At 61.5% G+C, this 56017-nt stretch carries 54 protein-coding genes and 1 riboswitch (2 of these 55 cut by a window edge); of the genes, 31 read left to right on the forward strand and 23 right to left on the reverse strand.

Annotation, left to right across the window (positions count from 1 at the left end; genetic code table 11):
- The 9 genes from mdcA to madM all read left to right on the forward strand — a co-directional run.
- Positions 1-1243 carry the 3' portion of a malonate decarboxylase subunit alpha gene (mdcA, locus tag FBY02_RS09015; protein WP_144926225.1) on the forward strand. The gene continues 428 nt to the left of window position 1, outside the view, so the window shows 1243 of its 1671 coding nt (coding positions 429-1671); its start codon lies beyond the left edge, outside the window; its stop codon occupies positions 1241-1243.
- Positions 1244-2119, forward strand: coding sequence for a triphosphoribosyl-dephospho-CoA synthase (locus tag FBY02_RS09020; RefSeq protein WP_144926228.1), 876 nt, complete (start codon positions 1244-1246; stop codon positions 2117-2119).
- On the forward strand, positions 2119-2418 hold the full coding sequence (locus tag FBY02_RS09025) for a malonate decarboxylase subunit delta (protein WP_003206454.1): 300 nt from the start codon (positions 2119-2121) through the stop codon (positions 2416-2418). The genes FBY02_RS09020 and FBY02_RS09025 overlap by 1 nt, the downstream gene beginning before the upstream one ends.
- Complete coding sequence (locus FBY02_RS09030; protein ID WP_144926231.1) at positions 2411-3262, forward strand: biotin-independent malonate decarboxylase subunit beta; 852 nt, start codon at positions 2411-2413, stop codon at positions 3260-3262. The genes FBY02_RS09025 and FBY02_RS09030 overlap by 8 nt, the downstream gene beginning before the upstream one ends.
- On the forward strand, positions 3259-4062 hold the full coding sequence (mdcE, locus tag FBY02_RS09035) for a biotin-independent malonate decarboxylase subunit gamma (RefSeq protein WP_144926234.1): 804 nt from the start codon (positions 3259-3261) through the stop codon (positions 4060-4062). The genes FBY02_RS09030 and mdcE overlap by 4 nt, the downstream gene beginning before the upstream one ends.
- On the forward strand, positions 4056-4679 hold the full coding sequence (locus tag FBY02_RS09040) for a malonate decarboxylase holo-ACP synthase (protein ID WP_178112002.1): 624 nt from the start codon (positions 4056-4058) through the stop codon (positions 4677-4679). Before mdcE ends, FBY02_RS09040 begins: the two co-directional genes overlap by 7 nt.
- Positions 4676-5596: a malonate decarboxylase subunit epsilon gene (gene mdcH, locus FBY02_RS09045; RefSeq protein ID WP_144926240.1), complete on the forward strand. Its 921-nt coding sequence runs from the start codon at positions 4676-4678 to the stop codon at positions 5594-5596. The genes FBY02_RS09040 and mdcH overlap by 4 nt, the downstream gene beginning before the upstream one ends.
- Before the next feature lie 66 nt (positions 5597-5662).
- Positions 5663-6055, forward strand: a complete 393-nt coding sequence (gene madL / locus FBY02_RS09050) for a malonate transporter subunit MadL (protein ID WP_092258223.1) — start codon at positions 5663-5665, stop codon at positions 6053-6055.
- Positions 6056-6060: 5 nt separating this feature from the next.
- Positions 6061-6825 carry a malonate transporter subunit MadM gene (madM, locus tag FBY02_RS09055; RefSeq protein ID WP_144926243.1) on the forward strand — a complete coding sequence of 255 codons (765 nt, stop codon included), beginning with the start codon at positions 6061-6063 and terminating at the stop codon, positions 6823-6825.
- Between the two features lie 68 nt (positions 6826-6893).
- On the opposite strand, the gene FBY02_RS09060 is transcribed toward madM, so the two are convergent.
- The gene (locus tag FBY02_RS09060; RefSeq protein ID WP_144926246.1) at positions 6894-7808 is read right to left on the reverse strand and encodes a LysR substrate-binding domain-containing protein; all 915 of its coding nucleotides are present in this window, start codon (positions 7806-7808) and stop codon (positions 6894-6896) included.
- A gap of 185 nt (positions 7809-7993) precedes the next feature.
- On the opposite strand from FBY02_RS09060, the gene FBY02_RS09065 reads away from it, so the two are divergent.
- Positions 7994-8611 (forward strand): hemolysin III family protein, encoded by a 618-nt coding sequence (locus tag FBY02_RS09065; RefSeq protein ID WP_041021146.1) that lies wholly within the window; start codon positions 7994-7996, stop codon positions 8609-8611.
- Here the strand turns inward: FBY02_RS09065 and FBY02_RS09070 are convergent.
- The gene (locus FBY02_RS09070) at positions 8608-9525 is read right to left on the reverse strand and encodes a LysR family transcriptional regulator (protein ID WP_144926249.1); all 918 of its coding nucleotides are present in this window, start codon (positions 9523-9525) and stop codon (positions 8608-8610) included. The genes FBY02_RS09065 and FBY02_RS09070 overlap by 4 nt on opposite strands.
- A 105-nt stretch (positions 9526-9630) precedes the next feature.
- Between FBY02_RS09070 and FBY02_RS09075 the strand changes: the two genes are divergently transcribed.
- A complete protein-coding gene (locus FBY02_RS09075) occupies positions 9631-10872 on the forward strand; it encodes a D-amino acid dehydrogenase (RefSeq protein WP_144926252.1) in 1242 nt (413 codons plus the stop codon).
- A 24-nt stretch (positions 10873-10896) separates the two neighbouring features.
- Positions 10897-11799, forward strand: a complete 903-nt coding sequence (locus tag FBY02_RS09080) for a transporter substrate-binding domain-containing protein (protein ID WP_144926255.1) — start codon at positions 10897-10899, stop codon at positions 11797-11799.
- 122 nt (positions 11800-11921) lie between these two features.
- Here FBY02_RS09080 and FBY02_RS09085 read toward each other — a convergent pair whose 3' ends face one another.
- Positions 11922-12641, reverse strand: a complete 720-nt coding sequence (locus FBY02_RS09085; protein WP_144926258.1) for a 16S rRNA (uracil(1498)-N(3))-methyltransferase — start codon at positions 12639-12641, stop codon at positions 11922-11924.
- Positions 12642-12773: 132 nt separating this feature from the next.
- Positions 12774-14180: an adenosylmethionine--8-amino-7-oxononanoate transaminase gene (locus tag FBY02_RS09090; protein WP_144926261.1), complete on the reverse strand. Its 1407-nt coding sequence runs from the start codon at positions 14178-14180 to the stop codon at positions 12774-12776.
- A gap of 222 nt (positions 14181-14402) precedes the next feature.
- On the opposite strand from FBY02_RS09090, the gene FBY02_RS09095 reads away from it, so the two are divergent.
- The 3 genes from FBY02_RS09095 (at position 14403) to FBY02_RS09105 (ending at position 17888) form a co-directional block, all read left to right on the forward strand.
- The gene (locus tag FBY02_RS09095) at positions 14403-16178 is read left to right on the forward strand and encodes a flavin monoamine oxidase family protein (RefSeq protein ID WP_144926264.1); all 1776 of its coding nucleotides are present in this window, start codon (positions 14403-14405) and stop codon (positions 16176-16178) included.
- 529 nt (positions 16179-16707) lie between these two features.
- Positions 16708-17259: a cytochrome b gene (locus tag FBY02_RS09100; RefSeq protein WP_144926267.1), complete on the forward strand. Its 552-nt coding sequence runs from the start codon at positions 16708-16710 to the stop codon at positions 17257-17259.
- A 32-nt stretch (positions 17260-17291) separates the two neighbouring features.
- Positions 17292-17888 (forward strand): YceI family protein, encoded by a 597-nt coding sequence (locus tag FBY02_RS09105; protein ID WP_144926270.1) that lies wholly within the window; start codon positions 17292-17294, stop codon positions 17886-17888.
- 251 nt (positions 17889-18139) lie between these two features.
- On the opposite strand, the gene FBY02_RS09110 is transcribed toward FBY02_RS09105, so the two are convergent.
- From FBY02_RS09110 to ahcY, 5 genes are all read right to left on the reverse strand, one after another.
- A complete protein-coding gene (locus tag FBY02_RS09110; protein WP_144926273.1) occupies positions 18140-19987 on the reverse strand; it encodes a DEAD/DEAH box helicase in 1848 nt (615 codons plus the stop codon).
- Between the two features lie 258 nt (positions 19988-20245).
- Positions 20246-21004, reverse strand: coding sequence for an ABC transporter substrate-binding protein (locus FBY02_RS09115; RefSeq protein WP_144926275.1), 759 nt, complete (start codon positions 21002-21004; stop codon positions 20246-20248).
- A 115-nt stretch (positions 21005-21119) separates the two neighbouring features.
- On the reverse strand, positions 21120-22205 hold the full coding sequence (locus FBY02_RS09120) for a hypothetical protein (RefSeq protein ID WP_144926278.1): 1086 nt from the start codon (positions 22203-22205) through the stop codon (positions 21120-21122).
- Positions 22206-22277: 72 nt separating this feature from the next.
- Complete coding sequence (gene metF / locus FBY02_RS09125) at positions 22278-23123, reverse strand: methylenetetrahydrofolate reductase [NAD(P)H] (RefSeq protein WP_144926280.1); 846 nt, start codon at positions 23121-23123, stop codon at positions 22278-22280.
- Between the two features lie 176 nt (positions 23124-23299).
- Positions 23300-24709 carry an adenosylhomocysteinase gene (gene ahcY, locus FBY02_RS09130; protein ID WP_024778853.1) on the reverse strand — a complete coding sequence of 470 codons (1410 nt, stop codon included), beginning with the start codon at positions 24707-24709 and terminating at the stop codon, positions 23300-23302.
- Between the two features lie 23 nt (positions 24710-24732).
- A riboswitch (S-adenosyl-L-homocysteine riboswitch) is annotated at positions 24733-24838 on the reverse strand.
- Between the two features lie 190 nt (positions 24839-25028).
- On the opposite strand from ahcY, the gene FBY02_RS09135 reads away from it, so the two are divergent.
- Both FBY02_RS09135 and FBY02_RS09140 read left to right on the forward strand, forming a co-directional pair.
- Positions 25029-25433 carry an acyl-CoA thioesterase gene (locus FBY02_RS09135; protein ID WP_024778852.1) on the forward strand — a complete coding sequence of 135 codons (405 nt, stop codon included), beginning with the start codon at positions 25029-25031 and terminating at the stop codon, positions 25431-25433.
- 192 nt (positions 25434-25625) lie between these two features.
- Positions 25626-26507 (forward strand): formate/nitrite transporter family protein, encoded by an 882-nt coding sequence (locus FBY02_RS09140; RefSeq protein WP_144926283.1) that lies wholly within the window; start codon positions 25626-25628, stop codon positions 26505-26507.
- Here FBY02_RS09140 and FBY02_RS09145 read toward each other — a convergent pair.
- A complete protein-coding gene (locus FBY02_RS09145) occupies positions 26458-27627 on the reverse strand; it encodes an MFS transporter (protein ID WP_144926286.1) in 1170 nt (389 codons plus the stop codon). The genes FBY02_RS09140 and FBY02_RS09145 overlap by 50 nt on opposite strands.
- 203 nt (positions 27628-27830) lie before the next feature.
- On the opposite strand from FBY02_RS09145, the gene FBY02_RS09150 reads away from it, so the two are divergent.
- The gene (locus tag FBY02_RS09150) at positions 27831-28664 is read left to right on the forward strand and encodes an EamA family transporter (RefSeq protein ID WP_144926289.1); all 834 of its coding nucleotides are present in this window, start codon (positions 27831-27833) and stop codon (positions 28662-28664) included.
- Between the two features lie 52 nt (positions 28665-28716).
- Entirely contained in the window at positions 28717-29100 is a 384-nt protein-coding gene (locus FBY02_RS09155; RefSeq protein WP_047702407.1) for an MAPEG family protein, read from the forward strand.
- A 135-nt stretch (positions 29101-29235) separates the two neighbouring features.
- On the opposite strand, the gene FBY02_RS09160 is transcribed toward FBY02_RS09155, so the two are convergent.
- Positions 29236-30423, reverse strand: a complete 1188-nt coding sequence (locus FBY02_RS09160; protein ID WP_144926292.1) for a murein transglycosylase A — start codon at positions 30421-30423, stop codon at positions 29236-29238.
- 125 nt (positions 30424-30548) lie between these two features.
- Between FBY02_RS09160 and FBY02_RS09165 the strand changes: the two genes are divergently transcribed.
- On the forward strand, positions 30549-30998 hold the full coding sequence (locus FBY02_RS09165; protein ID WP_144926295.1) for a cytochrome c: 450 nt from the start codon (positions 30549-30551) through the stop codon (positions 30996-30998).
- 91 nt (positions 30999-31089) lie between these two features.
- Here the strand turns inward: FBY02_RS09165 and FBY02_RS09170 are convergent, their stop codons facing one another.
- Positions 31090-31485 (reverse strand): DUF1090 domain-containing protein, encoded by a 396-nt coding sequence (locus tag FBY02_RS09170; protein ID WP_144926298.1) that lies wholly within the window; start codon positions 31483-31485, stop codon positions 31090-31092.
- An 88-nt stretch (positions 31486-31573) separates the two neighbouring features.
- Positions 31574-33247: an NAD-dependent DNA ligase LigB gene (gene ligB, locus FBY02_RS09175; RefSeq protein WP_144926301.1), complete on the reverse strand. Its 1674-nt coding sequence runs from the start codon at positions 33245-33247 to the stop codon at positions 31574-31576.
- A gap of 208 nt (positions 33248-33455) precedes the next feature.
- On the opposite strand from ligB, the gene FBY02_RS09180 reads away from it, so the two are divergent.
- Positions 33456-34076, forward strand: a complete 621-nt coding sequence (locus tag FBY02_RS09180; RefSeq protein WP_144926304.1) for a LysE family translocator — start codon at positions 33456-33458, stop codon at positions 34074-34076.
- 115 nt (positions 34077-34191) lie between these two features.
- Here FBY02_RS09180 and metK read toward each other — a convergent pair whose 3' ends face one another.
- Both metK and FBY02_RS09190 read right to left on the reverse strand, forming a co-directional pair.
- Complete coding sequence (gene metK / locus FBY02_RS09185) at positions 34192-35382, reverse strand: methionine adenosyltransferase (RefSeq protein ID WP_144926307.1); 1191 nt, start codon at positions 35380-35382, stop codon at positions 34192-34194.
- Positions 35383-35401: 19 nt separating this feature from the next.
- The gene (locus FBY02_RS09190) at positions 35402-36397 is read right to left on the reverse strand and encodes a metalloregulator ArsR/SmtB family transcription factor (protein ID WP_144926309.1); all 996 of its coding nucleotides are present in this window, start codon (positions 36395-36397) and stop codon (positions 35402-35404) included.
- 255 nt (positions 36398-36652) lie between these two features.
- Here FBY02_RS09190 and tkt point away from each other — a divergent pair, with 255 nt between their 5' ends.
- The 6 genes from tkt (at position 36653) to fba (ending at position 42995) form a co-directional block, all read left to right on the forward strand.
- Positions 36653-38650, forward strand: a complete 1998-nt coding sequence (gene tkt / locus FBY02_RS09195) for a transketolase (RefSeq protein ID WP_144926312.1) — start codon at positions 36653-36655, stop codon at positions 38648-38650.
- Positions 38651-38800: 150 nt separating this feature from the next.
- Positions 38801-39856: an erythrose-4-phosphate dehydrogenase gene (gene epd / locus FBY02_RS09200; RefSeq protein WP_144926315.1), complete on the forward strand. Its 1056-nt coding sequence runs from the start codon at positions 38801-38803 to the stop codon at positions 39854-39856.
- 24 nt (positions 39857-39880) lie between these two features.
- Positions 39881-41044, forward strand: coding sequence for a phosphoglycerate kinase (locus tag FBY02_RS09205; RefSeq protein ID WP_144926318.1), 1164 nt, complete (start codon positions 39881-39883; stop codon positions 41042-41044).
- A 31-nt stretch (positions 41045-41075) separates the two neighbouring features.
- The gene (locus FBY02_RS09210; RefSeq protein ID WP_144926321.1) at positions 41076-41297 is read left to right on the forward strand and encodes a hypothetical protein; all 222 of its coding nucleotides are present in this window, start codon (positions 41076-41078) and stop codon (positions 41295-41297) included.
- A gap of 57 nt (positions 41298-41354) precedes the next feature.
- Positions 41355-41687 carry an MliC family protein gene (locus FBY02_RS09215; protein ID WP_144926324.1) on the forward strand — a complete coding sequence of 111 codons (333 nt, stop codon included), beginning with the start codon at positions 41355-41357 and terminating at the stop codon, positions 41685-41687.
- Between the two features lie 243 nt (positions 41688-41930).
- Complete coding sequence (gene fba / locus FBY02_RS09220; RefSeq protein ID WP_024778835.1) at positions 41931-42995, forward strand: class II fructose-bisphosphate aldolase; 1065 nt, start codon at positions 41931-41933, stop codon at positions 42993-42995.
- 134 nt (positions 42996-43129) lie between these two features.
- Here fba and FBY02_RS09225 read toward each other — a convergent pair whose 3' ends face one another.
- The 3 genes from FBY02_RS09225 to FBY02_RS09235 form a co-directional block, all read right to left on the reverse strand.
- Positions 43130-43396: an I78 family peptidase inhibitor gene (locus FBY02_RS09225; RefSeq protein ID WP_144926327.1), complete on the reverse strand. Its 267-nt coding sequence runs from the start codon at positions 43394-43396 to the stop codon at positions 43130-43132.
- A gap of 491 nt (positions 43397-43887) precedes the next feature.
- On the reverse strand, positions 43888-44556 hold the full coding sequence (locus FBY02_RS09230) for a polysaccharide lyase family 7 protein (protein WP_144926330.1): 669 nt from the start codon (positions 44554-44556) through the stop codon (positions 43888-43890).
- Positions 44557-44853: 297 nt separating this feature from the next.
- The gene (locus FBY02_RS09235) at positions 44854-45525 is read right to left on the reverse strand and encodes a polysaccharide lyase family 7 protein (protein WP_144926333.1); all 672 of its coding nucleotides are present in this window, start codon (positions 45523-45525) and stop codon (positions 44854-44856) included.
- Positions 45526-45834: 309 nt separating this feature from the next.
- Between FBY02_RS09235 and FBY02_RS09240 the strand changes: the two genes are divergently transcribed.
- From FBY02_RS09240 to FBY02_RS09250, 3 genes are read left to right on the forward strand one after another with little or no spacing between them, the layout of a single operon-like run.
- Entirely contained in the window at positions 45835-47958 is a 2124-nt protein-coding gene (locus FBY02_RS09240; protein WP_144926336.1) for a bifunctional diguanylate cyclase/phosphodiesterase, read from the forward strand.
- A 42-nt stretch (positions 47959-48000) separates the two neighbouring features.
- The gene (locus FBY02_RS09245; RefSeq protein WP_144926338.1) at positions 48001-48504 is read left to right on the forward strand and encodes a YgjP-like metallopeptidase domain-containing protein; all 504 of its coding nucleotides are present in this window, start codon (positions 48001-48003) and stop codon (positions 48502-48504) included.
- 4 nt (positions 48505-48508) lie between these two features.
- A complete protein-coding gene (locus FBY02_RS09250; RefSeq protein ID WP_144926341.1) occupies positions 48509-48805 on the forward strand; it encodes a helix-turn-helix domain-containing protein in 297 nt (98 codons plus the stop codon).
- A 96-nt stretch (positions 48806-48901) separates the two neighbouring features.
- Here the strand turns inward: FBY02_RS09250 and FBY02_RS09255 are convergent, their stop codons facing one another.
- Positions 48902-49354, reverse strand: coding sequence for a GNAT family N-acetyltransferase (locus FBY02_RS09255; protein ID WP_047702387.1), 453 nt, complete (start codon positions 49352-49354; stop codon positions 48902-48904).
- Positions 49355-49608: 254 nt separating this feature from the next.
- On the opposite strand from FBY02_RS09255, the gene FBY02_RS09260 reads away from it, so the two are divergent.
- Positions 49609-50346 carry an ABC transporter substrate-binding protein gene (locus FBY02_RS09260; protein ID WP_047702386.1) on the forward strand — a complete coding sequence of 246 codons (738 nt, stop codon included), beginning with the start codon at positions 49609-49611 and terminating at the stop codon, positions 50344-50346.
- A gap of 48 nt (positions 50347-50394) precedes the next feature.
- On the opposite strand, the gene yccS is transcribed toward FBY02_RS09260, so the two are convergent.
- The 4 genes from yccS to mdtD form a co-directional block, all read right to left on the reverse strand.
- Positions 50395-52578: a YccS family putative transporter gene (gene yccS, locus FBY02_RS09265; protein WP_144926344.1), complete on the reverse strand. Its 2184-nt coding sequence runs from the start codon at positions 52576-52578 to the stop codon at positions 50395-50397.
- Between the two features lie 219 nt (positions 52579-52797).
- Complete coding sequence (locus tag FBY02_RS09275) at positions 52798-53976, reverse strand: NAD(P)/FAD-dependent oxidoreductase (protein WP_144926349.1); 1179 nt, start codon at positions 53974-53976, stop codon at positions 52798-52800.
- A 151-nt stretch (positions 53977-54127) separates the two neighbouring features.
- Entirely contained in the window at positions 54128-55465 is a 1338-nt protein-coding gene (gene dbpA, locus FBY02_RS09280; RefSeq protein ID WP_256662505.1) for an ATP-dependent RNA helicase DbpA, read from the reverse strand.
- 214 nt (positions 55466-55679) lie between these two features.
- Positions 55680-56017, reverse strand: the end of a protein-coding gene (mdtD, locus tag FBY02_RS09285; RefSeq protein ID WP_144926355.1) for a multidrug transporter subunit MdtD. It continues 1090 nt past the right edge of the window; 338 of the gene's 1428 nt are visible here — the last part of the coding sequence; its start codon lies beyond the right edge, outside the window — the gene reads right to left on this strand; it ends in the stop codon at positions 55680-55682.

A 56017-nucleotide genomic window follows, 5' to 3' on the forward strand; every position in this document is an offset into this window, starting at 1 on the left:
GGACCTGATTCCCAACGTGGTGCTCTCGGCCGGTTTCATGGCCGACCGCGCCGGCAACATCTACACCGGCCCCAGCACCGAAGACACGCCGGCGCTGATCGAGCCGGCGGCTTTCAGCGACGGGATTGTCATTGTCCAGGTCAACCAGTTGGTGGATGACGTCAGCGACCTGCCACGCGTGGACATTCCAGCGTCCTGGGTGGACTTCGTGGTGGTGGCCGACAAGCCGTTCTACATCGAACCGCTGTTCACCCGCGACCCGCGTCACATCAAGCCTGTACACGTGTTGATGGCGATGATGGCGATCCGTGGGATCTACGAGAAACACAACGTCCAGTCCCTCAACCACGGCATCGGCTTCAACACCGCCGCCATCGAGCTGATCCTGCCAACCTACGGCGAATCCCTCGGCCTGAAGGGCAAGATCTGCCGTAACTGGACCCTCAATCCTCATCCGACGCTGATTCCGGCCATTGAAAGCGGCTGGGTCGACAGCGTGCATTGCTTCGGCACCGAACTGGGCATGGAGCATTACATCGCCGCCCGGCCAGACGTGTTTTTTACTGGCCACGATGGCTCGCTGCGCTCCAACCGCATGGTCTGCCAACTGGCCGGGCAGTACGCGGTGGACCTGTTCATCGGCGCCACCCTGCAAGTGGACGGTGACGGCCATTCTTCCACCGTGACCCGCGGCCGCTTGGCCGGATTCGGCGGTGCGCCGAACATGGGCCACGACCCGCGCGGTCGCCGGCATGGCACGCCGGCCTGGCTCGACATGCGCCATGGCGATGGCGAGGCGCCGTTGCTCGAACGCGGCAAGAAGCTGGTAGTGCAAATGGTCGAGACGTTCCAGGAGGGCGGCAAACCGACCTTCGTCGAGACCCTCGATGCGGTGGACGTGGCGAAGAAAGCCGGCATGCCCCTGGCGCCAATCATGATCTACGGCGACGACGTCACCCACCTGCTGACCGAAGAGGGCATCGCCTACCTGTACAAGGCTCGTTCCCTGGAAGAACGCCAGGCGATGATCGCCGCCGTGGCCGGGGTCACCGCCATCGGTTTGCGCCATGATCCGAAAGACACCGCGCGCATGCGCCGCGAAGGGTTGATCGCCTTGCCCGAAGACCTCGGCATCCGTCGCACCGACGCCACCCGCGAGTTGCTCGCGGCCAAGAGCGTGGCCGATCTGGTGGAATGGTCCGGTGGCCTCTACAACCCCCCCGCCAAGTTCAGGAGCTGGTAAATGCACGCCTTCAACCTGCAACCGAAAAAACTGTCCTTGGCCGAACGTCTGGCGGACATGGCGGTGGATGCGCTGATCGACGAAGCCGACCTGTCACCTAAACCGGCCTTGGTGGACCGTCGCGGCAATGGCGCCCACACCGACCTGCACCTGGGCCTGATGCATGCGTCGGCGCTGTCGCTGTGGCCGGCGTTCAAGGAAATGGCCGAGGCCGCCCTTGAGTGCGGCGAAATCGGCCTGCCATTGCGTGAAGCCCTTGGGCGGATAGGCCGAGAGGGGGAAGCGGCGATGCTTGCCACCACGGGCGGCGTGAACACCCACCGTGGCGCGATCTGGGCCTTGGGCTTGCTCGTGGCGGCAGCGGCGCTGGAACCTGAATCCAGTGTCGCCAGCGCCGTTACTTTGCGTGCCGCCTGCCTGGCCTTGCTCAACGACCGTTATGCGCCTCAACCCTTGAGCCACGGCGCCCAGGTCACCCAGCGCTACGGCGTGCGCGGTGCCCGGGAAGAAGCGCAACTGGCGTTTCCGGCGGTGACCGGTCTGGGCCTGCCGCAACTCAAGCGCAGCCGCGCGGCGGGGGCGGGCGAACAGAACGCCCGGCTCGATGCCTTGCTGGCGATCATGACCACCCTGGCCGACACCTGCGTGCTCTACCGCGCTGGCAAGCCGGGTTTGCAGGCCATGCAACAGGGCGCCAGAGCGGTGCTCGATGCCGGTGGCAGTGCCAGCCTGGGTGGTCGTCGTCAATTGCACGCGCTGGACCAACAACTGATTGCCTTGAATGCCTCGCCCGGCGGCGCTGCCGACCTGCTCGCCGCCTGTCTGTTCCTCGATCGTATCGAGCGCGGCGACGGTCTCTTCCCTGGAGTGTGCTGATGGAAACCTTATCTTTTGAATTCCCCGCCGGGCAGCCGCCACGAGGCCGGGCGCTGGTGGGCTGTGTCGGCTCGGGCGACCTGGAAGTGCTGATCGAACCAGGGCTGGCAGGCAAGTTGACCATCCAGGTGCAGACCTCGGTCAATGGCAGCGAGCAACGCTGGCAACATCTGTTTGCCCGTATGTTCGACGGCCAGACGCCACCGGCCCTGTCCATCGACATCCATGATTTCGGTGCCACCCCTGGCGTGGTGCGCTTGCGACTGGAGCAAGGTTTCGAGGAGATCGGCCATGACTGACAGCGCAGCGTTGCTCAATAAGCACAGCTTCGTCGAACTCGGCGCCCGGCAGCGGGCCAAGGCCTTGCTCGATGACGGCACGTTCCGTGAACTGCTCGACCCGTTCCAGCGGGTCATGTCGCCGTGGCTGTTGCGTCAGGGCGTGGTGCCGCAAAGCGACGACGGCGTGGTGATCGCCAAAGGCTCGCTCGATGGCCTGCCCGTGGTGATCGCCGCCATTGAAGGTGCGTTCCAGGGCGGCAGCCTCGGCGAAGTCGGCGGGGCGAAGATTGCCGGTGCGTTGGAACTGGCCGCCGAAGACAACCGCAAAGGCATTCCGACCCGCGCCGTGCTGCTGCTGGAAACCGGTGGCGTGCGGTTGCAGGAGGCCAACCTGGGGCTTGCGGCGATTGCCGAGATTCATTCAGCGATTGTCGATTTGCGTCAGTACCAGCCGGTGGTGGGCGTGGTGGCCGGCAGCGTCGGTTGCTTTGGCGGCATGTCCATCGCCGCCGGGCTGTGCAGCTATCTGCTGGTGACCCGGGAAGCGCGGCTGGGCCTGAACGGTCCGCAAGTGATCGAACAGGAAGCCGGCCTCGACGAATACGACTCCCGTGACCGGCCGTTCATCTGGAGCCTGACGGGCGGCGAGCAGCGTTTCGCCACGGGGCTGGTGGATCGTTATGCGGCCGACGATGTGACGCAGATCCGCCAGCAGGTCAGCCAATTGCTGCACTTGGGCGTACCCGTGCAACACCGCAGTGGCCAGGCCGAACTGTTCCTGCGGCGCTTGGCGCGCTTGGACACTGGTGTGCAAATCGAACCGGCAGCGGTTCGTCAGTTGTATCAGGGAGAACGCCCATGAGTGCGTATTCATTGAGAGGTTTGCGCTGGTTCGAAGCCTTGAGTGGCGATGCCAGCGCGGTACAAGGTTTGCCTGCTTCGTTGAAAGTCGCCGATGTCCGCCTGGGCGAGCAAACCGTACGCCTGCTGGCGGTGGTGGCCGATCCCGACAACCGTTTCCCACGGGCGCGCAACGGCGAAGTCGGCTTGCTGGAAGGCTGGGGCTTGGCCAAGGCGGTGGATGACGCCATTGCCGCCGACCGCGATGCGCCTGCCAAGCGCCCACTGATCGCCATTGTCGACGTACCGAGCCAGGCCTATGGCCGACGCGAAGAAGCCCTGGGCATTCATCAGGCCTTGGCCGGCGCGGCGGACAGCTATGCCCGTGCGCGACTGGCCGGGCACCCGGTGATTGGCTTGCTGGTGGGCAAGGCGATGTCGGGGGCGTTCCTGGCCCACGGCTACCAGGCCAACCGGCTGATCGCCCTGCGCGATCCGGGCGTGATGGTCCACGCCATGGGCAAGGCCTCGGCGGCGCGGGTGACCTTGCGCAGTGTCGAAGAGCTTGAAACCTTGGCCGCCAGCGTGCCGCCGATGGCCTATGACATCGACAGTTTTGCCAGCCTGGGCCTGCTGTGGGAAACGTTGTCGGTGGAGCAGATCGAACAACCGACGGCGGCTGATCTGGCGCGGGTGACCGATTGTCTGCAACAGGCGATCAGTGATGTTGCCACTGCGCCTCGCGACTTACGCAGCCGCCTCGGTGCGGCCCATCGGGCCGCCTCCAGCACGGTTCGCCAATTGTTGAGCGCGCAGTGGTGAACAACCTCATGGCCCACGACCTGCTCTGGGGGCTGACCCCGGAGCGGTTGCCTGCGGATGCGCCGGCCTGGGCCGTTGAAGCCTTGAGTCTCGGGCAACCGGTGGTGGTGCGAAGGGCGATGTGCGCTGCGGGATACGTTGCGGTGGGCGTGCGCGGGCAATCGCGGGAACAACGTTACGCCACGTCGATACCGGTGGTGGCGATCAAACGCCGGGTGCGCCCCGAAGACCTATGTCACGTCGAATCCCGTCGCGACCTGCCGGCCTTGCACGCGCTGTCCCGGCTGCGTCCGTTGCTCGACGCCAGCGGTTGGACCTGGGGCATCAGTGGCAGCACCGGGTTCGAACTGGCCAGCGGTATCGAGGTGCTGCATGAGCGCAGCGACCTGGACCTGATCCTGCGCACGCCGCAACCGCTGGATCGCCTTCAGGCCAGGGAGTTGCTGGCGCAGTTGGACGGCTCGGCATGCGCCGTGGATATGCAATTGCAAACCCCCTGCGGCGGCGTCGCCTTGCGCGAGTGGGCGGGAGCGTCGCCTCGGGTCTTGCTCAAGGATAATGTTCAGGCCCGGCTGGTGAGCGATCCTTGGCAGCCTTCAATGGAGCAGGTCGCGTGAGCAGTCTCTTCGTCTTTCCCGGCCAGGGTGCGCAGCGCGTGGGCATGCTCCATGGGCTGGCGCCGCTGATTCTGGAAGAGGCGGGGGATGTGCTCGGTGAAGACGTCTTGCGACTGGACAGCGCCGGGGCGTTGCAATCGACCCGCGCCGTGCAGCTGTGCCTGCTGATCGCCGGCGTGGCGGCGGCCCGCCGATTACTTGAACAAGCCCCCGCGCCGGATTATGTGGCAGGGTTGTCCATCGGTGCGTATCCGGCGGCGGTCGTTGCCGGGGCGCTGGGCTTCGAGGATGCGCTGCGGCTGGTCAGCCTGCGCGGCGAACTGATGCAGCAGGCCTATCCACAAGGTTACGGCATGACCGCGATCATCGGCCTGGACCTCGCCGTCGTGGAAGGGTTGCTGGCCCAGGTGCACAGCGATGCAACGCCGGTCTACCTGGCCAATATCAACGCCGATAACCAAGTGGTCATCGCCGGCAGCGACGAAGCCATGGGCCTCGTCGCTGAACGGGCCCGTCGACAAGGCGCTGGTAAAGCCTGTCGGCTGGCGGTGAGCGTGCCCTCCCATTGCCCGCTGCTGGAGGTTCCGGCACGGACATTGGCCCAGGCGTTTGCCGAGGTGCCGTTGAAAGTACCCTCTCTGGGCTATCTCAGCGGCAGCCGTGCCCGACCGGTGATCGGCGCTGAGGCGCTGCGTGACGACCTGGCATTCAACATGTGCCGCGTCGTCGACTGGCGCGGCACCGTGCAAAGCGCCTACGAGCGTGGCGTGCGGCTACAGATCGAACTGCCACCCGGCGCGGTACTCACCGGGCTGGCGCGCCGGGTGTTCGAGCAGGGTACCGTCATTGCCTTCGACGGTGCCCGGCTCGATACCTTGCAGGCGCTGTTGCGTGAGGAGGGAAGCCGCCAACCCTAGACACCGACTCAAGCTGACGAAGCACAAAAACAAAAACTTCGACGATGCACTTTGAGGACTACGACAATGATTATTTACGGTGTGGCGTTTCTGGCCTTTTGTACCCTGGCGGGTATTTTCATCGGTGAGCTGCTGGGCAAATTGATTGGCGTGCCGGCCAATGTCGGTGGTGTCGGCATTGCGATGCTGCTGTTGATCGGTCTGGGCAGCTATCTGAGCAAGCGCGGCCTGTTCAAGGGCAAGTCCGAGGCCGGTGTGGAGTTTTGGAGCGCAGTCTACATTCCCATCGTGGTCGCGATGGCGGCGCAGCAAAACGTCTACGGCGCGCTCAAGGGCGGGCCGATGGCGATCCTGGCCGGAACCCTGGCAGTGGTGATCGCCTTTGCGTTGGTGCCGGTGCTGGTGCGCATTGGCAACAAGGATTCCCATGCCGATGTTTCCGTTAAGACGGTCGGGTGATTGCCATGTACGAATCCATGATGAAAGTCATCACCGGCTACGGCCTGATCAGCGGTTTCGCCATTGTCGGCATCACCATGTGGGTGTCCTATTGGATCAGTAGTACGTTCACCAAAGGCCGGTTGCATGGCTCGGCCATCGCCATTCTGCTTGGGCTGGTGCTCTCCTACATCGGCGGGGCAATGACTGGCGGACAGAAGGGTGTGGTGGACATTCCGCTGCTGTCTGGGATTGGGCTGCTGGGTGGTGCCATGTTGCGGGACTTCGCCATCGTCGCCACGGCGTTCGGCGTGAGCGTCGAAGAACTCAAACGCGCCGGTTTCGTTGGCGTGCTGGCGTTGTTCGTCGGTGTAGGTACGTCATTCATTGCCGGTGTCGGCGTGGCGATGGCCTTCGGTTATACCGACTCGGTGAGCTTGACCACTATCGGCGCGGGAGCGGTGACCTATATCGTCGGGCCGGTGACCGGAGCGGCTATCGGTGCCAGTTCCGAAGTGATGGCGTTGTCCATTGCCGCCGGTTTGATCAAGGCGATCCTGGTGATGGTGGCGACGCCGTTCGTAGCGCCGATGATCGGTCTGAATAATCCCCGTAGCGCAGTGATCTTCGGTGGCCTGATGGGCACCTCCAGCGGCGTGGCCGGTGGCCTGGCGGCGACGGATCCGAAGCTGGTGCCATACGGTTGCCTGACGGCGGCGTTCTATACGGCGCTTGGGTGCCTGCTGGGGCCTTCATTACTGTTCCTGATCATGCGGGGATTGATGGGGTAGGGCTTTGGACTTTCGCTGAGCGGGTTGCCCTCATCGCGAGCTTGCTCGCGATGGGGGGCGGCGCGATTTCAGGCCTGGCGATTGGCATACATCCGGCATTCGGCAAGCAACGCCAGCAGGTTCGGATCCCGTTCCTTGGCCTTGAGGAATACCACGCCGATGTGCTGCTGCAACCGGTACTTTTCCTGCAACGGGATCAGTTTCACCCGGTTTTCATACACCGCCGCAATCCGGCCCGGCAGCAAGGCATAGCCCACCCCGGAGCTGACCATGCTCAGCAGGGTGAAGATGTCGTTGACCTGCATCGCCACCTTCGGCTCGAACCCCGCCTGCTTGAACACCCGAACCCCGTCCTGATGCGTGGCAAACCCCTGGGTCAGGGTGATGAATGTCTCGTCGCGCACCTCGGCCAGGTCGACTTCGCTGCGCTGGGCAAAGGGTGAGTCGGCTGGTGTGGCGAGGAAGATGTCATCGGAAAACAGCGCGAGCTGCTCGCAGTCCGGGTCGTTGACGCTGTCGTCCAGGGACACCAGGATGGCATCGACTTCCATGTTCTTGAGCTTGTACAACAGGTCGATGTTCGAGCCCATGATCAGGTCGATGTTGAGTTCGCTGCGACGGATCTTCAGGCCCATGATCAACTGCGGCACGGTCTTGACCGTCAGCGAGTACAGCGATCCCAGCTTGAAGCGTTCGGCGGAGAACCCGGCGGCTTCGCGGGTCAGGCGTACGCTTTCGACCACGTCCTGGATCAGTTTCTGCGCGCGTTCTTCCAGCACATAGGCGCTTTCCAGCGGTGTGAGGTTGCGGCCTTCGTGCTTGAACAGCGGGCAGCGCAGGGCGCTTTCCAACGAATGAATGGCCCGGTGCACGCTGACGTTGCTGGTCTGCAATTGCGCCGCCGCCCGCGCCAGGTTGCCGGTGCGCATGAAGGCCAGGAATACCTCGAGTTTCTTCAGGGTCAATTCTTCGTCGATCAGCATGGGGCGGGCTCTTATTCATGTCGCTTGATTGTGCCCCAATCGACCCTTTTGGGAGGGGTTAATCGGTGGCGAGGGGATAAATCTCCTCGCCACCGGTGGGTTCAGAGGTAGCAGCAAACCATTGCACTTTTGCGCCGCAGGCCTGAGCCTTGGCGGCTGTTTCATCATGGAAGGGGGAGGAATCGATGTATCACGGCGAACGACTGAACGCCTGGACCCATCTGGTTGGGGCAATCGCGGCGTTTATCGGCGGGGTGTGGCTGGTGGTGCTCGCCGGGTTGACCGGCGATCCGTGGAAGATCGTCAGCGTGGCGATCTATGGGTTTACCCTGCTGGTGCTGTACAGCGCCTCGACGGTCTATCACAGCGTGCGCGGGCGCAAAAAAGCAATCATGCAGAAGGTCGATCATTTTTCGATCTACCTGCTGATCGCCGGCAGCTACACGCCGTTCTGCCTGGTGACCCTCCGTGGGCCGTGGGGCTGGACGTTGTTCGGGATCGTCTGGGGGCTGGCCTTGATTGGTATCTTGCAGGAAATCAAGCCGCGTTCCGAAGCGCGGATCCTGTCGATCGTGATCTACGCCGTAATGGGCTGGATCGTGCTGGTGGCGGTCAAACCGCTGTTGGCGGCCCTGGGCAGTACCGGTTTTGCCTGGCTGGCCTCGGGCGGGGTGTTGTACACCGTGGGCATCATTTTCTTCGCCCTCGATAAGCGATTGCGCCATGCCCATGGCATCTGGCATCTGTTTGTGATCGCCGGCAGCCTGCTGCACTTCGTGGCGATTCTGTTCTACGTGCTTTAGCGGGCAGCCGTGAATAACCCATCCAGTTGCCTCTGGGCCTGGTTGGCGAAAATCTCCAGCAGGGTGCCCAGGGTGTGTACCGGCGCTTCATGGGCCCGGGTCACGGCGTAGAGCGAGATGGGCAGCGGTGGCGACAACGGTCGGATCGCCGTGCAGGTCTTCGAGGCACCGAGGGCCGTGAACGGGTCGATCACCGCCATGCCGGCACCGGATTCCACCATGGCCCGGGCCAGGGAGTACGTCTGCACCGCGATGCTGATGCGCGGTGCAGGGTTTACCGCTTCCAGATAGCCGTCCAGCCGGGCCGAGAGCGGATCGGCGCTGGACAAGCCGATCAGAGGCGCGCCGGCCAGCTCCTGCAGTGACATCGGTTTACCCACCGCCGCATCGCTCCAGTGCCCCTTCGGCGCCAGCGCCACCAGCACACCGCTGGCCAGGGTCTGGGCCTTGAGCCCCGGATGATCAGGCGCCTGCAAGGTCAGGGCAACGTCGATCTCGCGCATCAGCAGGTTCTGCACCAGTTCACGGCTGTGGGCGCTGGACAGCTCACAGGCAATGTCTGGGTAGCGCCTTGTCCATTGATGAATGGCCGCTGGCAGTAGTGACAGGGCCAGGGCCGGGGTCGCGCCGATACGCAGGTTTTGCCCGGGCTGGCGGCGCAGGCTCTGGGCCAGTCGCCGGACGCCTTGCAGGCTTTCGCTGACCTTGTCGACTTCGCGTTCCAGCTCCAGGGCTTCGGGGGTGGCCTGCAACTTGCCGCGCACCCGCAGGAACAGGGCAAAGCCCAGCTGCTGCTCGGCGTGCTGCAGCACCTTGGTCACCGCCGGCTGGGAGACGTGCAGCAATTGCGCGGCGCCGCTGATGGAGCCGGCCTGGCGTATGGCCTGGAATATCTCGATATGACGAAGGCGCATGGCAGTCCCATAACCTTTGTTTATAGGTGCCCCATCTTTATTCATTGTTCCGAACCTGTCACCTGCCCCTAACCTCAGCTGATCGGAAACGGATGTGAGACGGACATGGGGCAACGGGTGGGCATCATCGGCGGTGGCGTGGTCGGGTTGGCGACGGCTTATGCACTGGTTCGCGACGGTATCGACGTGACGCTGGTAGAGGCCCGGAACGCGCTGGGCAGCGAAACCAGTTTTGCCAACGGCGGCCAGCTGTCCTATCGCTACGTCGCCCCCCTGGCTGACGCCGGGGTGCCCTGGCAGGCGCTCGGCTGGATGTTGCGCGGGGATTCGCCACTCAGGTTGCGGCCCCGCCTGGACCCTGCCCAGTGGCGCTGGATGGCTGGGTTCATCGCGGCGTGCCGGACGTCGGTCAACCGGCGTAACGGCGCCCATCTGTTGCGCCTGGCGCTGCTGAGCCAGGCCACCTTGCAGAACTGGCGCGAAGACGATCGTCTCGATGGCTTCGGCTGGCGGCGTAACGGCAAGCTGGTGACGTTTCGTGATGCCGCCCATTTCCACCATGCCCGGCAACGACTGGTGGATAACGTGCACCAGCAGGTGCTCGGGCCCGCCGAGTGCGCCAGCCTGGAGCCGGCACTGGCGGGCCTGCCGTTGGTGGGCGGGATCTACACGCCGGACGAGGAGGTCGCCGATTGCCACGCTTTCTGCCAGCAACTGGCCGCACGCTTGCGGGCCTCGGGGCGCTGCGAGTTCTTGTTGGGGCAGACGGTGACCGGCATTTGCCACGCCGACGGGCAAGTGCAGGCCATTGAGTTGGGCGGGCAGCGCTTGTCGGTGGACAACCTGGTGATCGCTGCCGGTCACCGCAGTGCGGCCCTGGCATTACCGGGGGTACGAATGCCGCTGTATCCGCTCAAGGGTTACAGCCTGACCGTGCCGATTGGCGCAGCGCATCGGGCCCCGGACCTGAGCATTACCGACTATGACCGCAAGATCGTCTATGCGCGAATCGGCGAACATTTGCGAGTCGCGGCGATGGTGGATATCGTCGGCTTCGACCCGACGCCAGACCCGCGGCGCCTGGCCCTGATCAAGCGCCAGGCCCGGGAAACCTTCCCCATGGCCGGGGACTACGAACACGCCATCGAATGGGCCGGCATGCGTCCGGCCACGCCCAGCGGCGTGCCGCTGATCGGCGCCACCGGCTATCGCAACCTGTGGCTCAACCTCGGCCATGGGGCACTGGGTTTCACCCTGGCTTGCGGCAGCGCTCGCCTGCTCAGCGAACTGATCCGCCAGCGCACACCGTCCATAGATTTGCAGGGCCTCACGCCCCGCGTCGCCTGACCCAACCCGCAACGGAGAATAACAATGCAAAAAATCACGTTGATCGGCTGCACCTTGAGCCTGTTGTTGAGCGCCCATGCCCACGCTATACAAGCACCTTTGAGCGGTACGCTGGAGAAAATCGCCAGCACCCATGGCATCACCTTGGGATATCGCGACGCCTCGGTGCCGTTTTCCTACATAGGTGACAGCAGCGGCAAACCGATGGGCTACTCGGTGGACCTGGCAAACAAAATCGTCGAGCGGATCAAGGCCCAGCTGGCGCTGCCGCAACTGGAGGTGAAGTACAACCTGGTCACCTCCCAGACCCGCATCCCGTTGGTGCAGAACGGCACCGTCGATCTGGAGTGTGGCTCCACCGGGGTGACGGCCGAGCGGCAGAAGCAAGTGGCATTTTCCTACGGCTTCATCTACGTGAAGGGGCAGTTGCTGACGGCCAGGGACAGCGGCATCCACAGCTTCGCTGACCTGCGGGGCAAGAACGTGGTGACCACCGCCGGGACCACCAACGAACGTTTCCTCAAGAGTTACAACCAGGACAACAAGGCCGACCTGTTCGTCATCAGTGCGAAGGACCATGGCGAAGCGTTCCAGATGCTCGAGACCGGCCGGGCGGCGGCATTCTACATGGACGATGCGCTGCTCTATGGCGAACGAGCCAAGGCCCGCGACCCACACAAATGGGTCGTGGTGGGCGAGGAACAATCGCGGGAAATCTACAGCTGCATGGTGCGCAAGGACGATCCGCAGTTCCTGGCGCTGGTCAATGCGACCCTGGGGGATTTGTACAAGTCAGGCGAGATCAACGCCATTTATGAGCGCTGGTTCCAGAAACCGATTCCCCCCAAGGGCCTGAACCTGGAGTTCCCGATGACCAGTGAGCTGAAGGCGATTATTGCCAGGCCGGTGAGTGATCCGGTGCAGTAGGGAAAGGATCTTTCCTGTGGGAGCGGGCTTGCTCGCGAAAGCGGTGTGTCAGTCAACTTTAATATTGCTGGCCGATCGCATTCGCGAGCAAGCCCGCTCCCACAAATGGAGCTTCAGCGGATCTAGAAATCCCCCCACAACTGCTGCGCCACTGCCAGCGCCACCACCGGCGCGGTTTCGGTTCGCAGCACACGGGGACCGAGGCGGGCGGCGTGGTAACCAACACTCTGAGCCTGTTCGACTTCAGCCTCGGACAAACCGCCCTCGGGGCCGATCAGGAACGCCAGCGTCGACGGTCTGGCATGGCTGACCAGCGGCTCGGCCACCGGGTGCAGCACCAGCTTCAGTTCGGCATCGGCCTGTTTCAGCCAGTCGGCCAGCAGCAACGGCGGATGGATCACCGGTACGGTCGAACGTCCGCATTGCTCACAGGCGCTGATCGCCACCTGGCGCCAGTGCAGCAGGCGTTTGTCGGCGCGTTCGTCCTTGAGGCGCACTTCGCAGCGTTCGCTGAAAATCGGCGTGATCTCGCTGACCCCCAGCTCGGTGGCCTTCTGGATCGCCCAGTCCATGCGCTCGCCCCGGGACAGGCCCTGGCCGAGGTGGATGCGCAACGGCGATTCAGGCTGCCCGGCGAACTGCTCGTCCAGTTGCACCCGCACGCGCTTCTTGCCGACTTCGGCCAACGTGCCGCGAAACTCCTGGCCGGAGCCATCGAACACTTGCACCGCATCGCCTTCGGCCATGCGCAGCACACGGCCGATGTAGTGGGCCTGGGCTTCAGGCAGTTCGTGGTCGCCGAGGCTCAGGGGGGCGTCGATGAAGAAGCGGGACAGTCTCATGTGTGTTCTCTCGATCGTTCCCACGCTCCGCGTGGGAATGCCGCCACGGACGCTCTGCGTCCGCTGTGAAAGTGACGCAGAGCGTCACGGGATGCGTTCCCACGCAGAGCGTGGGAACGAGCAGTTCAGGGTTCAGCCCGGATCACGGAACCCAGGGTGAAAGTCCTTCGGCACCGCCACGCTGACCTTGTCCCGCGTGGCGATGTCGATGCCTTCACTGGCCACGTCGGCGAGGAAGTCGATCTGCTCGGGGGTGATGACATACGGCGGCAGGAAATACACCACGCTACCTAACGGTCGCAGCAATGCACCGCGCTCCAAGGCATGCTGGAACACCGTCAGGCCACGCCGTTCCTGCCATGGGTAGGCGGTCTTGCTCGCCTTGTCCTTGACCATCTCGATGGCCAGCACCATGCCGGTCTGGCGCACTTCGGCCACGTTCGGGTGATCGACCAGGTGCGCGGTGGCGCTCGCCATGCGTTGGGCCAGGGCCTTGTTGTTGTCGATGACGTGGTCTTCTTCGAAGATGTCCAGTGTCGCCAGCGCGGCTGCGCAGGCCAACGGGTTACCGGTGTAGCTGTGGGAGTGCAGGAAGGCGCGCAGGGTGGGGTAATCGTCGTAGAACGCGCTGTAGACCTCGTCGGTGGTCAGGCATGCCGCCAGCGGCAGGTAGCCACCGGTCAAGGCCTTGGACAGGCAGAGGAAATCCGGCGTGATACCGGCCTGCTCGCAAGCGAACATCGTCCCGGTGCGGCCGAAGCCGACGGCGATTTCATCATGGATCAGGTGTACGCCATAGCGGTCGCAGGCTTCGCGCAGCAGTTTCAGGTACACCGGGTGATACATGCGCATGCCGCCGGCGCCCTGGATCAGCGGCTCGACGATCACCGCCGCCACAGTGGCGTGGTGCTCGGCGAGGGTCTGTTCCATGGCCGCGAACATCGTGCGTGAATGTTCCTCCCAGCTCACGCCCTCGGGGCGACGGTAGCAGTCGGGGCTCGGCACCTTGAGGGTGTCCAGCAGCAACGCCTTGTAGGTCTCGGTGAACAGCGGCACGTCGCCCACCGACATCGCCGCAATGGTTTCGCCGTGGTAGCTGTTGCTCAGGGTGACGAAGCGCTTCTTGTCGGGACGGCCGCGATTGACCCAGTAATGGAAGCTCATCTTCATCGCCACTTCGATGCAGGACGAGCCGTTATCGGCATAGAAACACCGGGTCAGGCCTTCCGGTGTCATCCTCACCAGGCGCTCGGACAGCTCGATCACCGGTTGGTGGCTGAAGCCGGCGAGGATCACATGCTCCAACTGATCGACCTGGTCCTTGATCCGCTGGTTGATGCGTGGGTTCGCGTGGCCGAACACGTTGACCCACCAGGAGCTGACGGCGTCGAGGTAGCGCTTGCCTTCGAAGTCTTCCAGCCACACGCCCTCACCGCGCTTGATGGGGATCAGCGGCAGTTGTTCGTGGTCTTTCATCTGGGTGCAGGGATGCCACAGCACCGCGAGGTCGCGTTGCATCCACTGGTTATTCAGGCCCATTTACAGTCTCCTCGAGGCGGCTCGCGGCGGGCGCGGGCCAGACAATCGCGCAAGCCTATGCAATGACGGCCCTGCGAACAACCCATTGTGTCGTTCCTGCTGCTTTGAGCGAGGCGATAGACGTCGCTGGCGGCGTTTTGATGGCTGGCGTATTCTTCGCCGTTCTCGGAGCCGGCTGGCTCGAAACCTGAAATTTTCCTGTTTTATTCCGGAGTTCGTTGAATGTCTGCTGGTTGGCTGCGCGCGTGTGCGCTGGTGGTGATAGGGCTTTTCAGCGTTACGGCGCTGGCGAAGGACAAGCAACCGACGGCTATCGTCATCGGTGGCGGCCTGGCGGGGCTCACGGCGGCCTATGAGTTGCAGAACAAAGGCTGGGCGGTGACCCTGCTGGAAGCCAAGCCCAGCGTGGGCGGTCGTTCGGGCATGGCCACCAGTGAATGGATCGGCAACGAAAAGACCCAGCCGGTGCTGAACAAATATGTCTCGACGTTCAAGCTGGGCACCACCCCGGCCCCCGAGTTCGTGCGCACCCCCAGCTATCTGATCGACGGCACCTACTTCACCGCCGCTGACCTGGCCGCGAAGCAACCGGCCACCGCCGAAGCCATCAAGCGCTACGAAACCACCCTGGACGAGCTGGCACGCTCCATCGAAGACCCGCTGAATCCAGCGGCCACCAGCACGTTGCATGCGTTGGACCAGATGACCGTGTCCGCCTGGCTTGATCGCTTGCAACTGCCGGCCACCGCACGGCAATTGGTGAACCAGGAGATCCGTACCCGTTACGACGAACCTTCGCGCCTGTCGCTGTTGTATTTCGCACAGCAGAACCGGGTCAATCGCGGCGTGTCCGACCGCGACCTGCGGGCTTCGCGTTTGCTCGGCGGCAGCCAGGTGTTGGCCCAGGCTTTCCTCAAGCAACTGAAAACCATCAAGACCGATTCTCCGGTGTCAGCCATTTCCCAAGACAAAGACGGCGTGACTGTCAAGGTCGGCAGCGTCGGCTACCAGGCCGATTACGTGGTGCTGGCGGTACCGCTGCGCGCCTTGAACAAGATCCAACTGACCCCGGCCCTGGATGCCCAGCACCTTGGCGCGATCAAAGGCACCAACTACGGCTGGCGCGACCAGATCATGCTCAAGTTCAAGACCCCGGTCTGGGACAGCAAGGCGCGCATGTCGGGTGAAATCTTCAGCAACGCCGGACTGGGCATGATGTGGATCGAGCCGGCGGTGAAGGGCGGTGCCAATGTGATCATCAACCTCTCGGGCGACAGTGCTCGGGTGATGCAGGCTTTTGGCGACAAGCAGATGGTCGACCAGGTGCTGATCCGCCTGCACACGTTCTACCCACAGGCCCGCGGGGCTTTCACCGGTTACGAAATCCGCCGCTACAGCACCGATCCGTCCACGGGCGGTTCGTACCTGGCCTTTGGTCCGGGCCAGATCAGCAAGTATTGGCGTCTGTGGGAAAAACCGTTGCAGCGTATTGCCTTTGCCGGTGAACACACCGACGCCCTGTACCCAGGCACCCTGGAAGGCGCGTTACGCAGTGGTCAGCGCGCGGCCAGCCAAGTGCAAGACCTGGCGGCGGGCAAGTCGTTCGAGCCGGCCAAGGTTGCTCCGGCCGCGACGGCAGCGGCTGCAGGTGCAGTGGCGGCGAAGAAAGGCAACTTCTTCACCAACCTGTTTGGCGGTTCGGATGACGAGAAGAAGCCAGAGCCGGTCAAGGCCCCAGAGCCGGTAGTTCCGCCAGCACCGGCCCCGGCCCCGGCGCCTGCGCCAACCCCGGCCCCAGCGCCGGTGGAAGCGCCAAAGCCTGCGGCGCCGGTAAAAGCCGAGCCGACTAAAAAGGCCACGACCAAAGCCGCGCCGAAGAAACCGGCAGCCAAGACCGCGGCGAAAAAAGCCCCGGCCAAGGCGCCAGTGAAAAAGGCTGAACCGGCAAAGAAGCCAGCGGCGAAACCGGCGGCGACCACTGAGACCCCGGCTCAGTAACGTCCAGGCGTAAAAAAGCGCGGCCCAAGGGTCGCGCTTTTTTTTGCCTGCTAGCAAGGTCGATGTTCAGGCATTGGGTATATCAGATACTTCCCACAGGGTAATCGGAAGGGAATGATGGGGTGGCCCGGATCGCAAGCTTTAGGCTGCGTAGAACACCGGAGCACTGAACATGAAAGCAGCAATAATCCTGACGGCTCTCGCTGGTTGCGTATCTGATGAGTTCATCAAAAAGGCAAAAATGATTCCAAAGCGGGATCCTCAATTAGCCTACAGATGCGAGATAGCCCCCTATAAGCCTGAATGCTCGGTCAATTGATTCACTGAGCGGATCGGGATGTATTGCCCAGGCGACACGGTCATTAGCTGTTTTACCCCGCTCTCACACAGTCCATCCACTTTAATCTTTCCTTAACCCACCCCCTCCAGACTGATCATCGTATTTCTCGATATTTCAAAGCGAAAATTTCCGCTTTAAATCGATAGATAACTCGCTAGTCTTGGTCGCAGTTTTTACAGGATATGAGCAATGCAGCTACGCAACTCTTCTTCTCGCTACGGCTGGGTCAGCATCGTCATGCACTGGGGCGTGGCGCTGGTGGTGTACGGGTTGTTCGCGCTGGGTCTGTGGATGGTCGGGCTGGATTACTACAGCACCTGGCGCAAAGACGCGCCGGACCTGCACAAGAGCATTGGCCTGGTGCTGCTGGCGGTGATGTTGCTGCGGGTGGTCTGGCGTTTTGTCAGCCCACCGCCACCGACCCTGGACACCTATGGGCGCATGACCCGTATCGGTGCGAAGATCGGTCATAGTGCCCTGTATCTCGGGTTGTTTGCCGTGATGGTTGCCGGTTACCTGATTTCCACCGCCGACGGTGTCGGGATTCCGGTGTTCGGTTTGTTTGAAGTACCCGCGCTGGTGTCCGGACTGCCCGACCAGGCAGACGTCGCCGGCCAGATCCACCTGTACCTGGCATGGGCGCTGGTCATCTTTTCCGGCCTTCATGCCTTGGCAGCACTGAAACACCACTTTATTGACCGTGACGCGACCCTCAAGCGAATGCTGGGGCGCCAAGCCTGATGTTCAACCTCGACTCCAAAGGAATAGAAAGCATGTTGAAAAAGACGCTCGCCGCCCTGGCAATCGGTTCTGCACTGCTGTCGGCCGGCCAGGCCATGGCTGCCGACTATGTAGTCGACAAGGAAGGCCAGCATGCCTTCGTCGACTTCAAGATCAGCCACCTGGGCTACAGCTTCATCACTGGTACTTTCAAGGACATCGACGGCAAGTTCAGCTTCGATGCTGCCAAGCCTGAAGACAGCAAGATCGAGTTCAACGTTCGTACCGCCAGCGTGTTCACCAACCACGCCGAGCGTGACAAGCACATCGCCAGCGCCGATTTCCTGAACGCGGGCAAATTCGCCGATGCGAAATTCGTTTCCACCAGCGTCAAGTCCACCGGCAAGAACGCCGATGGCAAGGAAACTGCCGATGTTACCGGCGACCTGACCCTGCTGGGCGTGACCAAGCCGGTGGTGGTCAAGGCTACCTTCCTGGGCGAAGGCAAGGATCCATGGGGCGGCTACCGTGCCGGTTTTGAAGGCACCACCAGCATCAAGCGTTCCGACTTCGGCAAGCAAAAAGACCTGGGCCCATCGTCCGACTTGGTTGAGCTGTACGTTTCGTTTGAAGGCGTCAAGGCGAAGTAACATTCGCGCCTGACAAAAAACGCCCCCGATCCTGCGATCGGGGGCGTTTTTTTATTGCCATACGAAATTCGAAAGATAACGCAGAACCCGTGTGGGAGCGGGCTTGCTCGCGAATGCGGTGCACCTGCGCCAATCACGTTGCCTGACACACCGCATTCGCGAACAATCCCGCTCCCACATTTGGATCTGCGACGATACAAAAAATGCCCCTGACCGTGAGATCGGGGGCATTTTTCAAGGCCTGGAAAAACTCAGCGATTACGAGTCAGCAACGCAGGTTTTTCACCCCGTGGGCGGCTTGGCAGTTGGTCCAGCTGTTCAGGCGTCGGGAAGCGGTCGAGCTTCGACTCCTTGTGCATGATTTTCGGCTGGTTGCCGCGAGGGTTTTGCACCGCCGGTTCCTGGCGCGCCTGGTCATCGCGGGCCGGGCGACGGCGGGCGTCTTCGCGGCGGGCCTGACCATCGCGAGGGCCGCCATTGCGCGGGCCGTTGCGCTTGGCGGGCGGGGTGCCGGTGGACGAACCGTTACTGTTGCGCGGACCGTTCTGGCGACCCTGTGACTGGCCGCCGCGTGGAGCGCCTGCGCCGGCGCCCCGTGCCGGAGCACCCGGACGGCGACCGCGACCCTGAGCCGGTTTCTGCTGTGGCACGTAGTCGACGCGGTTACCGAAGTTATCGATATCGTCGTCCAGAAACTCGTCTGGAGCGCGATCAGCGGCGGCACGAGGGACCGGGCGCTGTTGCTCACGGGCTGGCGTGCCTTCGCGGGGCTTTTGCTCACGTGCCGGGCGTTCGCCGCGACTGCCGCCAGCCGGTTTTTCCTTGCCTTTGCCCTTGTCCTTGCGGCCGCCACCGCCGCCATTCGGACCATCACCCCGTGGGCCGCGTGGATTGCGCGGGTTGCGCACGTCCGGGCGCTCACGCACCTCAGGCTTTTCGGCCTCGATGGTGCTGGCATCGAAGCCCATCAGATCGCCATCGGGAATCTTCTGCCGGGTCATGCGCTCGATGCTCTTGAGCAGCTTTTCTTCGTCCGGTGCGACCAACGAGATCGCTTCGCCCGAACGACCGGCCCGGCCGGTACGGCCGATACGGTGCACGTAGTCTTCATCGACGTTTGGCAGCTCGAAGTTGACCACGTGGGGCAGTTGGTCGATGTCCAGGCCGCGGGCGGCGATGTCGGTGGCAACCAGGATCCGTACTTCGCCGGCCTTGAAATCGGCCAAGGCCTTGGTGCGGGCGTTCTGGCTCTTGTTGCCGTGGATCGCCACGGCGGGCAGGCCATGCTTGTCCAGGTACTCGGCCAGGCGGTTAGCGCCGTGCTTGGTGCGGGTGAACACCAGGACCTGTTCCCAGGCGCCGGTGGTGATCAAGTGCGCCAGCAGGCTGCGCTTATGGCTGGCCGGCAGGCGGAATACGCGCTGTTCGATGCGTTCGACCGTGGTGTTCGGCGGCGTGACTTCGATGCGTTCCGGGTTGTGCAGCAGCTTGCCGGCCAGGTCGGTGATGTCTTTGGAGAACGTTGCCGAAAACAGCAGGTTCTGACGCTTGGCGGGCAGGCGGGCGAGGACTTTCTTCACGTCATGGACAAAACCCATGTCGAGCATGCGGTCGGCTTCGTCCAGCACGAGGATTTCAACGTGGGACAGATCGACGCTGCCCTGGCCGGCCAGATCCAGCAGGCGGCCGGGGCAGGCCACCAGCACGTCGACGCCGCGCGCCATGGCCTGGACCTGGGGATTCATGCCGACACCGCCGAAAATGCAGGCGCTGACGAATTTCAGGTCGCGGGCGTAGACCTTGAAGCTCTCGTGGACCTGGGCAGCCAGTTCCCGGGTAGGGGTCAGGACCAGTACGCGCGGTTGTCGCGGGCCGTGACGCTGGGATTTGTCCGGGTGACCGTTAGGGAACAGCCGCTCCAGGATCGGGAGGGCGAAACCGCCGGTTTTACCAGTACCTGTCTGTGCGGCGACCATCAGATCGCGACCTTGCAACACGGCGGGAATGGCCCGCTGTTGCACCGGGGTAGGCTCGGTGTAGCCGGCGGCTTCGATGGCGCCGACTAAAGCCTCGGAGAGACCGAGGGAAGCAAAGGACATGAGTAATCCTGTTTTAGTGAGGGCCTGGCCCAATGGGATAATCTTGCCTGGCGCGAATGACGTTCAAAAAGACGTCATCCCGTCCGGTCCTGCCGGGTCTGGAAGACAGCTCCGGACAGGGCTCGCGCTGGCTGGAAGCTGCGCTGTAGCGGTGTCGGGATGCCTTTTGCAAGACCGGGCGTCCGGGCGTGAGCCTGGCGGGAAGGCGCGAGTATAACAGAGCAAACGCCGTGCGCCGCTTTCCTGCTGCTCAACGGTTTATTTCAGCCTCCCATCGGCGGGCGCGGCACCGTAGCGTGCGCTCAGCTCGGCATAGGCCGGTTCGCGCTTGAAGCGCTTGAGCTCGGCGCTGAAACGCTGCACCAGCAGGTCCATCCCGGCCTTGCGCCGCAGGGCCAGGTATTGGCTTTGACGGCTTACAACGGTGGGGTTTTCGCTGATCTGGTCGCCCAATTGCATCTGCTTGAGCAAATGCCGGCCCACCCGGCGATCGGTGATGAGCAGATCGATCCGGCCCAGCTGCAGCTTGCCGAAGTTGGCTTCATGGGTAGGGGCCGTTTCACGCTTGAACAGGGTCGATTCGCGGAACGCCTGGTTATAGAGATAGCCGGGCGATGTGCCGACGGTCAGGCCGCTCAGGTCCGCGAGCGTGCGAAATGGATGGGGCCTGGCGTTGGCATGGAACATCACGAACTCCACCTCCGACAATGGCTCGTTGGGGTAGAGCAGCAGGGAGTCGCGTTCGTCGCTATGGAAAATATCCAGTGCCCCATCCGCCAGCCCTTGCTCCAGCATCGCCAGGCAACGTTTCCATGGCAGTAGTTGCCATTCGACATCAATGCCCAGGCGCTTGAACACGATGGCCGTGGTTTCGTAGTCCAGCCCCAGAATCTTGCCATTCTCCTCGAAGACGTAGGGCGACCAGGGTTCGGTGACGATACGCAACTTCTCGGCCCGGGCGGCGAGGCTCAGGCACAGGAGAAGAAGGGCGGTCAGTAATTGGGCGATGACGGGCATGGCCTGAGGTTACGACGAGTACGGACCAAATAGCTAGAGCGCTCTGGCTCGCTACTCGGCGCGTGGCCTAATGATCTGTGCGGTTCATCTGAGTGCACGAATCAGGCGACGCACGTCACTCGTTGCCCTTGGTTTGCATCAGGTGCGAGTAGATGGCTTTGCGGCGACGCCCCAGCACCAGGCGAATCAGCGGATGGTCGAGCCAGCGTTTGAGCTCGTGGTCTTCCAATGGCTTTTTCAGGCGGTGCTCGACGTTCTCGAGGGCCTTTTCCCACCAGACCGGGGCGCAAGCCTGATCGAACTGATTCGCATGACGGTGGCAGCCGTAGAGAATCTCCCGCATGAATTGTCGCTTATGGCCGGGCAGCGCCACGGTGACAAGTTTATAGGCCAGGCGCTGCAACGTCGGGGGGCGGGGCAGGGTGGCGGTAACCTGCCGGGTTTCATCCAGGGCCTGTTGGCAGACGGGATCGGCGTGGTGCTTATCCAGCCAGGCCTTGGTCTTGGCGCGGAACAGTTGCTTGCGGCTCCAGTAATGGTGGATCAGATCCGGACACTCGCATACCTGCACCCGATGATAGGCTGCCACCGAGAGGCAGAATTCCTCCAGGGTATAGGCCCCTCTGGCCAGGGGATAAAGCTCATCCATCAGTGCAATCGAACGATCCAGCACGTCTGCATCGCTTGAATGAAGACCGATCACCCCGGAGTTGAGCAGTAGCATGTTGTCGTCCGCCAGTTGGCGCTGCTGCAGGACCTGCGCCAAGGCCACGTAGAGCTCGGCATCCTTGTTGTCGCCGTAGTTCAGGGTGATGGCATTGCATAGCAGCGTGCCGGGCTGGATGCGCCGGAACAGCTCTAGCGGCGAGCAATGGAAGAAGGTATCGGTGTCGATCAGAAGGGCCAGCTCGGTTTCCTTGAGCACTTTCTGCATGACCACATGCTTGGCACGGAAGTGATAGCCGTGGGGTTGCGTCCAGGCCTGTCGGGTCTCGTTGTCCAGGGGGCGCAAACGCACCGGCAGCCCCTCGTAGGGCTTGGGATTGTCAGTGAATACCTGGATGTCCAGCGCTTCACCCGGGGTTTCGCGCAGGCCGGCGAGGGCGCTGGCGATACTGAACACGGCTTCCTGATGATAGGTCGCGGCCCCGTAGACCAGATAGATGAGCTGTGGAGTTGGCGACCAGGGGTCGTTTGGCATCACTGCAATCCTTGAGCATCATTGGTAAAAGGCCCTGGCTTTCGCCAAGGCCTTCTTGTCACGACATTGCGTCTAACGTGGCAGGTTGAGGTTGTTCCAGACCGCTAGGCTGGGTTCGGCCTGGTTCAGAGTATAGAAATGCAGCCCGGGTGCGCCGCCTTGCAATAAACGCTCACACATTTGTGTGACCACGTCCTCGCCGAAGCGTTGGATGCTGGATGTGTCGTCGCCGTAGGCTTCCAGCTGTTTGCGGATCCACCGGGGTATTTCCGCACCACAGGCGTCGGAGAAGCGCGCCAGCTTGCTGTAGTTGGTGATCGGCATGATTCCCGGCACGACAGGGATGTCCACGCCCATCTTGCGCACGCGTTCGACGAAGTAGAAGTAACTGTCGGCGTTGAAGAAGTACTGGGTGATCGCACTGTTGGCCCCGGAGTTGGCCTTGTTGACGAAATTACGCAGATCGTCTTCGAAGTTACGCGCCTGGGGGTGCATTTCCGGATAAGCGGCGACTTCGATGTGAAAGTGCTCGCCGGTTTCTTCACGAATGAAGTTCACCAGGTCGCTGGCGTGGCGCAGCTCGCCACTGGCCATGCCCATGCCCGAGGGCAGGTCACCGCGCAGGGCAACGATACGCTGGATGCCTGCGGCTTTGTACCGGGCCAGCAGGGTGCGCAAGTCGTCCTTGCTGTCGCCTACGCAGGACAGGTGCGGGGCGGCCGGGATTTTGACTTCGCTTTCCAGCTGCAACACGGTGTTCAGCGTACGGTCGCGGGTCGAGCCGCCGGCGCCATAGGTGCAGGAAAAGAAGTCGGGATTGTGGTTCGCCAACTGGCGGGCAGTGGCGATCAGTTTTTCATGTCCAGCATCGGTCTTCGTCGGGAAGAACTCGAAGCTGTAGCGACGGTCTTGGGACATGGGGGGCCTCCAGCTGCGAGCTTCAAGCTGCAAGCTGCAAGAGGGCGGTGTGCCGAATTCTTGTGCTTAAGCTTGCAGCTCGCGGCTGCGTAATAGCGATGAAGAAGTAAGCCTCAAACCACAAGTAAACGAACTGCTTTTACTTGTAGCTTGAAGCTCAAAGCTTGCAGCTGCCGTCAGTACCGGTAAGCGTGCGGCTTGAACGGGCCTTCGACGGTCACGCCGATGTAGTCAGCCTGTTGCTTGGTCAGTTTGGTGACCACGCCGCCGAAACCGCGGACCATTTCCAGGGCCACTTCTTCGTCGAGCTTTTTCGGCAGTACTTCCACGGTCAGGCGCTCGGCTTTCTGGGCCGGCGACAGGTCGGCGTATTTCTGGCCGAACAGGAAGATCTGGGCCAGGACCTGGTTGGCGAACGAACCGTCCATGATCCGGCTTGGATGACCGGTGGCGTTGCCCAGGTTAACCAGGCGGCCTTCGGCCAGCAGGATCAGGTAGTCGTCGTTCTGTGGGTCGAAGCTGCCAGTGCCGGTGCGGTGAACCTTGTGAACCTGTGGCTTCACTTCTTCCCAAGCCCAGTTCTTGCGCATGAAAGCGGTGTCGATTTCATTGTCGAAGTGACCGATGTTGCACACCACGGCGCGCTTCTTCAGGGCCTTGAGCATGTTCGCGTCGCAGACATTGACGTTGCCGGTGGTGGTCACGATCAGGTCGATCTTGCCCAGCAAGGCCTTGTCGATGCTGGCTTCGGTGCCGTCGTTGATCCCGTCGATGAACGGCGAAACCAATTCGAAACCGTCCATGCAGGCTTGCATGGCGCAGATCGGGTCGACTTCGGACACCTTGACGATCATGCCTTCCTGGCGCAGGGACTGGGCCGAGCCCTTGCCCACGTCACCGTAGCCGATCACCAGTGCCTGCTTGCCCGACAACAGATGGTCGGTGCCGCGCTTGATGGCGTCGTTGAGGCTGTGACGGCAGCCGTACTTGTTGTCGTTCTTGCTCTTGGTCACCGAGTCGTTGACGTTGATGGCCGGGATCTTCAGCTCGCCCTTGGCCAGCATGTCCAGCAGGCGATGCACGCCGGTGGTGGTTTCTTCGGTCACACCGTGGACCTTGTCCAGCACGGCCGGGTATTTCTTGTGCAGCAATTCGGTCAGGTCGCCGCCGTCGTCGAGGATCATGTTGGTGTCCCACGGCTGGCCATCCTTGAGGATGGTCTGCTCCAGGCACCACTCGTATTCCTGCTCGGTCTCGCCTTTCCAGGCGAACACCGGGATACCGGCAGCGGCAATGGCGGCGGCGGCTTGGTCCTGGGTCGAGAAGATGTTGCAGGACGACCAGCGCACTTCGGCACCCAGGGCGACCAGGGTCTCGATCAGTACGGCGGTCTGGATGGTCATGTGGATGCAGCCGAGGATCTTCGCGCCCTTGAGCGGTTGTTCACCGGCGTATTTGCGACGCAGACCCATCAGGGCCGGCATTTCGGATTCGGCGATGATGATCTCGCGGCGGCCCCAGGCGGCCAGGGACATATCGGCGACTTTGTAATCGGTAAAATCTGCAGGCGTGATAACAGCGCTCATGAAGAGCCTCCATTCGTAATGTATGCGAATGGGCGCCGTTGTGCGTTTAGTGTCCGTGCGGGAGTACCGAGCGAACAACGCCCCATCCGAGCCTGACAGGTCTTGCCTGCTGCAGCGCCCCTCGGACAGGTGGCGGGAACGGTCCACAGCGTGGGCCGGTTAAAGCGAGGGCGATTATAGCGGGCTATTCGGATCTTCCAAAGGGTTTCTGTCGGCAAATCAAAAATGCCGATGACCGTTATTGAACCGGCGACGTAGAGCCTGCCTGCCCGGTCTGCCATGATGCAGCCATCCATCGGCAAGACGCTCAGGAGTGATCATGAATTTCCACACCCGCAAATGGGTCAAGCCCGAAGACCTCAACCCCAATGGCACCCTGTTCGGTGGCAGCCTGCTGCGCTGGATCGACGAGGAAGCGGCAATCTACGCCATCGTCCAGTTGGGCAACCAGCGCGTGGTGACCAAATACATCTCGGAAATCAACTTCGTCAGCGCTTCGCGCCAGGGCGACATCATCGAACTGGGGATTACCGCCACTGAATTTGGCCGCACTTCCATCACCTTGACCTGTGAAGTGCGCAACAAGATCACCCGCAAGAGCATCCTGACCGTGGAAAAAATGGTCTTCGTCAATCTTGGCGAGGATGGTCTGCCGGCGCCCCATGGGCGGACCGAGATCAAGTACGTCAAGGATCAGTTCAAGGACGATATCGCCAGCGAGTGAGATGGGCGATGCGCCCATCGCGGGCAGGCTCGCTCCCACAGAAGTCATCATTCCCCTGTGGAGCGAGCCTGCTCGCGATAGCGGTCCTGCAAACACTGAAAAATCCCTGGTTTCAATCAAGCTTGAGTCAGCACTGAACAGCTCCGCACACCACGTGTCGTAGATTCATCACGCCACCGGTTCAGGAGCTCTATGGACACCCACGAAGACGGCAAGACCCCTGACCTTTCCGCCCAGGAAAAGCACGAAGTCGACCGTAACCAGCCGCCGCGGGCCGCGGTGCTGCATGAAATCATCCGCACCCAGGGCAATCAGGAGCTGGAGCGCAGTGTCGCCGCGCTCTGGTGGTCGGCCCTGGCGGCCGGGTTGACCATGGGCCTGTCGCTGATGGCGATGGGGCTACTCAATTCCCGATTGCCGGAGGGCGAGGCCTTCAAGGTGATTGCCAGTTTTGGCTACTGCGCCGGTTTTCTCGCGGTGATCCTGGCCCGCCAGCAATTGTTCACCGAAAACACCCTGACCGCCGTGCTGCCGATCATGAGCAAACCCACCCTGGGCAATTTCGGTCGGCTGTTGCGGCTATGGGGTATCGTATTGGTGGGCAACCTGTGCGGCACCTTGCTGGTGGCCTATGTGATGCTGCATCTGCCGATTTTCGACCAGCGAACTGACTTGGCTTTCCTCGAGATCGGTCGCAAGGTCATGGAAAACGACACCCGCCAGATGTTCGCCAAGGGCATCATTTCCGGCTGGATGATTGCCACCATGGTCTGGATGATCCCCTCCATGGAAAGCGCCAAGATGTGGATCATTATCCTCATCACTTACCTGATGGCGCTTGGCGACTTCACCCACATTGTCGTCGGTTCCGCCGAAGTGTCGTATCTGGTATTCGCCGGGCAGTTGTCGTGGGAAGACTTCTGGCTGGTATTCGCCGCGCCGACCCTGGCGGGAAACATCATCGGTGGCAGCTTCATCTTTGCGCTGCTCAGCCACGCGCAAGTGCGCAGCGAGAGCGGCACGCCTAATCGGTCACCCCCACCGGAGCGCCCAGGCGACGTTGGTGACGAATGAAGTACAGGGCCGTCAGCACGGTCAATCCGGCGACCAGGGCCCCGGTCCAGGGCAGCTCGGCCAGGTCGACCCCGCTGCCGACCACCAGCCCGCCGATCCAGGCACCCGCCGCGTTGCCCAGGTTGAAGGCACTCTGGTTCAGCGTAGAGCCCAGGTTCGGCGCTTCATGGGCTTGGTCGATGATCAGCAACTGCAGGATCGGGCACAGGGCGAAGGCGAAGATCCCCCACAGCACCAACGTGATGGCTGCCGGAATCACTGAGTGGCTGGTCTGGCTGAACGCGGCCAGCACCAGCACCACGGCCAGGGCCATGCCCACCAGTGACGGCAGCAGACGCCGATCCGCCAGGCGCCCGCCGAGGAAGCTGCCAGCCGTCAGGCCGACCCCGAACAACAGCAACATGAGGGTGATGCCGTGGGGGCTGACCCCGGTGATGTCCTGGAGAATCGGTGCGATGTAAGTGAACACGCTGAACAGGCTGGTAGACGCCAATACGCTCATGCCCAGGGCCAGCAGCACGCTGGTTTTGCCCAGCACCTTGAACTCGCTGGCCAGGTTGGCCTTCTCCATGGTGATTTCCCTGGGCAGCCACAGCCATTGGGCGATGGCGGCGATGACGCCGATCACCGACACGGCCCAGAAGGTCGAACGCCAGCCGGCGTATTGCCCCAGCGCGGTGCCCAGGGGGACGCCGAGGACGTTGGCCAGGGTCAGGCCGGTGAACATCATGGCGATGGCTTGGGCGCGTTTGTTCGGCGCGACCAGCCCGGCCGCCACCACGGAGCCGATGCCGAAAAATGCACCATGGCATAGCGCTGTGATGACGCGGGCGGCCATCAGCGTGGCGTAGTTCGGTGCCAGGGCGCAGAGCATGTTGCCCAGGATGAACATCAGCGTCATGCCCAGCAACGTCGCCTTGCGCGGCATGTTGGCGGTGCCGACCGCCAGGATCGGCGCGCCGAACACCACGCCCAGGGCATAGCCGGTAATCAACAGGCCGGCCTGGGGAATGCTTACCGCCAGGTCGCGGGCGACATCGGGCAGCAAACCCATGATGACGAATTCAGTGGTGCCGATACCGAAAGCGGCAACGGCCAAGGCAAGCAAGGCGAGTGGCATGCGTGAGGTCTCTGTCTGTAGTCTTGACGCTCTGATCAGGCATACGCATGCCGTTGCCCTGACTCGGGGAAGGGGCGGCGGCAGAATTATTGGAATTGGCTTATGCGCAACTGAATGCGGCGTGGTCGTTTGCAGTATAAACAGCTGCGGACGGATCGCGAACCCATTCATTGCGTAGCTGCTCGGTGGGATAAGGAGGTGCTGTGCTTGCAACGGCCTTGGTGCTGGTGGCTGCGCTGCTGCATGCCGCCTGGAATACGTTGATCAAATTCAGCGGCGAGCGCCTTCTGGTGGTGGTATGCATGGACAGCGTCGCGCTGCTGTTCGCCATATCTGCCCTGGGCTTCGTGGCGCTGCCGCCGATGGACATCTGGCCGTGGATCCTGGCGTCGGCAGCCTTCGAGCTGCTGTATCGCTATCTGCTGATCCAGGCGTATCGGGTCGGAGATCTGGGATTGGTCTATCCGTTGATGCGCGGCTTGTCGCCGCTGGTGGTATTGGCCCTGACGCTGGTCTTTGCTGGCGAAGTACTGACGACTCAGCAGGCCCTCGGCATTTTGCTGATTCCGTTCGGTATGCTGTGCCTGCTATGGCAAGGCGGGGGTGGCGAGCGACTGCCCTGGTCGATGCTGCCGGTGGTGGTGCTGATTGGCTTGTGCATCGGTTGCTACACCTACATCGATGGCCAGGCCCTGCGGCGTTGGTCCCATCCGCTGGACTACCTGGTCTGGATCACTCTGTTCTGCGCCTGGCCATTCCCGCTGTTGGCCGTGGTGAGCAAACGACCGGCCTTCGTGCGGTTCTGGCTTGAACAGTGGCGGCTCGGGTTGGCGGTCGGGCTCTGCGTCTTGTTCAGCTACGCTCTGGTGCTCTGGGCCATGCAACTGGGGTCGATTGCCGAAGCGGCGGCGCTGCGGGAGATCAGTGTGATCCTGGTGGTGCTGTTCGGCATGCGCTACCTGAAAGAACCTTTTGGTCGGCCGCGGCTCTTAGCCTGCGGGCTGGTGCTGATTGGCATGCTGGTGATGAAATTCTGAGCGACTCCCCGATTTTCAATTCCCCCCTGAAACTCAAAGAAGGAACTGCGTCATGACGGTTGCCCTGTGGTGTATTTTGATCGCGATCATCCTGCCTTACCTGTGTATCGCCATCGCCAAGATCGGCGGGAGATACCGGTTGCAAGACAACCACGATCCTCGGGACTTCCTGGAAACCCTCGAGGGTTTTCCCCGGCGCGCATATGCCGCGCAGCTCAATAGCTTTGAAATTGCCCCGGCATTTGCTGCCGCGGTGATCGTTGCGCACCTGGCCGGCAATGCCGAGCTGGTAACCATCAATGTGCTGGCGGTGCTGTTCATCACCAGCCGCCTGCTGTACATCATTTGCTACCTGGCGGACTGGGCGATTCTGCGTTCGCTGGTGTGGTTCGTGGGAGTGGGGCTGATTGTCAGTTTCTTCTGTGTTTCTGTCTGAGCCTGGCTATTGAATCCTGAAGCCCTTCTGGCCTCTTCGCGAGCAAGCCCGCTCCCACATTTGATTTGTGAACGACACAGAGCCAGTGTGGGAGCGGGCTTGCTCGCAACGAGGCCGGTACAGACAACACATCTCTCAGGGATTGGCGGTGACGGTATTCGCCACCTGCGGCACTTGCGGCAACGCCGTGCCCTTGGGCCACAGCATCCAGATCTGCCCCTGTTGCTTCATGTCGCCGGCCAATTGACCCGCGGCTTCGCCGGTTCCCCAGAACAGGTCCGCTCGTACTTCGCCGGTAATGGCGCCGCCGGTGTCCTGGGCCGCTACCGGTCGGTTCAATGCGCTGCCATCAGGGCGGGTTGTGGAGAGCCATAACAGGCTGCCCAGCGGGATGACCTTGCGATCCACCGCCACGCTATAGCCAGCGGTCAGCGGCACATTCAACGAGCCCCGGGGGCCTTCGTTGCTGTCGGGGTTGCGGTTGAAAAACACATAGCTGGGGTTGCTGCCCAGCAGCTCGGGGATCCGCGTCGGATGAGCCTTGGCCCAGGCACTGATGGTGCCCATGGTCACGTCTTCCTTCTTCAGCTCGCCCTGTTCGACCAGCCAGCGTCCGATTGGCCGGTAAGGGTGGCCGTTCTGGTCGGCATAGCCGATGCGCAACTGGCGACCGTCATCAAGCCGAATACGTCCCGAACCCTGGATTTGCAGAAATTGCAGGTTCATCGGGTCCGTCAGCCAGGCAATCACGGGCGCCTTCACGCCGTTGGTCTCGATGGTGGCTGCGTCGTCGTAGGGCTTGAGTACCCGGCCTTCGAGGCGACCGCGCAGGCGCTTGCCCTTGAGCTCGGGGTAAAGGCTGTCCAGCGCGACGATGATCATGTCGTCCGGTACGCCGTACACCGGGATGTTGGCGCTGGCGGTCTGGGTGAGGCTGCCAGGGTAGACCGGCTCGTAATAGCCGGTGATCAGGCCATTGGGGCTGTTGTCTCCCGAGCGCAGGCCGTAGACGTCCAGGTTCTGTTTCAGGAAGTTGCGCACAGCGGGAGCGGTCTGCGGCACATTGGCCGCCGCTGCACAGGTGGCTCCCCAGGTCGCATCGGTCTTGAGCCGGGTGCAGGCGCTGCGCCAGGAGCCGAAACCGGCCAGCAGGTCGTCATCGGAGACCGCCGGCAGCGCTTCCCAGGGGGCGCTGGCATAAGTGGCGAGAGCGTGAGTCTGGGGCTCTTCCACCTTATCACCGCGGTTGCAGCCGGACAGCAGTGCGATCAGCGGTAGGGTCAATGCCAGGCCTTTGTGCCAGGTCTTGAAGCGGCTGTTCATGAAATTTTTCCTTGCAGTCGTTCGAACGCTGTCAGGCATTCGAACAACCCGTATTGTGAATAGGGCCATTGGTCTTTGCCGATGACCCGAGGATACTAACCGCCGTTTCCTGTCCCGAGGCCAAGATGTTTGTAAAACGATTTTCCATGCTTATGCTGGCCTGCCTGATGATGTCCGCCTGCGGCGGTGTCGATCCCAACTCCCCGCTGGGCCAGCGTAAGGCGATTTTCAAGCAGATGCTCAAGACCAACGAAGAGTTGGGCGGCATGTTGCGTGGGCGGGTCCCGTTCGACGGTGCCCGCTTCGCCGAGGGTGCCGTGCAGCTTGACCAGCTGTCCCGTGAACCGTGGAAACACTTCCCGCCAGTACGCGAGCAGGACCACACCAGTGCCCGGGATGAAGTCTGGCAGAAACAGGCGCGGTTCCAGGAACTGGCCCGCAGTCTTGAAGTGGCCACCGCAGAGTTGGTGACGGCCAGCAAGGTCCAGCCCTACAGCGCCAGTTACCTGGGGCCGGCGGTGCAGAAGGTCGAGGATGCGTGCAGTGCCTGTCATAAGGAATTTCGGGATCATTGAGGTGGGGCAGCTTCAAGTTGCCAGGTACAAGCTGCAAATAAAGGGCTCGCGGTCCGCCGTTACTTGAAGCTTGTAGCTCGAAACTCGCCGCTTATTTATCCAACTCATCCACCGCTTCCTGCAACTCCTTGCGGGAGGCTGCGAGCTTGTCCTTGCGCTTGTTGATCCGCTCGGGATCGCCTTTTTTCATGGCTTTTTCCAAGTCAGCCTGACGACGGCTGACTTCGTGCTTGGCGTCGAGCACCTTGGTTTCACGCTCCTTGCGCAAGGACGCATCGGTGCAATGGGTGGTGACTTCATTCAGGGCCGTTTCCAGGCCTGCCTGTTGATCTGCATTACCTCGAGATTTGGCCAATTCGATCTGGTTGATGATGCCCTGGCGCTTGGCTGCACAACCGGTAAGTTCCGGGGTTTGCTCGTCCGCCATCAGGGGCGCGGCCAGGGTGGCGCACAACACCATCAGGGCAAAGGGGGGCAGGAAATTCATAGCAACTCCGTAAAAACTCGCGAGCGGTCGGTCCAGATGCGCTGTTGGAACGCACGTCCGCCCCTGGGTTCAACTGCGCGGGACAATGTCAGAAACCTTCGACTCCGGCAGCCCGTAATACTTCACTCAACGCCAGCACGTGCGGGTCGCGAAAGAAAGCGCTCAGCTGCGCGGCGCGTCCCGGCCCGATGCCGGCTTCAGCTTGCCATTGTTCGGTAGTCCGTTCGGCCAGTACCGCCCACGGCCCATCCAGCCTGGCCGCTCCGGTGGGCGGTAATCCAAGGGCCTTGAGCCATTGATCGAACGGGCGTTGTCGGGCGCTGTGTAAGCTGACGAGCAGGCGGGTGCTGCTGCGTTCGCCGAAGCCGGCCATGTTAGCAAGCTCGGCGGCATCGAGGGTCATCCAATCCAGCAATCCGTCGAGTCGGCCCGCCGCCAGGAGTTTTTCCCAGGTTCCGGGGCCGACATGGGGCAGGGCGAGGCCCTGCTTGCCGCTGAGCCAGCTCAGGCGCGCCAGGAACTGGCTTTCGCAGCCGGGTGTCGGTTGCCAGCAACTCAGCGGATGATAATCCGCCGCCACGGGCACAGTGATGTCCGGCCGCTCGACACTACGCAGCACAACGTCATCGAGTCGCGGGATGGTCAGCCCGGCCAGGCTGATGGCTACCCGGTCTCCCGGACGGATATCCAACTCCTCCCAGCGCTTGAGGGAGCTGACGCTCACCCGGCGGATCTGTCGGTCGTCGAGCATGACAGGTTCGAGTTCCAGCAGTGGCGTGATGCGTCCGGTGCGCCCGACGTTGAAGTGAACCTTGCGTACCTCGGCCAGTGCCTGGGCGTAAGGGTATTTCCAGGCCACGCCCCAGAACGGCGCCTTGGCCTTCCAGCGCTCGGCAGGCGGTCGGCGGCTCTGGCGCAAGACGATCCCGTCGCTGGCGAATGGCAACGGTGTGCGATACCAGTGGTCGCGCCAGCGTTCGGCGTCGGTCGCGGCCTGGATGGGCTGGCTGTAGCCACGGGTGTCGGTGAAGCCCAGGGCATGCAATGCGGCCTCCCGCTCGGGCAGGGTGGCGGGACCTTCGGGCCAGTCCCAGGTGAACAGGCCGATACCCGAGGCTTCTTCCGTCGTCAGATACTTACGGGTCATCAAGCCTGCCACGATTGCCCGGGCATTGAAGCTGCCATCCCTGGCCTGCACATGCTTATCCAGTCGCCAGTACAGCTCCCCCTGGACGAGTAGGTCCGAAGGCCGGCGCAGGCGCTGGGGAATGGCGCCGATCTTGCGCGCTGTCGACGTCCAGTCATGGCCTTGAACGCCATCGCCGCGGCTGATCGCCTGGTGCAGGCGACCTTCGCGATAGATCAGGGTGACTGCTACGCCGTCGACTTTCGGTTGGGCCCAGATGTCTTCCCGATTTTGCAGCCAGGCCCGCACGGCGTCGGCATCCTTCAGTTTATCCAGGCCCGTATGAGGGATCGGATGCCGCACTTTGCCGGCCGCCGAACGCAGCGGGTCAGCGGTTACCGCAAGATCGAAACAGTTGCGCCATTGGTCCAGTTGCCTACGGGACTGATCGTAAAGCTCGTCGGCGACCAACGAACGGTTCAGACGGTGATAGTTGTCGTCCCAGGCGTCGATTTGCCTTTGCAGGGCCGCGACCTCCGACCGGGCGCGTTGGTCGGACCAGTCGGGGCAAGGACCGGCGATGACGGGGATAGGGGTGAGTATTAAAACGACGAGTACACATAATAGCGGCAGCATCGAAGCATCCTTGCTGGGTAATGTGCCTGAAGGCTAGCCACTGACTCGGAGGAGGCGCGGGCTGGATGGTTACCGGATTTTGCCGAGCCTGATGGCATTGCTGTGGCGGTACAGTGGGACGCGATTTGACCGCGTAACTGTCTCTTGAACCCATTGCTGGCCGGCGCAGAATGGATCTTCCGATCCGCGCTGCCAGGAGTGCACCCCGATGGACCTGACGACACTCGCTGTTTTCATTCCGGCCTGTTTCGCCCTGAACATGGCGCCAGGCCCCAATAACCTGTTGTCCATCAGCAACGCCTCGCGTTATGGCTTCGTCCGGGCGTGCAGCGGCGGTATGGGTCGGCTGCTGGCGTTCGCCATCATGATTGCCTTGGCAGCGGTGGGACTGACCGCCGTGCTGCATACCTCGGAATTGTTGTTCCTGGGGATCAAACTCGTGGGGGCCGGGTATCTGTTCTACCTTGCCGTTCAACTGTGGCGGGCCCGACCCGAGGCCGATAGCGAAGCTGCGATGGGTTCGAAGGGCATGGGGCAACTGGCGCGCCAGGAGTTCCTGGTCGCGATCGGCAATCCCAAGGCGATCCTGTTGTTTACCGCGTTTCTGCCGCAGTTCGTTGACCGCTCGGGCACCGTCACCCAGCAATTCGCCGTGCTGGGCGGGTTGTTCCTGGCGCTGGAGTGCATTGCCATCGGGTTGTATTGCTACATGGGCATCTATGCGCGAAAGCTGTTTGCCCAACCCAGCGGCAAGCGTCTGTTCAACCGGATGTGTGCGGGGCTGTTGGCGAGCGCGGCTTCATTCCTGCTGGTGGCGCGGCGGACGTAGCTTGAAGGGCCCCTGTGGCGAGGAGATGAATCCTCTCGCCACAGGGGTTGTGATTCCGAACATGAAAAAGCCCCTGGCGACCAGGTCGCCAGGGGCTTTTTCATATCAGCAGGTATTACAGGCCGGCAGCGGCGCGCAGGGCGTCGGCGCGATCGGTTTTTTCCCAAGTGAAGGTGGTGAATGTGTCGCCACCGACAGTCTTGGTTTGCGGCGTGCGACCGAAGTGGCCGTAGGCTGCGGTTTCCTGGTACATCGGGTGCAGCAGGTCAAGCATGGTGGTGATGGCGTACGGACGCAGGTCGAACACTTCACGAACCAGTTTGATGATCTTGTCGTCGCCGATCTTGCCGGTGCCGAAGGTGTTCAGGGAGATCGATGTAGGCTGTGCAACGCCGATGGCGTAGGAAACCTGGATCTCGCAGCGCTCGGCCAGGCCTGCGGCGACGATGTTCTTGGCCACATAGCGACCGGCGTAGGCCGCCGAACGGTCAACCTTCGATGGATCCTTGCCGGAGAAGGCGCCACCGCCGTGACGGGCCATGCCGCCGTAGCTGTCGACGATGATTTTGCGACCGGTCAAACCGCAGTCGCCTACCGGGCCACCGATGATGAAGTTGCCGGTCGGGTTGATGTGGAACTGGGTGTCCTTGGTCAGCAGCTCGGCAGGCAGTACGTGCTTGACGATCAGTTCCATCACGCCTTCGCGCAGGTCTTTGTAGGAAACTTCAGGGTTGTGTTGGGTCGACAACACGATGGCGTCGATACCCACCACCTTGCCGTTTTCGTAACGGCAGGTGACCTGGGACTTGGCATCCGGACGCAACCACGGCAGCAGGCCGGATTTGCGGGCTTCGGCCTGGCGCTGCACCAGTTGGTGCGAGAAGGTGATCGGGGCCGGCATCAGCACGTCGGTTTCGTTGCTGGCGTAGCCGAACATCAGGCCCTGGTCGCCAGCGCCCTGATCTTCCGGCTTGCTGCGGTCAACGCCTTGGGCGATGTCCACCGATTGTTTGCCGATGATGTTCATCACGCCGCAGGTCGCGCCGTCGAAGCCGACGTCGGAGCTGTTGTAGCCGATGCCCAGGATGACGTCGCGGACGATCTGTTCCAGGTCGACCCAGGCCGAGGTGGTGACTTCGCCGGCGATGATCGCCACGCCCGTTTTCACCAGAGTCTCGCACGCCACGCGGGCGAACTTGTCTTCAGCAATGATGGCGTCCAGCACCGCATCAGAAATCTGGTCGGCGATTTTGTCCGGATGCCCTTCAGACACGGACTCGGAGGTGAAAAGGGAGTATTCGCTCATCTCGATGTTTTCCTACAAGTTACCGATGGTGAGTGTCGCCAGCCGGTCGCTGAAAGTGGCGAACCTGGATCTGGAAACCATTACGTAAGCCTACATAGAGGCTTTCCCCGGGCACGAGGCCCGCAGCGGTGGCCCAACGGGCCAGGTCGTCCTGTTCAAACCCCAGCCAGAGATCACCGCAGGCCTCCCTGGCCCAACTCTGGTTGTGGCTGCATAACTCTGTCACCAACAGGCTACCGCCTGGTTGCAGCAGGCCGGCCATGTGCCTGAGCGCATCGGCCGGTGCGGCAAAATGATGCAATACCATGTTCAATACAACGCAATCGGCCTGCAGGTTCACGCCCTCCAAGGCATCGGCCAATTGCAGGCTGACATGAGTCAGCTGTTCGCGTTCGCACACCTGGCGCGCCAGTTCGAGCATGGCCGGGCTGTTGTCCAGCGCCGTCACCTGGCTGAAGCGCCGCGCCAGTTCCGGCAGGAAAGCACCGTCGCCGGGGCCGACTTCAATGGCGGTGGCGGCAGGCTCGAAGCTCAGCTTGTCGAGCAGCGCCACGACGCTCTCACGATATTGCGGCAGTCCCGCGATCAGGTCCTGCTGGGCTCGGAATTTTTCCGCTACCCGTGCGAAAAAGTCCTGGCTGGCGGCGGCCCGCTGGCCATGCACCTGGGCGATGCGCGCCTGCACTTCCGCCGGCAGGTGCAGCTCGTCCACTTCATCCAGCAATGCCGCGTGCAACTTACCACCCAATAGCTCGGTATGGGGCAGGGCACGGCGATAGAAAATGGCGTTGCCTTCGCGGCGGGTTGCCACCAGGTCGGCCTGGGCCAGGACCTTGAGGTGATGGCTCATGCCGGACTGGCCGATGCCGAAGATCTGCGCCAGCTCCAATACGCCGAACGAATCGTTGGCCAGTGCGCGCAATACGTTGAGCCGCAACGGATCGCCGCCGGCCTTGCAGAGGGCCGCCAGCTCATCGCTGTCTTCATGGCGAATGGACGGCACGCGTAAGTTCATAGGGCGGCAGTCTAGTGATGGGGCTGGATCATCGCAAGGTCAATATCAAAAAGTTTTGATATTGCTCGATAAATGGCACTTCCTGAAACGGGCTTTACTCTACAAACCATCAGCGGAAAGGTTTCACCTGGCGAAAGTGACTTTCTCCACCGGAAAAACCGCTCTGGATGACTATCTGTCATTGCCCCGGGCGGGTGGGTGAGGGAAAATGCACGCCTTTTTTCAGTTTCGTTATTCAAACCCAGGAGATCAGCGATGCCCAGCCGTCGTGAGCGTGCCAATGCCATTCGTGCCCTCAGCATGGATGCCGTGCAGAAAGCCAACAGCGGCCACCCAGGTGCCCCCATGGGCATGGCGGATATCGCCGAAGTGCTGTGGCGCGACTACCTCAAGCACAGCCCGAGCAATCCTTCGTTCGCTGACCGTGACCGCTTCGTGCTGTCCAACGGCCACGGCTCGATGTTGATCTACTCGCTGCTGCACCTGACCGGCTACGATCTGTCGATCGATGACCTGAAGAACTTCCGTCAATTGCACAGCCGCACCCCGGGCCACCCCGAATACGGCTACACCCCAGGCGTGGAAACCACCACCGGCCCGCTGGGGCAGGGCCTGGCCAATGCCGTGGGCTTCGCCCTGGCGGAAAAAGTCCTGGCAGCGCAGTTCAACCGGCCGGGTCATAACGTTGTCGATCACCACACCTACGTGTTCCTGGGTGATGGCTGCATGATGGAAGGCATTTCCCATGAAGTCGCTTCCCTGGCTGGCACCCTGGGCCTGGACAAGCTGATCGCGTTCTACGACGACAACGGCATTTCCATCGACGGTGAAGTCGAGGGCTGGTTCACCGATGACACGCCGAAACGTTTCGAAGCCTACAACTGGCTGGTGATCCGTAACGTTGATGGCCACGACCCAGAAGAGATCAAGACTGCCATCGAGACGGCCCGCAAGAGCGCCCAGCCGACCCTGATCTGCTGCAAGACCACCATCGGTTTCGGCTCGCCGAACAAGCAGGGCAAGGAAGACTGCCACGGTGCCCCCCTGGGTGCCGAGGAAATCGCCCTGACCCGCGCTGCGTTGAAGTGGGAACACGGTCCGTTCGAGATTCCGGCGGACATCTACGCCGAATGGGACGCCAAGGAAAAGGGCCGTGCCCTTGAAGCCGACTGGGATCAGCGTTTCGCTGCCTATTCCGCCGAATTCCCTGCGCTGGCCAACGAACTGGTGCGTCGCCTCAGCGGTGAGCTGCCGGCCGACTTCGCCGAAAAAGCCTCGGCCTACATTGCCGAAGTCGCGGCCAAGGGCGAAACCATCGCCAGCCGCAAGGCCAGCCAGAACACCCTGAATGCCTTCGGCCCATTGCTGCCGGAACTGCTGGGCGGTTCGGCCGACCTGGCCGGCTCCAACCTGACCCTGTGGAAAGGCTGCAAGGGCGTCACCGCCGAAGATGCCAGCGGCAACTACATGTACTACGGCGTTCGTGAGTTCGGCATGAGCGCGATCATGAACGGCGTAGCGCTGCACGGCGGCCTGGTGCCTTATGGCGCCACCTTCCTGATGTTCATGGAATATGCCCGCAATGCCGTACGCATGTCGGCCTTGATGAAGAAGCGCGTGCTCTACGTCTTCACCCACGACTCCATCGGCCTGGGCGAAGATGGCCCGACTCACCAGCCGATCGAGCAACTGGCGAGCCTGCGCTGCACTCCGAACCTGGACACCTGGCGTCCATGCGACGCCGTGGAATCGGCGGTGGCCTGGAAGTACGCGATCGAGCGCAATGACGGCCCGTCGGCGCTGATCTTCTCTCGCCAGAACCTGCAGCATCAGGCCCGCGAAGCCGGCCAGATCGACGAGATCGCCCGTGGCGGCTATGTGCTCAAGGATTGCATCGGCGAGCCTGAGCTGATCCTGATCGCCACCGGTTCCGAAGTCGGCCTGGCGGTCCAGGCCTACGACAAACTGACCGAGCAGGGCCGCAACGTGCGCGTGGTGTCCATGCCGTGCACCAGCGTGTTCGATGCCCAGGACGCCGGCTACAAGCAATCGGTATTGCCGCTGCAGGTCAGCGCGCGGATCGCCATCGAGGCTGCTCATGCCGACTACTGGTACAAGTACGTGGGCCTGGAAGGTCGCGTGATCGGCATGACCACCTACGGCGAATCGGCGCCCGCGCCGGCGTTGTTCGAGGAGTTCGGTTTCACCCTGGAGAACATCCTGGGTCAGGCTGAAGAATTGCTGGAAGACTGATCCGAAAGTTGCGTCGTCCGGACTGCCGTCATCGCGAGCAGGCTCGCTCCCACAAGGATCTCCACCGACCCTGTGGGAGCGAGCCTGCTCGCGATAGCGCTGATTCAGCCGACGCTGCCCTAATGGACTCACCCTGGTCAGAGAACCTCCATGCCCCAACCGCGTCCCTACAAAGTTGCACTCAACGGCTACGGCCGGATTGGTCGTTGCGTCTTGCGTGCGTTGTTCGAGCGAGGGGCAGAGGCCGGCTTCGAAATCGTGGCCATCAACGATCTGGCCGACATGGCCAGCATCGAATACCTGACACGCTTCGACTCCACCCATGGCCGGTTTCCCGGCGAAGTACGGGTCCAGGGCGATTGTCTGCACATTAATGGCAACTGCGTGAAAGTCTTGCGCAGCGCCACTCCCGAAGGCATCGATTGGGCGTCCCTCGGCGTCGATCTGGTGCTCGAGTGTTCCGGTGCCTATCACACTCGCGAGGACGGTGAGCGTTTCCTCGCTGCCGGTGCACCGCGGGTGTTGTTTTCCCAACCGATGGCCAGTGAAGCGGATGTGGACGCTACCATCGTCTACGGCGTCAACCAGGATTGCCTGACTGGCCGCGAGTTGCTGGTATCCAACGCTTCCTGCACCACCAATTGCGGCGTGCCGCTGTTGCGCCTGCTGGATCAGGCCATTGGCCTGGAATACGTGTCGATTACCACCATCCATTCGGCGATGAACGATCAGCCGGTGATCGACGCCTACCATCACGAAGACTTGCGCCGCACCCGCTCGGCATTCCAGTCGGTGATTCCGGTGTCCACTGGTCTGGCGCGAGGCATTGAACGGCTGCTGCCGGAACTTGCGGGGAGAATTCAGGCCAAAGCCGTGCGAGTGCCGACGGTCAACGTGTCCTGCCTCGATATGACGATGCAGACCGTGAGTGATACCGACGCCACCGAGGTCAACCGGATCCTGCGCGAAGCCGCTACCAGCGGCCCGCTCAAAGGCCTGCTCGCCTACACCGAGTTGCCTCATGCCAGCTGTGATTTCAACCATGACCCCCATTCGGCCATCGTCGATGCCAGTCAGACCCGTGTATCCGGCCCGAGGCTGGTGAATATCCTGGCCTGGTTCGATAACGAATGGGGTTTTGCCAATCGAATGCTGGATGTTGCCGGGCATTACCTGCAAACCGCTTCTAAAAAACCTGCTCTCTAAACAGTTACCCAGGAATTGCGACCCATGACCGTGTTGAAGATGTCCGACCTCGATCTGCAAGGTAAGCGCGTACTGATCCGCGAAGACCTCAACGTCCCTGTCAAGGACGGTGTTGTCACCAGCGACGCGCGTATCCTGGCCTCGCTGCCGACCATCAAGCTGGCCCTGGAAAAAGGTGCGGCCGTGATGGTCTGCTCCCACCTGGGCCGCCCGACCGAAGGCGAGTTCTCTGCCGAAAACAGCCTCAAGCCCGTGGCCGATTACCTGAGCCGTGCCTTGGGTCGCGAAGTGCCGCTGGTGGCTGACTACCTGGGCGGCGTTGATGTGAAGGCCGGCGATGTCGTGCTGTTCGAAAACGTGCGCTTCAACAAGGGCGAGAAAAAGAACGCCGACGAGTTGGCCCAGCAATACGCCGCCTTGTGCGACGTGTTCGTGATGGACGCTTTCGGCACCGCCCACCGTGCCGAGGGCTCGACCCACGGCGTGGCGAAGTTCGCCAAGGTTGCTGCGGCCGGCCCGCTGCTGGCGGCTGAGCTGGATGCATTGGGCAAGGCCCTGGGCGCACCGGCCAAGCCAATGGCGGCCATCGTTGCTGGCTCCAAGGTGTCGACGAAACTCGACGTGCTCAACAGCCTGAGCCAGATCTGCGACCAGTTGATCGTCGGCGGCGGTATTGCCAACACCTTCCTCGCCGCAGCCGGTCACCCGGTCGGCAAGTCCCTGTACGAGCCGGATCTGCTGGACACCGCCCGCGAAATCGCCGCCAAGGTCAGCGTGCCGTTGCCGGTGGACGTGGTGGTCGCCAAGGAATTCGCCGAAAGCGCCACTGCTACCGTCAAGGCCATCGCCGACGTGGCCGCCGACGACATGATCCTGGACATCGGCCCGCAGACGGCGGCCAACTTTGCCGAACTGTTGAAATCTTCCAGGACTATCCTGTGGAACGGCCCGGTCGGTGTGTTCGAGTTCGACCAGTTCGGCAACGGCACCAAGGTCCTGGCCCAGGCCATCGCCGACAGCGCTGCGTTCTCCATCGCCGGTGGTGGCGACACCCTGGCGGCCATCGACAAATATGGCGTGGCCGAACAGATCTCCTACATCTCCACCGGCGGTGGTGCGTTCCTCGAGTTCGTCGAGGGCAAAGTGCTGCCGGCGGTAGAAGTCCTGGAAAGCCGGGCCAAGGCCTGAGGCTGAATTGACCAGGCAAGGGAGTGTTTTTATGGTCAAGACGTGGGCGCTTTTGTTGTTGACCGCGGCCCTGGCCGCTTGTGGGAGTCACCCGCCAGCGACGCCGGAACCGGCCGCCAGCGATCCGGAGCCAGGCTGCTACCAGGCGGACTGGCAGGCAGAAACCAACCCGGTGCTGAACAAGCGCTCCGGGCCGGACGGTCTGGACAAATACGAAACGCAAACCCCGACCAAGGAACATGGTTGTCCTTGACGGGTCTGACCCTTTAACTCATGGCTGGCGGCATGCGCCGCCGGTCGAGGAACACGGATGAAAGGCTTGATCGCCGTTGTGGCATTGGCATCGCTGGCCGGTTGTGCACAGTTGGGTTTTTCGAATGCGTCCGAACCTGTGGCGGGTTGGACGACCTGGACCTGTGACAGCGAGGCCAAGGTGCTCTGGCGCTATACCGACGCCACCCATAAGGCCGTCGATGTACGCCTGGGCGGGGCCGATAAGGTTTATCGCCTCAAGCTTGAGCCGGGTGCTGAAGGTTCGCTGTACAGCGATGACATGCTGGCCTTTCACATCAAGGGTGAGGAAGGCCTGGTGTATTGGGTCGCCACCAATGACTTGATTGGGCGGGGTTGCAAGGCCAATTGATCCATATAGATCCAATGTGGGAGCGGGCTTGCCCGCGAATGCGGCGGGTCAGCTTGCATATCTGCTGAATGTGAAACCGCATTCGCGAGCAAGCCCGCTCCCACAGGGGCCTCTATAGTTTTGAGATTTCGTTTCACCGAACACGCAGGCCAGGGCCAACCCCCGACCTGCAATGACTTGAATAGCCGCCGCCGCTACGGCAGGCTGGCACGATTAACGACCCTCGACCGGGAGAGACACACAATGGCACTTATCAGCATGCGTCAGATGCTGGACCACGCAGCCGAGTTCGGCTACGGCGTCCCAGCCTTTAACGTCAACAACCTTGAGCAGATGCGCGCCATCATGGAAGCCGCTGACAAGACCGACTCTCCGGTCATCGTCCAGGCTTCGGCCGGTGCCCGCAAATACGCCGGTGCGCCGTTCCTGCGTCACCTGATCCTGGCGGCAATCGAAGAGTTTCCGCACATCCCGGTGTGCATGCACCAGGACCACGGCACCAGCCCTGACGTCTGCCAGCGCTCCATCCAACTGGGCTTCAGCTCGGTGATGATGGACGGCTCCCTGGGCGAAGACGGCAAGACCCCGACCGACTACGAATACAACGTACGCGTCACCCAACAGACCGTTGCCATGGCCCACGCCTGCGGCGTTTCGGTGGAAGGTGAGCTGGGTTGCCTGGGCTCGTTGGAAACCGGCATGGCCGGTGAAGAAGACGGTATCGGCGCCGAAGGCGTGTTGGATCACAGCCAGATGCTGACCGACCCGGAAGAAGCCGCCGACTTCGTCAAGAAAACCCAGGTCGACGCCCTGGCCATTGCCATCGGCACCAGCCACGGCGCCTACAAGTTCACCAAGCCGCCCACCGGTGACGTGCTGGCGATCGACCGCATCAAGGAAATCCACAAGCGCATTCCCAACACCCATCTGGTGATGCACGGCTCGTCCTCGGTGCCGCAGGAATGGCTGGCGATCATCAATCAGTACGGTGGCGACATCAAGGAAACCTACGGTGTACCGGTCGAGGAAATCGTCGAGGGCATCAAGCACGGCGTGCGCAAGGTCAATATCGACACCGACCTGCGCCTGGCGTCCACCGGTGCCATGCGCCGTCTGATGGCGACCAACCCGAGCGAGTTCGATCCGCGCAAGTTCTTTGGCGCGACCGTGACTGCGATGCGTGATGTGTGTATTGCGCGTTATGAGGCCTTTGGTACGGCGGGTAATGCTTCGAAGATCAAACCGATCTCTATGGAAGCGATGTTCCAGCGGTATCTGAAGGGTGAGTTGAACGCTAAGGTCAACTGAGGCTTAGGCGATATAAAAAACCCGCAGTGATGCGGGTTTTTTGTGTGATTGTTTGGAGGCGAAGACGTTAGAGCAAATGTCCATTTATCACCTATTTGAAATGCACGATCTGTAGCAGTCGGTGTGTCGATGAGTTATTCGCATCTTACGTCTGTTATTTTGCCTGTATCGTCAATGAAGATTTTAAGGCGATCAGGATTTTTGAACTTGATATCAACACCGCCGGGTCTAACCAGTAGCACACTCACCGCTCCTGACGCTTGAGTGGCCTCGCTCGTGAGGCTGGGGGTTTCCATTGTATTGACCAAATGCTTTACGGCTGCTGCATCGCAGGCGGCCTGTGCATTCGCGGTTGCGCCCAGCAATAAAATCGATGTTAAGACCAATGATTTACTGATCATGACATTAAACTCCTTTTAATGAATAAGGCCCGTTTTGTTACGGGATGGACTTAGCCTGAGGAGTTTGGCCAACCGGATCTACTGTCAGCTATGACAGTTTTTTATAAGGTTTTGAAATTTACTTTCCTTTTTAATATTTTTTAATTAAAGCCGTCGAGGCGGCCTGAGGTGGCAGTTGCGTGCGGGTTCGCAGACTGAGGAAGAGACCAAACCCGGCAGGTCCGAAGGTCTCCCACACCCAACCGCCATAAAATGAACGCCGACAAGTTTGCCTGAGTTTTCATTCGACGGTGCAAGGTCTCATTCTCAATTTAGGGCTGTGAAACCCCGTCCCTGACCAAAGCCAGCGACGACCCTAACTATAGAGCGGATTCAGAGCGGATTTTTGACCCAGCAACCGACCTGTAGGACGCCCACAGTAGGTGTTTTCCTACGAGATTTTCAGAAGGGCAGGCGCGCAGCATTTCGCTGCTGCGGCGCCTGAGGCGATATCAGGTGTTGTGATCGATATCCAGCTTGCTGAACGTCACTTTTCCGCCTTCGCTGGTATAGCCCGTGTTGTCCTGCACGTACACACCAGCCTTGAAGTACAGCGGCTTGACCCGCCATGTAGAGCTGATGGTGGTGTACCAGCTACGACCCGCCGCGGTGATACCCAGGTCCCCGGTACGATCCAGGTGGATCCGGTAAGAGAACGCCTGAGAAAGTTTTACACCGCTGGCCACTGTGACGACCCGACCCTTGCTGTCATCGGGGCGCATGCGGACTTTGGCGACGATGTCGCCGGTGTCGCTGGCGTCCTTGTACTGGTATTCCAGTTTCACCATGGGTTTGCTGCTGTCCTTGGCATGAATCTGACCGATCACGATCTTGCCGCTGCTGGGCACCTGGTTGACGACCAGGGTCGCGCTCAATTTATTGTCGGCCTCGGGGTACAACCAGTTGCGCAAGGTGCCGTCCCTGTAGGTCTCGCGCAATTCGCTGCGCGGGTAGATTGCGTTTTCTGTCTTGGTACCGGTGACGGGTGACCAGAAATACACCGTGCTGCCTTCGGAATTGAAATATTTATCCCGGAACCCATCCACCAGCCGAGGGGTTTCGATAGTCTTCGGCGGATTGCCTTCGGGGATGCTCAGGTTCCAGGTTGCAAGATCGACCATGTTCGGATCCTTTCCGAGAAGAAGAAATGATTTACGCCACAGCCGGAGGCTCTAAGACGCGATTTTGCTGAAGCCAGGAGGGGGCGCGAACGAGTATTTGGTACGCTCGTGCGGCGGAGGGGTGGCGTCAACAGTCCGTCAGAGTTGCATTTGCCGCTTTTGTGCCCGAGACAAATGACCGTTGGTCGGTCAGGTTGCTTTTTCCCGGAACAATTGGCATTTGACCATTTGGCTCTTCATTGCTTACAGACAAAAAAAGGCATCCGGAAACGGATGCCTTCAAGGATGGAGCAATAGTCAAAGAGCGGTGTGTTTGATTTCCAGCAGGCTGAACGACACTTTTCCACCTTCGGTGGGATAGCCGGTGTTGTCCTGCACGTACACACCCGCCTTGAAGTAAAGGGGCTTGTCCTTCCAACTCGGGTCGATGGTCGTTCTCCAGTTGTATCCCGCCGCGGTAATGCCCAGGGCACCCTTGGGGCTGAGATGGATCATGTAGGAGAAACTACGGTCGAGCTTCACGCCGGTGGCAACGGTGATGACCTGGCCGGTTTCGTCATCGGGACGCATCCGTACCTTGGCGACGATGTTGCCGGTGGCACTATAGGCCTTGTACTGGTATTCCAGTTTCACCATGGGGCTGGTGCTGTTCTTGGTATGGATCTGGCCAATCACGATTTTGCCGCTGCTGGGGACCTGGTTGACGGTCACCGTCGCTCGCAGGGTGTTGTCCGCCGCTGAGTACAGCCAGTTTCGCAGTGTGCCGTCGCTATAGGTTTCGCGCAGTTCGCTACGTGGGTAGATTGCGTTTTCGGTCCTGGTGCCGGTCACCGGTGCCCAGAAAAACACCGTGCCGGTTTCGGCGTTGAAGTACTGATCCTTGAACCCTTGCGCCAGGCGAGGGGTTTCGATAGTCATCGCCGGGCTGCCTTCGGGGATGCTCAAGTTCCAAGTGTTAAGGTCGATCATGTTCAGTTCCTGCAGTGAAATTTAGGCGCAACAACGCGAGGCTCTAGCCCGCGAGTTGGGGCGTCCTGATAGCACCGGTTTGAGCTTGTTGTTCTTGCGGCGAATGATTGACGTCAAGTGATCGTCACTGTGGTCTATTGCAGTTTCTGTGCCCGAGATGGGTGACCGTTAGTCGGCTATTTTGGGCATTGTCGGGATGATGGCGTGATGACACCTACTGCTTTTCAAAATCACGGTCTAGAGTGAGAGCACAGTATTTGTCTGTTTTGCTATGTGAAACGGACGTGGCGCCCCGATAAGAGAAGCAGCATGGAATGCGCGCAACCGACGCTTGGTGAAGACAGCTCCGTCCTTTTGATTGTTGATGATTACCCTGAAAACCTGCTCAGCATGCGGGCGTTGTTGCAGCGTCAGGATTGGCAGGTCATGACCGCTGCCTCGGGTGTCGAGGCCCTTAGTCTGCTGCTCGAACATGACATCGACTTGGTTCTGCTGGATGTGCAGATGCCGGATATGGACGGTTTCGAAGTGGCGCGCCTGATGCGTGGCAGCCAGCGCACGCGGCTCACGCCGATCATTTTCCTGACCGCCAACGAGCAATCCCAGGACGCGGTGATCAAGGGCTATGCCAGTGGCGCGGTGGACTATCTGTTCAAACCCTTCGATCCGCAGATCCTCAAGCCCAAGGTCCAGGCGTTGCTGGAGCACCAGCGCAATCGCCGTGCCCTGCAGCGCCTGAGCCAGGATCTGGAGGCGGCCAGGGCGTTCAATGCCTCGGTGCTGGATAACGCTGCCGAGGGGATCCTCGTGGTAGACGAGGTCGGTTGCATCCGCTTCGCCAACCCATCTACTTGCCGCCTGCTCAATGCAAAGGCGGAGCAGCTGCAGGGGACGCCGTTCCTGGATTACCTGCAGAAACCGCATATTCCCCAATGGGTCAATTCCGATATTCATGTCGCCTATTGCCGTGGCCAGACCTGGCGCCTGCATGATGCCGTCCTGCGTACCATGCCCGGTCAACAGGTGTCGGTGGCCTTGTCCTGCGCCCCGCTGCCTTCGGAACAGAAGGCTATGGTGGTGACGCTCCAAGACATGTCGGTGGTCCGGCATTTGCACCAGCAACTCCAGTTCCAGGCCGTCACGGATCCGCTGACGGGTTTGCTCAACCGCAGGGGGTTTTATCAGACCGCCGAAAACCTGTTGATGCGTAGCGAGCGGCTGGAAAGCAACTGGGTACTGCTGTACCTGGACCTCGATGGGTTCAAACGCGTCAACGACTCGTTGGGGCACGATGCCGGTGACCGGGTGTTGCGCTGGGTCTCGGAGCAGTTGAAAGCCTGCCTGCGCCCCTTCGACATCCTGGCGCGACTGGGCGGTGATGAGTTCACGGCCCTGCTGGACCTGGAGCACCCGGAGCAAGCGGCCAAGATTGCGGAAAAGCTCATTGAGCGGGTCGCGATCTGCCAGCAGATCGAAGGCATGGATGTGGCGTTGGGCGCCAGTATCGGCATTGCGACGTACCCGGATTGCGGCGCCAATCTTGACGGTTTGCTGCGTGCATCCGATATCGCCATGTACGAAGCCAAGCGTGCCGGCCGCCAGCAATACCGTTTCTATGACCACGAAATGAACGGTCGAGCCCGTTCACGGCTGATGCTCGAGGAAAGCGTGCGCTCGGCCATCGAGAACCGTGACTTCAATATGGTCTACCAGCCCCAGGTGAACCTTCACGATGGGCGGATTCGCGGCTTCGAAGCGTTATTGCGCTGGCAGCACCCGAGCGTCGGCGATGTGCCGCCGGGCCTGTTCCTGCCTTTGTTGGAGGAGGCGCGATTGATCAGCCGGTTGGGTAGCTGGATTTACCATCGCAGCGCGGCCCAGCGCAAAGTCTGGGAGCGGAATTTCGCCGATGACCTGGTGCTGGGCGTGAGCCTGAGCAGTACCCAGTTCGGCATGCCGAACCTGGTGACCGAGTTGCGTCAGGTCCTGGAGCGGCATGCTTTGAAACCCCGGCAACTCGAAGTCGAGGTGACCGAAGACGCGCTGATGCGCAATCCCGACGAAACCCAGAAGCAGTTGCGGCTGCTGCGCCACCTCGGGGTGCGGGTGGCGCTGGATGACTTCGGCTCGGGACCGTGCTCCCTGGCTCATTTGCGCGACCTTGAACTCGATACCCTCAAGCTCGACCGGCACCTGATCGCCCGATTGCCGGATTCTCCGCGGGATGCTGCCCTGGCAGCCTCGGTGATTGATCTATGCACGCAATTGGGCTTGCGGGTGATCGCTGAAGGCGTGGAAACCCTGGAGCAATATCGATGGCTCAAGGACCACGGTTGTGAATATGTGCAGGGCTTCCTGGTGGCGCGACCCTTGATGGCCGCAGACACCGATGCATTTGCCAAACCCTTTGACTGGAGCGCGCTAACCGTCTGAGTTCGTTACACTGGCGGTCTTTTCCCACAGTATTGCCGTCCGATGATCGCGCTCAAGTACCTCCAGGCCTACCCCGCCGCACTGCAAGCCCAGGTGCAGCAGTTGATTACCCAGGACCGCCTGGGTGATTACCTGCACCAGCGCTATCCGGGCCGACATCCGATCCAGAGCGACAAGGCTCTGTACACTTATGCGCTGGAGCTCAAGCAACAGTATCTGCGAAACGCGCCAGCCATGGATAAGGTGTTGTTCGACAACCGCCTCGACCTGACCCATCGCGCCCTCGGTCTGCACACTGCGGTTTCGCGGGTACAGGGTGGCAAGCTCAAGGCGAAGAAGGAAATCCGCATCGCGTCGTTGTTCAAGGACGCAGCACCCGAGTTCCTGAACATGATCGTGGTGCATGAACTGGCCCACTTCAAGGAATCGGACCACAACAAGGCGTTCTACCAACTCTGCGAGCACATGCTGCCGGGCTATCACCAATTGGAGTTCGACCTGCGGGTGTACCTGACCTGGCGCGATCTGCAACAACCGAAGGAGTGACCGGATGGATGTCAGCAAGACCAAGAGCAGCTTCTATCGCCGCTTGTATGTGGCTTACCTGATCGACAGTGGCCTGGCCAGCAATGTCCCGGCGCTCATTGACGTGACCGGCATGCCGCGACGCACTGCCCAGGACACCGTCGCGGCGCTGGCGGACCTGGATATCGTGTGCGAGTTCGAACAACAGGAAGGTGCTCGCAACCATGCCGGGAGCTATCGGATCCGCGATTGGGGGGCGATAGATCGAGGATGGATCGAGGTCAATCTGCAGCGGATCAAGGCGGTGCTTGAATACCCCTGATATGGATAGTGGCTTTACTGGCCTCATCGCGAGCAGGCTCGCTCCCACAGGGGTAGGCATTCCAATGTGGGAGCGGGCTTGCTCGCGAAGGGGGCCTCAGGGCCGATGCATCCCTATGTGCGGGATACCATCTTCCAGGTATTCGACCCCCACCACTTCGAACCCATACCGCCCGTAATATCCCTGCAGATGCGCCTGCGCCGACAATGAAATCGACGTTCCGGGCCAATGCTTCTCGGCGTGCTTGAGCCCATGCTCCATCAACGTGTGACCCAACCCCTGGCCCCGTGCCTCTGGGGCGATGATCACGCGGCCGATCACCACGTCGCTGTTCTGCGAATGAGGATCGAGCAGGCGCAGATAGGCCACGAGGTGGTTATCCCGCCAAGCCATCAGGTGGAAGGTATCGCCCTCCAGGTCCAGCCCATCGACGTCCGGATAGGCGCAGTTCTGCTCGACGACGAACACGTCGGCGCGCAATTTGAGAATGGCGTACAGCTGTTCCTTGCTCAGGTCACTGTGGTGTTTGCAGACCCAATCGATGTCCATTTTCTGAATTTCCTGATAAACCCGATGCCGATATTAAGTGCGCTGTGTTTGGATGTCTCTTTCCCGGGCGAGCGAAAATCTGTGATAAGGACCAAATTGCCATCATTCTTCTTTCGCAGCATTGTCGTCTTTATGTAATCTTCGTCCAAGCGCTGCGTAGCGGTTTCAATGAGCTAATGTTAGGTCGGATGTCTCTGTTTATCCCCCGAGTTTCGGCTAAAACATGAGCTTCGCAACCTTCAAGGATGTATGGCATGCCGCAATTGCATCGAGCTCTTGTTTTGATCGGGTTGCTGTTGCTGGGTCACAACGCCTGTGCGCAGAAATTGCGCCTGGTTGCGGATGGCTGGCCGCCTTTTACCGACTCGACGCTGGTCAATGGCGGCCTGGCGACCGATATCGTCAGCACCGCCCTGGCGCGTGCCGGCTATGCCACCGAATTCGAACAGGTACCCTGGGCCCGGGCGATGCTGGGCATCGGTGAGGGGCGTTATGACGTGCTGGTCAATGCCTGGTACAGCGAAGAGCGCACGCATATAGGCCAGTTTTCGGCTGAATACCTGCTCAACCGCGTGCGCTTCCTCAAGCGCAAGGAAACTTCGATCCAGTTTGACAGCCTGCAACAACTCTACGACTACCCGATCGCAGTGGTTCGCGGTTATGCCTATTCCAAGACGTTCGATGAGAACCAGCAACTGCAGAAAGTCCCCGTGCATAACTTTGCGATGGCGGTGCGCATGGTCGCTGCAGACCGCGTGAAGCTGACCCTGGAAGACGAATATGTCGCTCGTTATTACCTGGCCCGCGAATCGCCCAAGGTGCGCAATTCCGTTGAGTTCCTGCCCAAGCCGTTGAGCGAAAACAGCCTGCATATCCTGGTCAGCCTGAAGAACCCGGAGCATGAGCAGATCGTGGCGGGGTTCGATCGGGAAATCGCGGCGATGAAGGCTGATGGGAGTTATGCACGGATCATGGAAATGCACGGTATGTGAGCGGGTTTTGCGGCGCTCGCGATGGGGCCCGATTGACCGCCGCAGCTTTCAGGCCTCGCTTGTATCCTTGATCAGATGCGCCGCCAGGGTCCGCAGCGGTCCAAGCTGACGGCAGATCAACGCCAGTTGCGTCTGTACCAGCCGTTGGCCCTCATCGATTTCGTCAGGCATCTGTTCGAGCTCGTTGGCCAGGGCTTCTTCCTCGTCACTCTGGATCATGATCGACGTTTTGGTTGCCAGGCCTTGGGCGATTTCGTCGATGCTGGAAGCCAGTTTCGTCCCCGCACCGTCTATCAACTGCTCGCGCACATCCGTTGGCAGTTCGGTACCCCGGTGGGCCCCGAGGCCCGACAGGTAGCTGAGCAAGGTATGGGACAGCACCAGGAAGCGGAAGCCGACGTCGGCTTCCTTACGGAAGTGCCCCGGCTCCATCAGCATGTTCGCCAGCGTCGTGGACAACGCAGCGTCGGCGTTGTGGGCGTTGCGTCGGGCCAGGCGATAGGCCAGGTCGTCACTTTTGCCGGCGGCGTATTGCTGCATGATCTGGCGCAGATAGATGCTGTTGCAGGTCAGCGTGTTGGCCAGGACCTTGTTCAGTCGCCGGCCCTGCCAGTCCGGCAGGAAGAGGAATACCGCCAGGCCGGCGATCAGGCTGCCGAGCAAGGTATCGAACAGCCGTGGCAGCAACAGCCCGTAGCCATCGCCGACCTGATTGAAGCAGAACAACACCATGACTGTGATCGCCGCCGTCGCCAGGGTGTAGCGAGTCGTGCGGTTGGTGAAGAACACCACCCCTGCGGCAATGGCGAAGCTCGACTGCACCAGCGGGCTGGGGAACAGGTCGAACAGCGCCCAGGCCACGGTCAGGCCAATGGCGGTGCCGATGATCCGCTGGCCGAGTTTGCGTCGGGTGGCGCCGTAGTTGGGTTGGCAGACGAACAGTGTGGTGAGCACGATCCAGTAGCCCTGGGACGGGTGGATCCAGTGCACCATCGCGTAGCCGACGCTCAGTGCCAGGGGCAGACGCAAGGCATGGCGGAACAGCAGCGAGGTCGGCGTGAGCTGTGTGCGCAGGCGTAGCCAGACGTCCTTGAGGTTGCGCGGTGAGCGGTCCAGCAAGCTGCTGTCGGTGGCGTCGGCCAGGGCGTCAGGGTTGCTGGCGTCGCTGAGTAAGCGGTCAAGCGTGCCGAGGTTCGCCGACAAGGCCCGCAACGAACGCAGCAGGCCACGCCACGCCGGATTGCTCTGGATGCGCAAGTGTTCCAGAGACGCATGCAGGTCATTCAAGGCCTCGGCGAAGCGATCGTCGTAGACGAACGGCTGGCGCATCTGGATCGACTCGGCCAGCGCCTGACAGGCCTTGCCTTGCTGGCGCAACAGGCGCTGGCAGCGGAACAGTACGTCGCTGTGGAAGAACGCCTCGGCGAGGGCGTTGTAGGGATAGTGGGAGGAGCTGGCGCGCTCATGGATGTCCTGGGCAAGGAAGTACAGCTTCAGGTAACGGCTGACCTTCGAGCCCGGCCGGCCATTGCCGACACGGTGCAGGATGATTTCCTTCGCCGCGTTGAGGGCCGCTACCACGCGGCCATTCTGCTGGGCCAGCTCCAGGCGTCGGGCTTCGATATCCAGTTGGCGGACCGGTTCGAGCAGCGACGATTTGAGTTTCAGGTAACGCCCCAGCTCGCGGAACAATCGCGCCAGGCTCTGTTGTACCGGCTGGTTGGAAAACAAGACATGCCACAGCACCGAGAGCATGCCGTACCACGCGGCGCCGGCCACCAACAGCAAGGGTTCGTGCCAGAAATCGGTGACGGCGCCACCGCGCTGGTCCACACCGATCACGGTGTAGACCGACAGGATCAGGGTGGCCGAGGCAATCGCGCCATAGCGTTCGCCCAGGGCGCCGAGCATGGTCAGGCCGAAACTCGCCAGGGCAAACGCGACGATGAAGAGAATCGGATAGGGGAACAGCAGCTCCACCGACAATGCCGCGACGGTGAAGCAGACCAGGGTCACGGCGAGCGCATTGAGGCGGCCCTGCCAGTTGTCGTCGGTCTCGGCCAGGGCGCTGGCGATGATGCCCAGGAACAAGGGAATCAACAGGGTCATCTCGTCCAGGTACCAGCACAGCGTCATGCTGCCGGTCAGGGCGATGAACACCCGCACGCTATAACTGAATTTATCCAACGCCCAGAGGCGACGCAAAGACTGACGGAACGAGGTCGATGACATGAAATGCAAGGGCCTGACGGGCGATGACACTAAATTGAGGCAGTAATGACGCCGACGCAATGGCGGCGATCACATCTGGCAGCAAAAAGTGTTCCGGGGGCACCACCAACCACTGTGGGAGCGGGCTTGCTCGCGAATACGGTGTGTCAGCCAGCACCGAATTGACTGATTCACCGTATTCGCGAGCAAGCCCGCTCCCACATTTTGATCTGTGTTGTGTCAGACGTATTGCGCGGCTGCATAGCCCGAAGCCCAGGCCCACTGGAAGTTGAACCCGCCCAGGTGACCGGTCACGTCCAGCACTTCGCCGATGAAGTACAGCCCGGGGCTTTTCAGCGATTCCATGGTCTTGGACGAGACTTCCCGGGTGTCGACGCCACCCAGGGTGACCTCGGCGGTGCGATAGCCTTCGGTGCCGGCCGGGATGACGTTCCAGCTCGCCAGTTTCTCGGCAATGTCCGCCAGTTCCCCGTGGGTGTATTGCTTCATGGGTTTGGAGACGAACCAGCTGTCGGCCAGCAGGTTGGCCATCTTCTTGGTGAACAACTCGCCCAAGAGGGTTTTCAGCTCACTGTTGGGGCGTTCGGCCTGCTGTTGTTGCAGCCATTGGGGCACGTCGTGGTCCGGCAGCAGGTTGATCTGCACCGTATCCCCCGGCTCCCAGAACGACGAAATCTGCAGGATCGCCGGGCCGCTGAGGCCACGGTGGGTGAACAGAATGTTCTCCCGGAAGCTCTGCTCGTTGCAGCTCACCAGGCAATCGACCGACGTGCCCGAGAGTTCGGTACACAAGGCCTTGAGCTGATCGGTAATGGTGAACGGCACCAGGCCGGCGCGGGTTGGTAACAGCTGGTGGCCGAACTGCCTGGCAACCTGATAGCCGAAACCGGTCGCACCCAGGGTCGGGATCGACAGTCCACCGGTGGCGATCACCAGGGACTGGCAGGCGATGGTGCCGAGGGTGGTTTGCAGCAAATAGCCGCCGTCGGTTTTCTCGATGTGCTCAATCGAGGTATCCAGGTGCAGGTTGACCCCGACCTGTTCGCACTCGTCCAGGAGCAGGCCGAGAATGTCGCTGGACTTGTTATCGCAGAACAGCTGGCCGAGTTTCTTTTCGTGATAGGGCACGCCGTGCTTGGCTACCAGGGCGATGAAATCCCACTGGGTGTAGCGGGCCAGGGCCGATTTGCAGAAGTGTGGGTTCTGCGAGAGGAAGTTGCCCGGTTCGGTATACATATTGGTGAAATTGCAGCGTCCACCGCCGGACATGAGGATTTTCTTGCCGGCTTTGTTGGCATGGTCCAGCAACATCACTTGCCGTCCGCGCCCCGCGGCGGTCAGCGCGCACATCAACCCTGCGGCGCCAGCGCCAATGATCACGACTTCGGTAGAGCGCAAAACGGTGTCCTCTTATGTGTCACCACAAAACCCAGTGTGGGAGCGAGCCTGCTCGCGATGGCGGACTGTCAGACAACATCAATGTTGAATGCTCCGGCGTCATCGCGAGCAGGCTCGCTCCCACAGGGAATCTCACTGAATCCAAGGTCGGTTACAAAATCCGCACCCGCAACGAGCGTCCCTTGATCTTGCCTTCGTTCAGACGCTTGAGGGCCTGTTTGGCGATCCCGCGCTCCACGGCCACGTATGCCTGGAAATCGAAAATCGCGATCTTGCCGACCTGTGTGCCGGGTATGCCCGCATCGCCGGTCAGGGCGCCCAGAATGTCGCCGGGGCGAACCTTGTCCTTACGACCGGCGGCGATGCACAGGGTGCTCATGGCCGGCAGCAGCGGGCCACCGCCCTGGGGCTTGAGGTTGTCCAACTGGTCCCAGCTCAGCGGCGCCTTCTGCAGTTGTTCGATGGCTTGGGCGCGGTGGGCTTCGGACGGCGCTACCAGGCTGATGGCAACACCGGTTTCGCCGGCGCGGCCGGTACGGCCGACGCGGTGGATATGGATTTCCGAGTCCCGGGCCAGTTCGACGTTGATCACCATGTCCAGGGCATCGATATCGAGGCCGCGGGCCGCCACATCGGTAGCCACCAGCACCGACGTGCTGCGGTTGGCGAACATCGCCAGCACCTGGTCGCGGTCGCGTTGTTCCAGGTCGCCATGCAGGCCGACGGCGGAAATGCCTTTGGACGTCAGGTGATCGACGGTTTCCTGGACCTGCTGCTTGGTGAAGCAGAACGCCACGCAGGAGGCCGGGCGGAAATGCGCCAGTACCTTGACCACCGCGTCCATGCGCGCCTCGGGCGAAATCTCGTAGAACCGCTGTTCGATCTGCGCGTCGGAATGCAGTGCCTCAGCCTTCACCTGTTGTGGGTCACGCATGAACTTGGACGACAGTTGCTTGATGCCCACCGGGTAGGTAGCGGAGAACAGCAGCGTCTGGCGACGCTCCGGGGTCTGTTGGATGATGTCTTCGATGGCGTCGTAGAAACCCATGTCGAGCATGCGGTCTGCTTCGTCGAGGATCAGCGTGTTGAGGCCGTCGAGTACCAGTGAGCCCTTGCGCAGGTGCTGCTGGATGCGTCCCGGGGTACCGACGATGATATGGGCGCCGTGTTCGAGGGAGGCGATCTGCGGGCCGAAGGAGACGCCGCCACACAGGGTCAGGACCTTGATGTTGTCCTCTGCGCGGGCCAGGCGACGGATTTCCTTGGCGACCTGGTCGGCCAACTCGCGGGTCGGGCACATGACCAGCGCCTGGCAGCCGAAGTAGCGCGGATTGATCGGGTTCAGCAGGCCGATACCGAACGCCGCGGTCTTGCCACTGCCGGTCTTGGCCTGGGCGATCAGGTCCAGGCCCTTGAGGATCACCGGCAAGCTTTGCGCCTGGATCGGCGTCATTTGGGCATAACCGAGTGATTCGAGGTTAGCCAGCATGGCGGCGGACAGCGGCAACGTGTTGAAAGCGGTGGCAATGGTGGTCACGGGGCAGGCCTGCAAAACAAAATGTCGCGCAGTGTAGCAGCCTCGTGCCACTTTCTTCGAAAGTTCTGGACGAGCAGTGCTGTGCCTGGAGCTTTTCAGACCGTTAGGTGACCCACCCTGTGGCGAGGGGATAAATCCCCTCGCCACAACAACCCTAAAGACCCATTTAGTGCTCGATATGTTCGTCGTGACGCTTCTGCCGCCGCCCATCCTGCTTGGACAACTGGGAAAAAATCGTCGCCGCCAGCATCGCCATGACGCCCACCGTCACGAAGGTCAGCTGGAACGCGCCCAGCACCGTCTCCACCCCGTCGTTGCCCACTTGGGCGGTAAAACCGCCGAGCAAGGCGCCGGCGCAGGCCACGCCGAGACTCAGGGACAGTTGCGCTACCACGGACAACAGGCTGTTGCCGCTGCTGGCGCTGGCGTCGTCCAGGTCGATCAGGGTCACCGTGTTCATCGCTGTGAATTGCAGCGAGTTGATCGCCCCCAGTACCGCCAGCT

Source organism: Pseudomonas sp. SJZ078 (assembly GCF_007828255.1).
Lineage (GTDB): Bacteria > Pseudomonadota > Gammaproteobacteria > Pseudomonadales > Pseudomonadaceae > Aquipseudomonas.

What these genes read in the sequence shown, in the direction of transcription:
- FBY02_RS09020 (WP_144926228.1), top strand. Translation starts at nt 1,244, where the DNA reads ATGCACGCCTTCAACCTGCAACCGAAAAAACTGTCCTTGGCCGAACGT.
- FBY02_RS09025 (WP_003206454.1), top strand. Translation starts at nt 2,119, where the DNA reads ATGGAAACCTTATCTTTTGAATTCCCCGCCGGGCAGCCGCCACGAGGC.
- FBY02_RS09030 (WP_144926231.1), top strand. Translation starts at nt 2,411, where the DNA reads ATGACTGACAGCGCAGCGTTGCTCAATAAGCACAGCTTCGTCGAACTC.
- mdcE (WP_144926234.1), top strand. Translation starts at nt 3,259, where the DNA reads ATGAGTGCGTATTCATTGAGAGGTTTGCGCTGGTTCGAAGCCTTGAGT.
- madL (WP_092258223.1), top strand. Translation starts at nt 5,663, where the DNA reads ATGATTATTTACGGTGTGGCGTTTCTGGCCTTTTGTACCCTGGCGGGT.
- madM (WP_144926243.1), top strand. Translation starts at nt 6,061, where the DNA reads ATGTACGAATCCATGATGAAAGTCATCACCGGCTACGGCCTGATCAGC.
- FBY02_RS09060 (WP_144926246.1), bottom strand. Translation starts at nt 7,808, where the DNA reads ATGCTGATCGACGAAGAATTGACCCTGAAGAAACTCGAGGTATTCCTG.
- FBY02_RS09065 (WP_041021146.1), top strand. Translation starts at nt 7,994, where the DNA reads ATGTATCACGGCGAACGACTGAACGCCTGGACCCATCTGGTTGGGGCA.
- FBY02_RS09070 (WP_144926249.1), bottom strand. Translation starts at nt 9,525, where the DNA reads ATGCGCCTTCGTCATATCGAGATATTCCAGGCCATACGCCAGGCCGGC.
- FBY02_RS09075 (WP_144926252.1), top strand. Translation starts at nt 9,631, where the DNA reads ATGGGGCAACGGGTGGGCATCATCGGCGGTGGCGTGGTCGGGTTGGCG.
- FBY02_RS09080 (WP_144926255.1), top strand. Translation starts at nt 10,897, where the DNA reads ATGCAAAAAATCACGTTGATCGGCTGCACCTTGAGCCTGTTGTTGAGC.
- FBY02_RS09085 (WP_144926258.1), bottom strand. Translation starts at nt 12,641, where the DNA reads ATGAGACTGTCCCGCTTCTTCATCGACGCCCCCCTGAGCCTCGGCGAC.
- FBY02_RS09090 (WP_144926261.1), bottom strand. Translation starts at nt 14,180, where the DNA reads ATGGGCCTGAATAACCAGTGGATGCAACGCGACCTCGCGGTGCTGTGG.
- FBY02_RS09095 (WP_144926264.1), top strand. Translation starts at nt 14,403, where the DNA reads ATGTCTGCTGGTTGGCTGCGCGCGTGTGCGCTGGTGGTGATAGGGCTT.
- FBY02_RS09100 (WP_144926267.1), top strand. Translation starts at nt 16,708, where the DNA reads ATGCAGCTACGCAACTCTTCTTCTCGCTACGGCTGGGTCAGCATCGTC.
- FBY02_RS09105 (WP_144926270.1), top strand. Translation starts at nt 17,292, where the DNA reads ATGTTGAAAAAGACGCTCGCCGCCCTGGCAATCGGTTCTGCACTGCTG.
- FBY02_RS09110 (WP_144926273.1), bottom strand. Translation starts at nt 19,987, where the DNA reads ATGTCCTTTGCTTCCCTCGGTCTCTCCGAGGCTTTAGTCGGCGCCATC.
- FBY02_RS09115 (WP_144926275.1), bottom strand. Translation starts at nt 21,004, where the DNA reads ATGCCCGTCATCGCCCAATTACTGACCGCCCTTCTTCTCCTGTGCCTG.
- FBY02_RS09120 (WP_144926278.1), bottom strand. Translation starts at nt 22,205, where the DNA reads ATGCCAAACGACCCCTGGTCGCCAACTCCACAGCTCATCTATCTGGTC.
- metF (WP_144926280.1), bottom strand. Translation starts at nt 23,123, where the DNA reads ATGTCCCAAGACCGTCGCTACAGCTTCGAGTTCTTCCCGACGAAGACC.
- ahcY (WP_024778853.1), bottom strand. Translation starts at nt 24,709, where the DNA reads ATGAGCGCTGTTATCACGCCTGCAGATTTTACCGATTACAAAGTCGCC.
- FBY02_RS09135 (WP_024778852.1), top strand. Translation starts at nt 25,029, where the DNA reads ATGAATTTCCACACCCGCAAATGGGTCAAGCCCGAAGACCTCAACCCC.
- FBY02_RS09140 (WP_144926283.1), top strand. Translation starts at nt 25,626, where the DNA reads ATGGACACCCACGAAGACGGCAAGACCCCTGACCTTTCCGCCCAGGAA.
- FBY02_RS09145 (WP_144926286.1), bottom strand. Translation starts at nt 27,627, where the DNA reads ATGCCACTCGCCTTGCTTGCCTTGGCCGTTGCCGCTTTCGGTATCGGC.
- FBY02_RS09155 (WP_047702407.1), top strand. Translation starts at nt 28,717, where the DNA reads ATGACGGTTGCCCTGTGGTGTATTTTGATCGCGATCATCCTGCCTTAC.
- FBY02_RS09160 (WP_144926292.1), bottom strand. Translation starts at nt 30,423, where the DNA reads ATGAACAGCCGCTTCAAGACCTGGCACAAAGGCCTGGCATTGACCCTA.
- FBY02_RS09165 (WP_144926295.1), top strand. Translation starts at nt 30,549, where the DNA reads ATGTTTGTAAAACGATTTTCCATGCTTATGCTGGCCTGCCTGATGATG.
- FBY02_RS09170 (WP_144926298.1), bottom strand. Translation starts at nt 31,485, where the DNA reads ATGAATTTCCTGCCCCCCTTTGCCCTGATGGTGTTGTGCGCCACCCTG.
- ligB (WP_144926301.1), bottom strand. Translation starts at nt 33,247, where the DNA reads ATGCTGCCGCTATTATGTGTACTCGTCGTTTTAATACTCACCCCTATC.
- FBY02_RS09180 (WP_144926304.1), top strand. Translation starts at nt 33,456, where the DNA reads ATGGACCTGACGACACTCGCTGTTTTCATTCCGGCCTGTTTCGCCCTG.
- metK (WP_144926307.1), bottom strand. Translation starts at nt 35,382, where the DNA reads ATGAGCGAATACTCCCTTTTCACCTCCGAGTCCGTGTCTGAAGGGCAT.
- FBY02_RS09190 (WP_144926309.1), bottom strand. Translation starts at nt 36,397, where the DNA reads ATGAACTTACGCGTGCCGTCCATTCGCCATGAAGACAGCGATGAGCTG.
- tkt (WP_144926312.1), top strand. Translation starts at nt 36,653, where the DNA reads ATGCCCAGCCGTCGTGAGCGTGCCAATGCCATTCGTGCCCTCAGCATG.
- epd (WP_144926315.1), top strand. Translation starts at nt 38,801, where the DNA reads ATGCCCCAACCGCGTCCCTACAAAGTTGCACTCAACGGCTACGGCCGG.
- FBY02_RS09205 (WP_144926318.1), top strand. Translation starts at nt 39,881, where the DNA reads ATGACCGTGTTGAAGATGTCCGACCTCGATCTGCAAGGTAAGCGCGTA.
- FBY02_RS09210 (WP_144926321.1), top strand. Translation starts at nt 41,076, where the DNA reads ATGGTCAAGACGTGGGCGCTTTTGTTGTTGACCGCGGCCCTGGCCGCT.
- FBY02_RS09215 (WP_144926324.1), top strand. Translation starts at nt 41,355, where the DNA reads ATGAAAGGCTTGATCGCCGTTGTGGCATTGGCATCGCTGGCCGGTTGT.
- fba (WP_024778835.1), top strand. Translation starts at nt 41,931, where the DNA reads ATGGCACTTATCAGCATGCGTCAGATGCTGGACCACGCAGCCGAGTTC.
- FBY02_RS09225 (WP_144926327.1), bottom strand. Translation starts at nt 43,396, where the DNA reads ATGATCAGTAAATCATTGGTCTTAACATCGATTTTATTGCTGGGCGCA.
- FBY02_RS09230 (WP_144926330.1), bottom strand. Translation starts at nt 44,556, where the DNA reads ATGGTCGATCTTGCAACCTGGAACCTGAGCATCCCCGAAGGCAATCCG.
- FBY02_RS09235 (WP_144926333.1), bottom strand. Translation starts at nt 45,525, where the DNA reads ATGATCGACCTTAACACTTGGAACTTGAGCATCCCCGAAGGCAGCCCG.
- FBY02_RS09240 (WP_144926336.1), top strand. Translation starts at nt 45,835, where the DNA reads ATGGAATGCGCGCAACCGACGCTTGGTGAAGACAGCTCCGTCCTTTTG.
- FBY02_RS09245 (WP_144926338.1), top strand. Translation starts at nt 48,001, where the DNA reads ATGATCGCGCTCAAGTACCTCCAGGCCTACCCCGCCGCACTGCAAGCC.
- FBY02_RS09250 (WP_144926341.1), top strand. Translation starts at nt 48,509, where the DNA reads ATGGATGTCAGCAAGACCAAGAGCAGCTTCTATCGCCGCTTGTATGTG.
- FBY02_RS09255 (WP_047702387.1), bottom strand. Translation starts at nt 49,354, where the DNA reads ATGGACATCGATTGGGTCTGCAAACACCACAGTGACCTGAGCAAGGAA.
- FBY02_RS09260 (WP_047702386.1), top strand. Translation starts at nt 49,609, where the DNA reads ATGCCGCAATTGCATCGAGCTCTTGTTTTGATCGGGTTGCTGTTGCTG.
- yccS (WP_144926344.1), bottom strand. Translation starts at nt 52,578, where the DNA reads ATGTCATCGACCTCGTTCCGTCAGTCTTTGCGTCGCCTCTGGGCGTTG.
- dbpA (WP_256662505.1), bottom strand. Translation starts at nt 55,465, where the DNA reads ATGCTGGCTAACCTCGAATCACTCGGTTATGCCCAAATGACGCCGATC.